Here is a 55,968-nt window from a genome sequence, read left to right on the forward strand (position 1 = left end):
GTACTCCGGCGTGCGGCCGACCATCAGACCGGCCACGAACACGGCCAGGATCGCCAGCACGAGCATGCCGTACAGCCCGGAGCCGACCCCGCCCGGCGCCACCTCGCCGAGACCCATGTTGAGGAGCAGCAGTCCGCCCGACACCGCGGTGAACGAGGAGTGGAAGGAGTTGACCGCTCCGGCGGAGGTGCCGGTGGTGGACACCGCGAACAGCGACGACGCGGCCTCGCCGAAGCGAGTCTCCTTGCCCTCCATCGACGCTCCGGCGAGCCCGAACGCCGTACCCGGGTGTGACGCCTCGAGCGCGGTCACCCCGACGAGCAGCACCGCCCAGATCACGCCCATCGCGGCGAGCACGGCGTACCCCTGCCGCGTGTCGCCGACCAGGACGCCGAACGTCCTGGTCAGCGCGACCGGGATCAGCAGGAGCAGGAAGACCTCGACCAGGTTGCTCACCGGGGTCGGGTTCTCGAAGGGGTGAGCGGCGTTGACGTTGTAGAAGCCGCCCCCGTTGGTGCCCAGCTCCTTGATGACCTCCTGCGACGCGACCGGGCCTCCGGTGATGGTCTGGGACTGACCGGTGAGCGTGGTGACCTCGATCCCGGCGCTCAGGTTCTGCACCGCCCCCAGCGCCACCAGGACGAGCGTGGCCAGGACCGCGATCGGCAGCAGGATACGCAGGGTGCCGCGGACCAGGTCCACCCAGAAGTTGCCGACGCGGTCGGTGCGGGCTCGCCGGAAGCCACGGACCAGCGCGACGGCGACGGCGATGCCGACCGCGGCCGAGACGAAGTTCTGCACCGCGAGCCCGGACATCTGCGTGAGGTGACCCATCGTCGACTCGCCGGAGTAGGACTGCCAGTTGGTGTTGGTGACGAACGAGGCAGCGGTGTTGAACGCCTGGTCGGGGGCGACACCGGGGAAGCCGAGGGAGAGCGGCAGCCGTGGCTGGAGGCGCTGGAGCGTGTACAGGCCCAGGACGCTCACGAACGAGAAGGCGAGGAGGGACCGGGCGTAGACCGCCCACCGCTGGTCGGCATCGGGATCGACGCCCATCACGCGGTAGAGCCCGCGCTCGATCCGGGTGTGGTGCTCGTCGACGTAGACCCGGGCCATGTAGTCGCCGAGGGGACGGTAGGCCAGGGCCAGGGCCACGAGCAGCGTCACGACCTGGAGCAGGGCGGCGGTGGCGTCGGACATCTAGAAACGCTCCGGGAACAGCAGGGCCACCAGGAGGTAGCCGAGGAGGAGGACCGAGATGACGAGGGCGACTGAGTGTTCGGCGCTCACAGTCGCTCGACCGCCTTGACCACCAGAGCGGAGACGACGAAGAACAGCGCGGTCAGCGCGATGAAGGTGAGGTCGGCCATGACTCGATTGAACGCCGCGCGACGCCGCAGCGGCATGCCCCTAACGGCGCCCTAACGGTGGTGCGGACGTCCCTGACGCGATCCTGACACGGTCCTCACGAACACGGGCGACGGGAGCGGGTGACGAGGCGGGAACTGGGTACTCCCACGTCAGGTGAGGGAGGTGAGAGTCATGCAGTTCTTTCGCGCGTTCGGAGGCGGGCTGCTCTGGATCGTGGCGTCCCTGGTCGGCCTGGTGGCCGGGATCCTGTGCGTCACCGTGATCCTTCTTCCGCTGGGGATCCCGCTGCTGGGCCTGGCTCGCAAGCTCTTCGGTCAGGCGACGACGATGATGCTGCCGCGGTCGTTGTCCCATCCGGTCGAGGAGACGAAGAGGTCGTGGCGCAAGAAGAGGCGCAAGGCCAAGGGCACCGGCCCGGACGTGGGTCGCGTCGCCGAGAAGGGCAAGAAGCAGGTCGCCAAGGGCAAGAAGCAGGCTGCCAAGGGCAAGAAGCGTCTGGCCAAGAAGACGAAGCGCCGCAAGGGCCTCTTCGGCTGACCGGTGGTGGGTGGACCGGGTGGGTCGGCCCGGGTCAGTAGTCTCGGGGCGAGTCCAGCCACCACGGCCGATCCCGAGGAGCTCCCTTGATCTTCATCACCGCCAAGTTCCGCGTCCTGCCCGAGCACGCCGACCGCTGGCCCGAGATCGCCGCCGACTTCACGCAGGCGACGCGCAACGAGCCGGGCTGCCTCTGGTTCGACTGGTCCCGGAGCGTCGAGGACCCCACCGAGTACGTGCTCGTCGAGGCCTTCCGTGATGGCGACGCCGGTGGCGCGCACGTGCGGTCCGACCACTTCAAGGCCGCGCAGTCCACGCTGCCGCCGTACCTGGCGGAGACCCCGAGGATCGTGAACTTCGACGTGCCCCAGGACGACTGGTCCCTGCTCGGCGAGATGGCCGTCGACCGCTAGGGCGCCGCGCCGGCCGTCGTACCGGCGGATGTGTCAGCGGGCGGTCGCCCAGTCCGGAGGTACGGCGGCCGCCACCCACTGCTCCGGCGGGGCCCAGGTGGCCCACGCGGGGTCCCACCAGTGGTCGCCGGACTCGAGCATCGCCACGATCTCGCGGCCGGTCGCCCGGACCTCCGCCGCCTCCTCGTCGGTGTACCGCTCCTCGGCGACGCGGTGCTCGAACATCTCCGCGTCCTTGACCACCCACCCGCCGTCCGCGGGGACCCAGAAGTCGAGCTCGTGGTCGAGGGTGTCGAACCCGCGCTCCCACCGCCGGAACGGGTCCTGGAGGTTGAGGTACCAGCCGCTGAACGTGCGATCCGGCCCGCTCCAGAACACGTCGACGGAGTAGCGGTCGCCGGGGCGGTGCAGCATGAGCTTCCCGTGCCCGCTCCAGTGCGTGTGCCCGGCGGTCCGCCAGGGGTGCACCCAGCGGTCGAAGGGCCAGCGGGCGTAGGCGAGCGTGGACCCCTCCGCGAGGTACACCGCCAGCAGGTCCTCGCTGTCCTCCACGACGTAGGTGGGGAAGCCGACCCAGGGGTGTCCCTTGAGGACCTCGCGGCGGACCACCACGTCGCCGTACTCCCAGGAAGCGCCGCTCACGCGGACCACCTTAGGGCGTGGCGGGTCCAAGGTCCCGCCACGTCGTGTCCGAGGGCACTGGTGAGGCTCCACGCCCCGGGTGACCCTGACCGCATCGGGACGAGAGGCAGGTCACCGCGATGTGGGACGACTTCAACCGGGACGGGGGACGCTACGGCGACTCGGGCTGGGACATGCACGACGGGCTCGGCTGGGGCGGCTGGGTGTTCATGGTGATCGCCGTCCTGCTCCTCGTCGCGCTGGTGGTGGCGGTCGTGATCGCGCTGCTCCGGATGGCCTCGACCGGCCCCCAGCCGGGGGCCGGGGGAGCCCGGCGCAGCCGGGCCGAGGAGGTCCTCGACGAGCGCTTCGCCCGCGGCGAGATCGACGAGGAGGAGTACCGGCGCCGCAGAGCCGTGCTCCGGCCCGGGTGAGCGGCACCGCCCACGGCGCTCCTTGGGGGCCCTCCTAGACTCGCGGTGACCAGCCTCCGGACCATCGCAGACCACCGCAAGGAGCCCCCACATGCGTCACCTGCGCGCGCTCGCCGCCGCGTCCCTGCTCGTCGCCCTCGCCGGCTGTGCCGAGAGCAGCGACGCCGGCTCGGGGGGCGCCGGCCACAACGAGGCCGACGTGAGCTTCGCCGGCGACATGATCCAGCACCACGCGCAGGCCCTGCAGATGGTCGACCTGACCATGGGTCGTGACCTCGACCCGGAGGTGGGCGCGCTCGCCGACGACATCCGGGCCGCGCAGACCCCCGAGATCGAGAAGATGGCCGACTGGCTGGAGGAGTGGGACGAGCCCGTCCCCGAGACGGTTCGCGACCACGCCAACGCCCACGGCGACGACACGGCCATGGAGCACGGCACCGACGTGCCCGGGATGATGGGCGCCGAGGAGATGGAGTCGCTGGAGAAGGCCTCCGACGCGGAGTTCCAGGACCTGTGGCTCGAGATGATGATCGAGCACCACGAGGGAGCGGTGGAGATGGCCCAGGAGGAGCAGGAGGCGGGGGAGAGCGCCCAGGCCACCGACCTCGCCGAGGACATCGAGACCTCGCAGACCCAGGAGATCGAGACCATGGAGGGCCTGCTCGGCCGGTAGCCGGCCAGGGGTGACGGCTCGGCGGGTGGCCGGTCAGGCCGTGCCGGGGCAGCCCACCGGCCGCCGCGGCCGGACCGCGATCAGCGCGACGTCGTCGTCGGGGCGGGCGGGGACCAGCTCGTGCAGCAGCCCGTCGCAGATCTCCTCCAGCGAGCGGACGCCGCCGTCGGCGTGCTCGGCCAGGCACTGCACCAGCCGGTCGAGGGCGCTGGCCATGCTGTGGTCGCGGCGCTCCACCAGGCCGTCGGTGTAGAGCAGCAGCGTGTCGGCGGCGCACAGCGTGGTCTCCTGGTCGGTGCGCACGGTCCCGGGGTCGACCCCGAGCAGCAGGTTGTCCTCGAGCTCGAGCAGCTTCACGGTGCCGTCGCCGCGGACCACCACCGGCGGCAGGTGGCCGGCGCTGGCCCAGCGGACCGTACGGCGGCCGTCTCCGCTGTCCGGCTCGACGACCGCGACCAGTGCCGTGGCCAGGGCGTCGACCTCGAGCGCGTGCATCGCCCGGTCCACGCCGCGCAGGAGCTCCGAGGCCGGGACGTGGCTGTCGAAGCCGAGGCCGCGCAGCAGGTTGCGCAGCTGGCCCATGGCCGCGGCGGCGTGCCGGTCGTGCCCCACCACGTCGCCGATGACGAGCACGGTGCGGCCGTCGGGCTGCTCGAAGGCGTCGTACCAGTCGCCGCCGACCTGTGCCTGGTCGGCGGTGGGACGGTAACGGGCCACGATGCCCAAGTCGCGCACCTCGGGCAGCCGGGTGAGCATGCTGCGCTGCAGCACCTCGCTCATCCGCTGCTGGGTGGTGTACAGCCGGGCGTTCTCGATCGCGGCCGACGCGCGGTCGGCGAGGTTCCCGAGGAGCCGCTCCTGGTCGGCGCGGACGACCTCGTCGCCGTCCGGCAGCTGCGCCATCAGCGTGCCGAGCGGCCGGTGGTCACGGGAGAGGAGCGTGGCGGTCGCCGTCCGCGTCACCGGGGCGTCCGGGTCGCGCTCGCCGCGGTAGCGGACCATCTCGACGACGTCGTGCTCGGCACTCGGCGGGCGCAGCAGCCGGACCGTGGCCCAGCCCGCGAGACCGGGGACCACTGCGTCGAGGAGCAGCTCGACGAGGAGGTCCTCGTCGAGGGTCGCGCCCATCGCGGCGCTGGCCTCGGCGAGCATGCGCAGGCTGTGGCCGGCGCGCTCCGCCTCGGCGATCGCCTCCTCACGGGCGGCCAGCGCCCCGCGGCGCTCGGCGGCGATCCGGCGGCTCTCGGTGATGTCGTCGACGTAGATGCTGAAGCCGTCGTCCATCGGCCACACCCGGATCTCGTACCAGGTGTCGAGCGGCGGGTGGTGCTCCTCCAGCACCACCGCCCGGCCCGAGCGCAGCGTCGGGCCGTACGTCTGCCGGAACCGCTCGGGGTGCACCGACGGGAAGGCCTCCCACACGTTGCGCCCGACCAGCCGGTCCCGGCTGGTCCGCAGGATCTTCTCCGCGGTCCCGTTGACGTAGCCGATGACGAAGTCGGAGGTGACCGAGGCGAACCCGGTGGGCAGCGTCTCGAGGATGCGCGCCACCTGGGCGTCCGCCTCGCGCAGCTTCGTGGAGTCGTAGGTCGCGCCGATCAACCGGACGGAGCGCCGCCCCGGCCCGGCGAGGGCGCGGCCGCGGTTGCGCAACCAGCGGGTGCCGTCGCCGGGCAGGACCACCCGGTACTCGACCTCGTAGGAGCCGGCGCTGCGGATCGCCGAGGTGATCGCGCTCTGCACCCGGTCGAGGTCGTCGGGGTGCACCCGCGCGGTCATGTCGTCGAGGTCGGCGGTGCTCTGCTCGGCGTCGTACCCGAACATCGTGCGCAGCCGCTCGTCCCAGGTGATCTGCCCGGTGAGCAGGTCCATGTCGAAGCTGCCCACGTCGCCGGCCTGGAGGACCAGGTCCTGCCGGGCCAACGTCTCGCGCAGCTCGGCGGACACCGCGGCGAGCTCCAGCTCGGCGGTGACCGCGCCCGCGATGTCGGCGAGGGCGTCGCGCTGCTCGGTGGTCCAGGGGTGGGGGTGCGGATCGATCGCGCACATGGAGCCGACCACGACACCCTCCCGCGACAGCAGGGGGATCCCGAGGTAGGCGCCGACCTCGCCCGCCCGTACGACGGGGAAGCGGGCCGCGCGCTCGTCGGTGGTCGCGTCCTCCAGGACCAGCGGCTCGGAGAGGCTGGCCGTGAGCCCGCACAGCGTGCCGTGCAGCTCGCCGGTGTCGAGCTCGCCGACGGGCAGGCCCTGGCGGCTGACCACGACCAGCCGGTCGGTGAGCACCGCGACATGCACGGCGCTTGCGCCGACCAGCCGCTTGGCCAGAGCGGTGAGCCGGTCCAGCGAGGTCTCCGTTCCCGTCTCGCGCAGCAGCCTGGCCGCGGCGGCCACCCGGGAGGGGTCGCCCAGGGCCGCCTCGATGGCAGCCCGGATCTCTTCCCCTGGCATGGTGGTGGGGCCCCCTCGTGGCCGCGGACGATCGTGTGTGGCGGGGCCGGTCCTCGGAGGCTCCCCGAGCCGGCCGCCGTCCTCCGATGCTAGAGCGACGAGGTTCGGGTCACCCGGCGAATGCCGAGATTGGGGGCATCCGAGCAACCCGTCGCCGTGGCCGCGGAGCGCCGCCCGGACGGACGAGGAGGTGGCCGGACCGTTCCCGGTCCGACCACCTCCCCGCTGCGGTGACGAGGGGTCAGCGCACCCCGCGCACCTCGACCGTGACGCCGCCTCCGACGACCGTGCCGATGTTCTTACGGGTCGTCCGCCGGATCGACCCGTCCTCCTCGAAGAGGTTGATCGTGGCGAGCAGCTGGTCGTTGCGCGGGCTGTTCGCCAGCTTCTTGACGAGGCCCTCGAGCGTGGAGGGTGAGGCCGAGCTGACGCCCTCGCCGAAGAACTCCTCCTCGAAGCCGCCGCCGTAGTAGTCGTTGCCGCCGAGGATCCGGATGTACCCGTAGTGGCGCGCGGCCCGCTTCGGGATCGGCAGCTTCGTGTAGACCACCTTGGTGGCGAGCTCCTTGGAGGTCAGGGTGACCCGGAACTTCTTCTCCGTGCCGGCCTTCACGCGCATCGTCTTGTCCCCGTTGAGCAGGACCCACTTGCCCGACTGGAGGACGTGCACCTTGCTGACCTCGTAGGCCCGGTAGGCACGGGTCATGTTGGCGGTCTCGTGGACGTGCGCGAACTCGATGTCCTCGACCTCGTTGTTCTGCAGCATCCAGAGCTGCTCGTAGATCTCCCACACCGGCTCGAAGGAGATGTCGTACTGGTTGGCGTACCGGTCCGACCGGGTGTACTTCAGCTTGGTGCCGTCCGCGCGGAGCAGGGTGACCGTCCAGCTGACGGCCGAGGAGCCGCCGCTGATGCCGTCGAAGACCCGGTCCTCGTTGGCGAGCAGGTGGAAGGCGGCGAGGTCCGGCACCGCCTCGGGCAGGCTGATGTGGGTGGAGCCGCGGCGAGACTTCTCACCCGGCACGGTGACGTACGACGACACGTCGGAGGTGTCCGGGATGGCGGCGGTGCCCTCGACCCCGAGGATGCCGGCGAGCCGGTCCTGGTCGACGCGGCCGACCGGCTTCGTGGCGTTCGCGATCTTGAACGGCGCGCCGAGGCTGTCCTCCTGGATGACGATCGCCCGCGCGTTGTGCATGCTCAGCTGGCTCGGGCCGCTCCAGGTCATCGGGTGGCCGAAGGCGATCACCTTGTCACCACAGATCGCCGTCGCGGTGCCCACGCCGATGGCGGACAGGTCACCGTAGGACAGCGAGGCGGCGAGGTTGCCACCCGCGACGAGCGGCTCGGGCGTGGCAGCGCCGGACACCGCGCCGGCCCGGTAGACCCGGGTGCCGTCGAGGTCGAGCGCCTTCTTGACCTGGTTCATGCGCTTGCCGCCGGTCAAGCCGGAGATGCCGAGCGGCAGCGGCAGGCGGCTCATGCCGCCGTCGACGTCGGCGCTGCTCGCGCCGGCGGCGACGAGCTCGCGGGTCAGCGACTGCGGGACGTCGACCTCGTCGCTCTCGGCGGCCGCGTCGAGCGTCCGGCGGGCGGTGGTGTTCGTCGCGGGCAGCTTGAGCAGGTCGTACATGTCCTGGGCGGGGGTGATGCCGGCGATCGGGCTGGGGCCCCAGGCCAGGCCGTAGGACACGGCGCCGATGAGGCGGCCGTCCTCGGCGTACACGGGGGACCCGGACATGCCCGACCAGATGCCGCCGACCTGGTCGATCGCGTCCGAGGACAGGCGGGCGAGGATCATGTCGATGCCGGGGGCGATGCCGCCCCTGATCCGGCCGAGGTACTCGCCGGTGAACTCGTCCGGGGTGGTGCCCTCGCTGACGGTGAGGCCGGTGACGGTGTCGCCGTCCACGAGCGCGGCCTTCGGGAACACGTCGGGGCAGGCGGAGTCCGGCGCGGAGGAGGCGGTCGGCGCCGTACCGAGCCCGGCCGCCACGACCGCGGTGGTGACCACGGCGATGCCGGCGTGTCTGCGGTGCCGGCGAAGTCCGGTCAGCAGGCGCCGACCTGGTGAGTTGCTCATGGTGCTTCCTTTGGTGACATGCGCTGCCGCCCCCGTGGTGGCAACGACCTGTTGGAAGCATTCACCAGTCCGGCCCCGTTCGGGGGACTTTCTCGACTTGTCGCCGGATTGAAACCGCACGAACGGACCAGCGGACGGAAATGACCCGGCTTGCGAGGACCAGTCAGCCGGTCAGGTCGGTGAGGGGGACCGATTCGTCCCGCAGACGGGCCACGTCCGGGGCTCCCCGCGCGACGATGGCGCGCACGGGGTCGATCGCGTCCCAGTCGTTCACGTGCATCCCGGCCAGGACCCGCCCCTCCCGCAGCCAGAACGCGGTGAACACCCGGCCCGGTACGTCGCCGCGCAGCACCACCTCGTCGTACCCCTCCGGGCCCACCGCGCCGACGTACTCCATGCCGAGGTCGTACTGGTCGGTGAAGAAGTAGGGGAGCCGGTCGTACTCGTCGTCAGCGCCGCCGAGGTTGCGGCCGGCGACGGCGCCCTGCCCGATCGCGTTGTCCCAGTGCTCCACGCGCAGGTGCCGCCCGAGCAACGGGTGGAAGGCGCGGGCCACGTCCCCGGCGGCGAGCACGTCGGGGTTTGAGGTGCGCAGCCGGGCGTCGACCACGACCCCGTCGTCGACGTCGAGCCCGGCCGCCTCGGCGAGCGCGGTGCCGGGCGCGGCGCCGACCGCGACCAGGACCAGGTCGGCGAGCAGCGTGCTCCCGTCGGTCAGGTGTACGTCGGCCAGCTCGCCGTCGCGCACGATGCCGCCGACACCGGTGGCGAGGCGCAGGTCGACGCCGTGCGCGCGGTGCAGGGCGGCGAAGACCTGCGCGACCTCGGGACCGAGCACGCGCAGGAGCGGCAGGTCGAGGGTCTCCACCACCGTCACCGTGCAGTCGGCCGCCCGGGCCGCCGCGGCGACCTCCAGGCCGATCCAGCCGGCTCCGACGATCACGAGCCGGGTACCGGGGCGCAGGGCGTCGCGCAGCCGCTCGCAGTCCTCGAGGGTGCGGAGGTAGGCCACCGGCGCCCCGCTCCGGTCCGCCATGGCCAGCCGTCGCGGCATGGCGCCGGTGCAGAGCAGCAACCGGTCGAACCGTTGCCGGTGGTCGCCGGTGAGCACCTCGTGGCGGTCGAGGTCGAGGGCGGTGACGGTGGTGGTCAGCCGCAGGTCGACGTCGCGTTCGTCGTACCAGGCGGCGGGGTGCGGGAAGGCGGCGTCGCGCTCGTCGTTGCCGAGCAGGTAGCCCTTCGACAGGGGCGGGCGCTCGTAGGGGTGGTGCGGCTCGGCGCCGTAGAGGACCAGGTGCCCGTCGTACCCGCTGGCGCGGAGCGCCTCGACCGCGTGCGCGGCGGCCAGCCCGGCGCCGACCACGGCCACGGTCTCGCGAGCGCTCATCCCGCCCCCTTCGGAAGCCCTGCGCTCCCGAGTCTGCTCCGCAGCGGCGGCGAAGTCCACGGGCCCGGTGCGACGACGACCACCGCCCCGGGCCCGGGGCAGCCCGGGATGCCCGCGGGTCAGGCGGGGCGGGGCAGCTCGCTCGGAACGAGCCGGTGCACCGGCATCGAGACGCACAGCAGGTCGTCGTTCCAGGACACCCGGCCGATGAGCCCCGCCTTCTGCACGGTGGCCAGCACCCGGTCGTTCTCCGGCTGGGTCAACAGCTGCAGCGTCTGGTAGCCGCGTCCTGCGGTCTCCCGCGCCACCTCGTGCAGCATCCGGGTGCCGAGCCCCTTGTGCTGGTGGGCGTCCTCGACGAGCAGGCCGACCTCGACCTCGTACGCGGACACCGGGGCCGCGCACGCGAAGCCGATCACCTGGCCCGCGCACTCGGCGACCAGGCTCCACCCGTCGGCCGGGCTGACCATCTGCCGCACCTGCCGGGTGGAGACCCGGGGGAGCGGGGCGTGGAAGCGGCGGTGGAGCGACGTCTCCGAGCAGCGGGCGTGCATGGCCTCGATCTGCTCGACGTCGTGCACCTGGCCGTGCCGGGTGGTCACGTTGCTCAAGGTGGTGGCGGTGCGGCGGTGGAGTGTGACTGGCTGCGACATGGTGTCCCTCCCGTTGTCGTGGGTGCGACAGCAACTCTCGCCGGGCAAGGTTTCCGGACCGGCCCGTCCATGTTTCGGGCGTGCAAAAACTGGGCTCCGTCCGTTTCGCCCACATCTCACGACCTCACAAGCGCCCCTGTCCCGCCGGCATGACCGGTCGCCGGCCCCGGGTGCGCGCCGGGTCTGGACACGCCGCTCCGGTGCGGTGCGAGACTGACCGGGTGAGCACCTTCGAGACGATGCACGAGCCGCTCGAGCCACGGGACGTGCTGCTCGGGCGAACCACCCACGTGCGCCGGATCCTGCCCAACAAGAACCGCCGGATGATCGGCGCCTGGTGCTTCCTGGACCACTACGGCCCGGACGACGTGAAGCAGACCGGGGGCATGTGGGTGCCGCCGCACCCGCACACCGGCCTGCAGACGGTGACCTGGTTGTTCGAGGGGGAGGGCCGGCACACCGACAGCCTCGGCTCGGACCAGCGGATCCGGCCCGGCCAGCTCAACGTGATGACCGCCGGACACGGCATCTGTCACGCGGAGGTCTCACCCCCGGACGCGCCGACCCTGCTGCACGGCCTCCAGCTCTGGACCTGCCTGCCCGACGCGGTGCGCGACCGCACGCCGCCGGACTTCACCCACCTCGCCGACCTTCCCACGGTCGTACTCGACGGGGTGTCGGTGAAGGTGCTCGTCGGCGAGCTCGCCGGCGCCCGGTCCCAGGCGCCCACGTTCTCCCCGCTGGTCGGGGCGGAGCTGACGATGCAGCCGGGCGCGTCGGTGACCCTGCCGCTCGACCCGGGCTTCGAGTACGGCGTGCTCACCGCCCAGGGCGAGGCCACCGTCGGCGGGGCCGTGGTCTCCCACAACTCGATGAGCTACCTCGGGGAGCGCCGCCACGAGATCACCCTGACCGCGAGCACCCGCGAGGGCTGCGAGACGGTGCTGATGCTGCTCGGCGGCGCGCCGTTCGAGGAGGAGATCGTGATGTGGTGGAACTTCATCGGTCGCAGCCACGAGGAGATCGTCGAGCAGCGCGAGGCCTGGAACGGCGAGGGGCTCGCCTGGGTGCCGGAGCGGTTCGGGCAGGTGGCGGGCTTTCCGGGGGACCGGCTGCTCGCGCCCCCGATGCCGAACACCCGGCTCAAGCCGCGCGCCCGGTCAACCTGAGTCGCGTGCGGCCGCGTCGCGCCACACGCCACGCGCCACGCGCCACGCCGGGAAACCTGAGAAATCTGGTGTTGATGTGGCCTCTGGTGCGCCTGATAGGTCACAATAGGAGCACAACTTCACATCTGTGTCACCGATGACATCGTCACAGGACACCGCAGGACCTCGCTGAGGCCCGTTACGAGACCGCTGGGGAAGGCGTATCTCGACGCCGGGAACAATCAGGAGGTCACGGTGACCACACGTCATGCGACACGGGGCGTTCTGTACGTCCACTCAGCGCCGTCGGCGTTGTGCCCGCACATCGAGTGGGCCGCCGGCGGTGTGCTCGGCGTTGCCGTGAGCCTGGAGTGGACGCCGCAGGGCGCCCAGGCGGGCACGTACCGTGCGGAGTACTCCTGGGTGGGAGACGCCGGCACGGCCGCTGCGTTTGCCTCCGCCCTGCGCGGGTGGAACCACCTGCGCTTCGAGATCACCGAGGAGCCCACCAGCGGCACCGAGGGGGCCCGGTTCTCCTGCACCCCCGACCTCGGCATCTTCCACGCCGTCACCGGCATCCACGGCGACATCATGATCCCCGAGGACCGGCTCAAGGCCGCGGTGGTCAAGGCCGCCCTCGGCGACACCACGCTGCTCAACGAGATCGACAAGCTGCTCGGCAAGCCCTGGGACGACGAGCTCGAGACGTTCCGCCACGCCGGCGACGGCGCCCCCGTCCGCTGGCTGCACCAGGTGGTCTGAACCCCGCGTCGTAGGGTGGTCGCGCGTTCGACCGCACTGACCAGGGAGCCGACCGGAGGGTGAGAGCCATGCGTCGCCGTCCCGTCGCCTCCCTCGTCCTCCTCCTCGCACTCGTCCTCGGGATGGCGGCGTGCACGGAGGAGCCGACCGTGTCCGGGCCGCGGCCGCGCGCCGGGGCAGCCGTCCATGCCGCCCACAACGACACCTCGACCCCGTTCAACCTCGTCTCGCTGCCCGCCCTGATCGAGCACGAGTACGACGGCCGCGACCTGCGCCTCGACCAGGTCATGGCCCGCGAGCTCTCGTTCACCCGCCACCACGTGACCTACCGCGGCGGCGGGCTCACCCTCTCCGGCACGCTGACCGTGCCCTCCCGGTCGGGCAGGTTCCCGCTGCTCGTGCTCGCGCACGGCTGGCAGAACCCGGCGCAGTACGACAACGCCACCGCGACCCAGGAGCAGGCCTGGCTGGCCGCGCGTGGCTACGCCGTCCTCCAGCCCGACTACCGCAACTACGGGCAGTCCGACCCGCAGCCCGCCACGCCGGTGGCCCGGCCGCTCGGCTACCCCGAGGACGTGGTGAACGCGATCGTGGCGACCCGCCGGGCCCGGCTGCCGTTCGTCGACACCTCGCGGGTGGGGGTGGTCGGCCGGTCGATGGGCGGCGGGGTCGCGCTGGACGCGGTGGCAGCACGCCCGGGGCTCGTGGACGCGCTCGTGCTGCACTCGCCGGTCAGCTCGCTGGCCGCGGACAACTTCCGGCGCTGGGTGCAGGTCTCGGCCGGCCGCACCCGCGGCGCGGCCACCCCGGCGCTCGAGCGGGCCGTGGTCGGCGCGTACGGCACCCCGGCGGACCGACCGCAGGTTTGGCACGAGGCGAGCGTGCGGCACTACCTGGACCGGGTCGACGTACCGGTGCAGCTGCACCACGGCGACGCCGACGAGGTCTGCCCGGTGGAGTGGAGCCGGGCCACGGCCGCGGCGCTGCGCGACGCGCGGCAGCAGGTGCAGTACTTCGAGTACCCGGGGGAGAAGCACACCTTCGAGGAGGGCTGGCCCCTGCTCATGCGCCGCACCACCGCCTTCTTCGACACCCACCTCTCCCGTTGAGGCGTCACTCGTGCGGCGTTGAGGCGTCACTCGTTCGGCGTTGAGAGGTCACTCGTTCGGCGTTGAGAGGTCACTCGTTCCGCGGGCACGCGCCGCGCGGCAGCGGTACCGTGCCGGGACCGGGACGAGGAGGGCGCGATGACCCAGGTCGGTCCGGGCGGCACCGAGCCGCTCACCAAGCACGTGGACGTGCCCCTCGCCGTCTCCGCCGCCTTCGAGCGCTTCACCGCCGGGATGGCCGACTGGTGGCCGCTGGAGACGCACTCGGTCTGGGAGCGCGACGCCGTGCGGGTCGGCATCGACGGCCGCGTCGGGGGCCACCTGGCGGAGACCCACCGGGACGGGCGTACGGCGGTGTGGGGAACCGTCCTGCGCTGGGAGCCGCCCCGGCTCGTGGCGTTCACGTGGCACCCCGGCCGGCCCGAGCGGGAGGCCACCCAGGTCACCGTCCGCTTCACGCCGCACGGCACGGGAACCCGGGTCGAGCTCACGCACGGCGGCTGGGAGGCCCGCGACGACAGTGCCTACGCGGTGATCGGCTACGACCGCGGCTGGGAGCGCGTCCTGGACCGGCTGGCCGCTGGGGCCCCGTAGAGCCCCGCAGAAACGGCCTGCAAGCCGTGCCTGTGACACAGGTCATGGTCCGTTTTGTGTGCATCATCCACATTGGCGACGCGACGTCGACGGTCCAACGATGGGCCCCATGCGTCTCTCGACTCGCCACCTCGCCCTGCCGGCGGCCACGGCCGCGGTCCTCCTCGGCGGCTCCCTGCCGGCCGCCGTACCCGCCTCTGGCCAGACCGTGAGCCGGGCAACGGGCCAGGCGGCGACCCAGGCAGCGACCCAGGCAGCGACCCAGGCGGCGACCCAGGTCGTGGGCAGCCACTGCGCCCGGCAGCGCAGGATCGACGTCCCCCGGGCCGAGCGGCAGGAGCGGGCCTGCCTCGACGACCTGACCACCGCCGGCACCACGCTGACCGGGCACACCAACGTCAACGACTGGAACGGCCTGCACGCGCGCGGCACCAGGAACCCCTCCGGGGTCCCCGGCATCCAGGTGGACGGCTACTTCCCGGACCGCTCCACCACCAACACCAACAACGGCTGGGACCACGACTCGCAGTTCGTGGTGCGGCTGCCGGACCGCTGGAACGGGAAGCTGGTCGTCACCGGCGCCCCGGGCGTGCGCGCGCAGTACGCCAACGACTTCATCATCGCCGACTACGTGCTCGCCCGTGGCTACGCGTTCGCGTCGACCGACAAGGGCAACACCGGCTCCCGCTTCTACGCCGACGGCTCCCGCCCCGGCGGCTCGATCCGCGAGTGGCACCGCCGCGTCACCCAGCTGACCCGGGCCACGAAGGCGGTCGTCGCGCAGCGGTACGGCCGCGAGCCCCGGCGCACCTACATGGTCGGCATCTCCAACGGCGGCTACCTGACCCGCTGGCAGCTCGAGAACCGGCCGGGCCTGTACGACGGCGGGGTGGACTGGGAGGGCACGCTGATGCGCGCGGCCGGGCCGAACCTGCTGACCTACCTGCCGGACGCGCTGGAGCACTACCCGGCCTACGCCGCGACCGGCGACCAGGAGGCGCACGACGCGATGATCCGGGCCGGGTTCGCGCGCGGCTCGGAGTTCCTGTGGCCCTTCCACCACGCCTACTACTGGGACCTCACCCAGCGGATCTACCGCGAGGAGCTCGACCCGTCGTACGACGGGCAGCTCGACGCCGGCATCCCGTTCTGCGCCAGCGGCACGCCGAGCTGCGACGCCGACTACGACTACGCCTCGCGGCCGAAGGCCGTGAAGGACGCGGTGCGCTCGGTGCAGCTGACCGGGAGGATCGGCAAGCCGATGCTGACCCTGCACGGCAGCCTCGACACACTCCTGCCTCCGCGGACCGACTCCCACGTCTACGACCGGCTCGTCGACCGGGCCGGGGCGGGCGCCCGGCACCGCTACTACCGGATCGGCGACGGCACGCACACCGACGGGCTCTACGACACCTACCCCGACCGGCTCCGGCCGCTGCTGCCCTGCGCCCGCGAGGCGTTCGACGTGCTCACCGCGTGGGTGGAGCGAGGGGTGCGGCCGCCGCGGGACGGGTTCTACCCGCGGCCCGCCGGCGGCGACCTGGTCAACACCTGCGCCCTCTAGCGAGGGCCGGCGGTCAGAGCGGGATGTTCCCGTGGACGCCGCGGATCACGACGCCGGCGTCGGAGATCGCCCGGGCCAGCGCGCTGCGGGTCGCGGACGGCTCGACGACCTCGTCGACCACGCCGATCTCCACCGCCTTGTCGACGCCGCCGGCGATCCGCTCGTGCTCGGCGGCGAGCTCGGCCTCGACCTGCGGGCGGATGTCGGGGGCGACCTCGAGCAGCTTGCGGCGGTGCAGCACCCGGATCGCGGCGACCGCTCCCATGACCGCGACCTCCGCGCCCGGCCAGGCGAACACCTTGGTGGCGCCGAGCGAGCGGGCGTTCATGGCGATGTAGGCGCCGCCGTACGTCTTCCGGGTCACCAGGGTCACCCGGGGTACGACGGACTCGCTGAAGGCGTGCAGCAGCTTCGCCCCCCGTCGTACGACGCCGTCCCACTCCTGGCCCACGCCGGGGAGGTAGCCGGGCACGTCGACGAGGACGATCAGCGGGATGCCGAACGCGTCGCACATGCGCACGAAACGGGAGGCCTTCTCCGCCGACAGCGAGTCGAGGCAGCCGCCGAGCCGCAGCGGGTTGTTCGCGATCACGCCGACGGTGCGTCCGCCGAAGCGGCCGAGGGCGGTGACGATGTTCGGCGCCCACCGAGCGTGCAGCTCCTGGGTGGTGCCCTCGTCGAGGATCGCCTCCACCAGCGGGTGCACGTCGTAGGCGCGCTTCTTGCTCTCGGGGAGCATCTGCGCGAGGTCGATGTCCTGCACGCGGCCGACGTCGAGGGTGCCCTGCGCGCCGAGCAGCCGGGCAAGGCCGCGGGCGCGGTCGAGCGCCTCCTGCTCGGAGTCGGTGAGGACGTGCACCACGCCGGAGCGCCGGCCGTGCGGCTCGGGGCCGCCGAGGCGGAGCATGTCGACGTCCTCGCCCGTGACCGAGCGGACCACGTCGGGGCCGGTCACGAAGATCCGGCCCTCGGGGCCGAGGATCACCACGTCGGTGAGCGCCGGGCCGTACGCCGCGCCGCCGGCGGCGGGGCCGAGCACGACCGAGATCTGCGGGACCTTGCCCGAGGCCTGGGTCATCACGTGGAAGATCTGACCGACCGCGTGCAGGGACAGCACGCCCTCGGCGAGCCGGGCGCCGCCGGAGTGCCACAGCCCGATGATCGGCGCCTGGTCGGCGAGCGCACGCTCGTAGGCGTGCACGACGACCTTGCAGCCGACCTCGCCCATCGCGCCGCCCATGACGGTGGCGTCGGAGCAGAAGGCCACCACGTGGGTGCCGTCCACCTTGCCGACCGCGGCGAGCATGCCGCTGCCGTCGTCCTCCGTGATGAGCTCGAGGGTTCCCTCGTCGAACAGGGCGGCGAGCCGGAAGTTCGGGTTGCGCGGATCCTGGTCGCGGGGGAGCTTCGCGGGCTTGGCCGGGGCAGCAGCGGTGGCGGTCATGGGGTTACTCCTGGTTCGTCGCGCCGAGGCGCGGGGCCCCGGGGGCGCGGGCCCGGGGGCGCTGGCCCCGGGGCGCGGGCGCCGGGGTCAGGCGTTGCGGAAGGCGATGGCGACGTTGTGGCCGCCGAAGCCGAAGGAGTTGTTGAGCGCCGCGAGCGGACCCTCGGGGAGGGAGCGCTTCTCGGTGGCGATGTCGAGGCCGATGTCCTCGGGGTCGTCGAGGTTGATGGTCGGGGGTACGACGCGGTCGCGGAGCGCGAGGACCGTCGCGACGGACTCGAGGGCCCCGGCCGCGCCGAGCAGGTGCCCGGTCATCGACTTGGTCGAGGTGAGCACGACGTTCCCGGCGGCGTCGCCGAGCGCGTTCTTGATCGCCCCGGCCTCGGCCAGGTCACCCTGCGGGGTGGACGTGGCGTGGGCGTTGATGTGGACGACCTCGGAGGCGGACATGTCCGCCTCGCGCAGTGCCATCTTCATCGCTCGGGTGGCGCCATGGCCGGTCGGGTCGGGCTGCGCGATGTCGTGGGAGTCGGCGGTGATGCCGGCTCCGGCCGCCTCGGCGTACACCGTGGCCCCGCGCCGGGCGGCGTGCTCCTCGGACTCGAGCACGAGCACCGCGGCGCCCTCGCCGAGTACGAAGCCGTCGCGGCCCTTGTCCCAGGGACGGGAGGCCTTCTCCGGCTCGTCGTTGCGCTTGGACAGCGCCATCATCTGGCCGAACGCGGCCATCGGCAGCGCGTGCACCGCAGCCTCGGTGCCGCCCACGACCACGACGTCGGCGCGGCCGAGCCGGATCATGTCGATGCCTAGGGCGATCGCCTCGTTGCCGGACGCGCACGCGGAGACCGGCGTGTGCACCCCCGCCTTGGCGCCGATGGCCAGACCGATGTTCGCGGCGGGGGAGTTGGGCATGAGCATCGGGATCGCCAGCGGCGAGACCCGGCGCGGGCCCTTCTCCTTCAGCGCGTCGTAGTTGGAGAGCAGGGTCTGCACCCCGCCGATGCCGGACGCCATCGCGACGCCGAGGCGCTCCGGGTCGATCTCGGCGTCCTCGGCGGCGAGGCCGGAGTCGGCCCACGCCTCCAGGGCGGCAACCAGCGCCAGCTGCCCGGACCGGTCGAGCCGGCGGGCCTTGACGCGCTCGAGCACGTCGGTCGGGTCGACCGCGACCTCCGCGGCGATCTGGGTCGACAGCTGGTCGGCCCAGTCGTGCTTGAGGGAACGCACCCCGGACTGCCCGGCGAGCAGGGCTGCCCAGGTGCTGGGCACGTCCCCGCCGACCGGGGAGGTCGCGCCGAGTCCGGTGACGACGACTCGTGTAGCGCTCATCTGGATCTTCACCTCACGTGATTCGCAGCGGGACTGCGGCTGGTTGCTGTACTGGACGGGCGTGGGCCGACGAAGGCGTCGACCCGGGTGGGTCAGCCGTTCTGGGCGCGCTCGATGAAGGCGACGGCGTCTCCGACGGTCTTGAGGTTCTTCACCTCGTCGTCGGGGATCTTCACGTCGAACTTCTCCTCGGCGGCCACGACGACCTCGACCATCGACAGGGAGTCGACGTCCAGGTCGTCGGTGAACGACTTGTCGAGCTGGACGTCGTCGGCGGGGATGCCGGCGACCTCGTTCACGATCTCGGCAAGGTCGGCGCGGATTTCCTCGGTGGTGGCCATCTGGTGGCTCTCCTTCTCATGTGGTGGGTGGGACGGGTGCTGCACCGTCGCCCGCTCCGGTGCGGGCCACGGACGTATCAGGGGACCTTGACCACCTGGGCGGCGTAGGCCAGCCCGGCGCCGAAGGCGATGAGCAGCGCGGTGTCGCCGCTCTTGGCGTCGCCGTCCTCGATCATCCGGTCGAGAGCGAGCGGGATCGAGGCGGCCGAGGTGTTGCCCTGCTCGGCGATGTCGCGGGCGATCTTGACGTGCGCCGGCAGCTTCATGGAGCGCGCCATGGCGTCGATGATGCGCATGTTCGCCTGGTGCGGGACGAACACGTCGAGGTCATCGACGGTGATCCCGCTGCGGTCGAGCGTCTGCTGGGCGATCTTGGCCATCTCGAACGACGCCCAGCGGAACACCGGGTTGCCCTGCATCACCAGGTGCGGCATGGAGGGGTGGTCGGAGGCGAGCACGTCGCGCCAGTCCTCCTTCTGCCGGATCAGGTCGAACTGCTCACCGTCGGAGCCCCAGACGACCGGGCCGATGCCGGGCTCGTCGCTCGGGCCGACCACGACCGCCCCGGCGCCGTCGGCGAAGATGAAGGCCGTGCCGCGGTCGCCGACGTCGGTCAGGTCCGACAGCCGCTCCACGCCGATCACCAGCACGTGCTTGGCGCTGCCCCCGCGGACCATGTCGGAGGCCATCGCGACGCCGTGGCAGAAGCCGGCGCAGGCGGCCGAGATGTCGAACGCCGCGGCCTTGTTCGTGCCGAGCTCGTGGGCGATCGCGGTGGCCACGGCCGGGGTCTGCAGCAGGTGGGAGACGGTGGCGACGACGACGCAGTCGATCTGCGCGGCCTCGACGCCGGCCCGCTCCAGCGCCGTACGGGACGCGGCGACCGACATCATCTGCACGGTCTCCTCGGGCGCGGCCCAGCGGCGCTGCTTGATGCCCGAGCGCTGCTGGATCCACTCGTCGCTGGAGTCGATCGCCTCGATGATGTCGGCGTTCGGGATCACCCGGTGCGGCCGGTAGGTGCCGATGCCGAGGATGGCGGCGTGCGCGCTGCCGCCGCGGTCGATGAGGTCGGTCATCAGTTGTCTCCCTCGGGATGGAGGCGGATCAGCGGCTGGCCGGGGGAGACGAGGTCGCCGTCCTCGACGAGCCACTCGACGACGGTGCCGCCGTGGGGGGCGAGCACGGGGGTCTCGTCACGCAGGCTCTGTACGGCGCCGATGGTGCTGTCCGGCGCGATCGAGGCGCCCTCGGCGAGCGCGGAGGCCTGGTGGAAGGTGCCCTTGGCGGGGGAGACGAGCATCCGCCAGGTGGGAGAGGTGTCCAGCAGCGAGGCCGAGCCGTGCTTGTCGCAGAAGGCGCGCGCGTCGTCGAGCTGGTCGGGGGTCTTGAGCGCGAACGTCTCCACGCCCTTCATCGCCCGCTTGGCGATACCGGTCAGGGTGCCCGCTGGCGGCATCTCGAGGATGCCGGTGACACCGAGGTCGAGCATGGTCTCCATGCACAGGTCCCAGCGGACCGGGTTCGCCACCTGGGCCACGATCCGCTTGAGGACCTCGCGGCCGTCGTGGACGACCTGACCGTCGCGGTTGGAGATCACCGGGGTGCGTGGGTCGTGCGTCGACACCGAGCGGGCGTACTTCGCGAGGACGTCGACGGCCGGGGCCATGTGCTCGGTGTGGAACGCGCCCGCGACCGAGAGCGGCACGAGGCGGGCCTTGGCCGGGGCGTCGTCGGCGAAGGCGGCGAGCTGCTCGACGGTGCCGGCCGCGACGATCTGGCCGGGGCCGTTGTCGTTGGCGGCGGTGAGCCCGTGCGCGGCGAGCTTGGCGAGCACCTCGTCGCGGTCGCCGCCGAGGACGGCGGTCATGCTCGTGGGGGTGGCGGCGGAAGCGGTGGCCATCGCCTTGCCGCGCTCGCGGACCAGCACCATCGCCTGCTCGGCGGTGATCGCCCGAGCGCCGGCCGCGGCGGTGAGCTCACCGACGCTGTGCCCTGCCACCGCTCCCACCTTGCCGAAGGCGTCGGCCGGGTGCGGGAACAGCTCCAGGGCCGCCAGGAGCCCGGAGGCCACCAGCAGCGGTTGGGCCACCGCGGTGTCGCGGATCGCCTCCGCGTCCGCCTTCGTGCCGTAGTGCACCAGGTCCAGGCCGCTGACGGCGGACAGCCAGGTCAGCCGGTCGGCAAAGATCGGGTCCTCGAGCCAGGGCTCGAGGAAGCCGGGGGTCTGGGCACCCTGTCCGGGAGCGACGATGACAAGCACAACACCCACTGTGCCGGGCAGCACAGGGTTGTCGCGCGGACGGCGCGAACGAAGATTCCCCAGGTCTTCTTGTAGGAACCCTACAAAGTCGCCACCGGGGAGGGCTCCGGCGGGCTGAGCCGGCCCAGGGTCAGCGCGACCCGGTACGTGTAGGCGTGCCGCGGGTCCGAGGCGGACAGCCCGGTGATGTCCGCGGCGCGCCGCAGCCGGTACCGGACGGTGTTCGCGTGGATGTACATCGCCCGGGACGTGGCCTCGATGGAGCCGCCGTGCTCGAGGAACGAGGCGACCGTCTCGAGGATCGACGAGCCTGCCTCGAGCAGGGGGCGGTACACCGTGGTGACGAGCTGCCGGCGGGCGTGACCGTCGCCGGAGAGCGCCCGCTCGGGGAGCAGGTCGTCGCTGGTCACCGGCCGCGGTGCGTCCGGCCACCCGGGGGCGGCGCGCAGGCCGGCGACCGCGGCCCGGGCGGAGATGTTGGCCTGCACCAGGTCGCTCACCACCGGGCCGACCACGACCGGCCCCTCGCCGAAGTGCTCCACCACGGCCGCGCCTGCTTTGTCGGGGTTGTCCACCCCGCCGAGGACCACGACGAGCCGGTCGCCCTGGACCGCGCAGAGGGCGTCGAGGCCGATGTGGCGGGCGGAGCGCCGTACGTCGTCGATGATGCTCTCGCGGTCGCCGGCCGCGTTCGCCCCACCCGTGCCCGGCACCCGCCCCAGCACCACGGTCACGTCGCCCTTGGCCTGCCAGCCGAGGGCGCTGGCCCGGGAGCGGACCGTCTCGTCGGCCTCCGCCCGGAGCACGGAGTCGACGACGAGCGCCTCGAGCCGGGCGTCCCAGGCGCCGCGCATCTCGGCGGCCTTGGCGTAGACCTCGGCGGTGGCGAAGGCGACCTCGCGGGCGTAGCGGATCACGGCCTCGCGGACCGAGGGGGCGTCCTCCTCGCCGACGGCGTCGAGGAGGTTGTCCTCCACCACCTCGATGCTCATTCGCACCATCTCGACCGTTTGGTGAAGACTGACAACCCCGGTCAGTGCGCGCGGGGCGGCGCCGAACACCTCCGCGGTGAGCGGGGAGTCGGGGTCGGGGTCGCGGTACCAGGTGACGAAGGCGTTGATGCCGGCCTGCACGATCAGCCCGATCCAGGAGCGGTCCTCCGCGGAGAGCTGCCGGAACCAGGGCATGTCGCGGTCCATCCGTGCGAGCGCCGCCGTGGTCAGGCTGCCCACCGACCTCTGGAGGCGGCGGGCGATCTGGGCCCGGGTCCGGCCGCGGGACGGCGTGGCGGGCGGGGTGCTCATGGGGCGAGCCTAGTGCGCCGCGCGGGGGACGCGACTGGTCTGGACACGCCCGGGATCCGAGGTTCGGGTGGGAAACTCTGGGAATGGTGCCGGCGTCAGCGGTGGAACGTTCCAAGAGGCGCGCGGACGCGCCCCGCCGATCCGACGAAGAGGACGCAACGTCGCGAAAGCGGCTCAATCACCCGATATGGGTGGAGTCGTGGGCGAATGGAGCGGCCTGTTCTGGTTAACATCGCGCCAACGCACGTCGAGGGAGCACGCCATGCCGAAGGGGCTCGAGGTCCAGTACCTCACGATCCACGGACACAAGCGCGCCTTCGTCAAGACGGGCTCCGGTCCCGCGCTGCTGCTCCTGCACGGCCTCGGCTGCGACCACACCACGTGGCGGTCGGTGATCCCGGCGCTCGCCCGCCGCTACACCGTGATCGCGCCCGACCTGCTCGGGCACGGCCTCTCCGACAAGCCCCGCGCCGACTACAGCGTCGGCGGCTACGCCAACGGCATGCGCGACCTGCTCACCGTGCTGGGCATCGACAAGGTGACCGTGGCGGGGCACAGCTTCGGCGGCGGCGTCGCGATGCAGTTCGCCTACCAGTTCCCCGAGCGCACCGAGCGGATGGTCCTCGTCGCCCCCGGCGGACTCGGACCCGAGGTGACCCCGGCGATCCGCGCGATCACGCTGCCCGGCTTCCACCAGGCGATGGGCGTGGTCACCCTGCCCGGCGTCCGCCACGCGACGAAGCTGTCGATGAAGGCGCTGGCCTACTCCGGGCTGTCCAAGGCCCGTGACCTCGACGAGGTCGCCGAGATCGTCGACTCCTTCCGCGACCCGCGCGCCCGCGCCGCGATCCGCCACGTCGTCTCGCACTGCGTCGACTGGCGCGGGCAGGTCGTGACCATGGCCGACCGGGCCTACCTCACCCAGGCGATGCCGATGCTGGTGGTCTGGGGCACCGAGGACTCGGTCATCCCGGTCCGGCACGCCGGGGTCGCCGCGGAGATCGCGCCCGGTGCGACGGTCGAGGTCGTCGGCAACGCCGGCCACTTCCCGCACAAGGACCACCCGCAGCGGTTCGTGAAGATCGTCAACGACTTCATCGGCTCCACCGAGCCCGCGGTCTACCACCGCGGCCGCTGGCGCAACCTGCTCCGCACCGGCGGGCAGACCGTGGCGGGCCCGGTCGCCGCGCCCGTCGTACGCCCCGACGCCGCCGAGATCGCCTGAGCCGCACACCTGAGGCAAAGGCCGAGGCCCGCCCCACGCCGAGCGTGGGACGGGCCTCGATCCGTCTGCGGGGGCGGCTCAGGCGTCGCCGCCCTCCTGCTTGACCCCGCGTACGGCGGTCGGGTCGTCGATCCGGTAGCGGTCGAAGGCCTCCTGAACCGTCTCGCGCTTGACCTCGCCGCGGTCGGCCAGCGCCTGGAGCGCCCCCACCACGACCGACTGGGCGTCGATGTGGAAGAAGCGGCGCGCGGCCGGACGGGTGTCGGCGAAGCCGAAGCCCTCGGCGCCGAGCACGTGGTAGTCACCGGGGACCCACTTGGCGATCTGGTTCGGCACCGCCCGCATGTAGTCGCTGACCGCGACGAACGGGCCGGCGGCCTCCTTGAGCTTGTTCGTCACGTAGGGCACGCGCGCGTCCTCGGACGGGTGCAGCAGGTTGTACTCCTCGGCCGCCACCGCGTCGCGGGCCAGCTCGTTCCACGAGGTGACCGACCAGGTGTCGGCCGCGACGCCCCACTCCTCGGCGAGGAGCCGCTGCGCCTCGGTGATCCACGGGAAGCCGACGCCGGACGCGAGCAGCTGCACGCGGGGCGGGTTCTCCGCCTCGACCTTCGGCGGCACCGCGAAGTGGTAGATGCCCTTGAGCAGACCCTCGAGGTCGAGGTTCTCCGGCTCCTTCGGCATCTGGATCGGCTCGTTGTAGACCGTCACGTAGTAGATGACGTCCTCGCCGTGCGGGTGCTCCTCGGTCGAGCCGTACATGCGCCGCAGGCCGTCCTGGACGATGTGGCTGACCTCGTGCGCCATCGCCGGGTCGTAGTGCACGACCGCGGGGTTGGTCACCGCGAGCAGCGGGGAGTGGCCGTCGGCGTGCTGCAGGCCCTCGCCGGTGAGCGTCGTACGGCCCGCGGTGGCGCCGATCAGGAAGCCCCTGGCGAGCTGGTCGGCCATCGCCCAGATCGAGTCGCCGGTGCGCTGGAACCCGAACATCGAGTAGAAGATGTAGAAGGGGATCATGTGCTCGCCGTGCGTGGAGTACGTCGACCCGGCGGCGGTCGTGGACGCCATCGCGCCCGCCTCGGAGATGCCCTCGTGGAGCATCTGGCCCTGCGCGGACTCCTTGTAGGTGAGCAGCAGCTTGCGGTCCACCGACTCATAGGTCTGCCCGGCCGGCTGGTAGATCTTCGCCGTCGGGAACATCGAGTCCATGCCGAAGGTGCGGAACTCGTCGGGCGCGATCGGGACGATGCGCTTGCCGATCTCCGGGTCCTTCATCAGGTCCTTGAGCAGCCGGACCAGCGCCATGGTGGTGGCGATGGCCTGCTTGCCGGAGCCCTGCTTGAGCTCGGAGTAGACCGCGTCGCCGGGCAGCTTGAGCGGCTTGGCCTTGACCTCGCGCTTGGGCAGCGACCCGCCGAGCTGGCGGCGGCGCTCGAGCATGTACTCGATCTCCGGCGCGTCCTTGCCCGGGTGGTAGAACGGCGCGATGTCGGCGCCGTCGATCTGCTTGTCGGTGATCGGCAGGTAGAGCCGGTCGCGGAACTTCTTCAGGTCGTCCTTGGTCAGCTTCTTCATCTGGTGCGTGGCGTTGCGACCCTCGAGGGCGTCGATGGTCCAGCCCTTGATGGTCTTGGCCAGGATCACCGTGGGCTGCCCGACGTGGTCGGAGGCGGCCTTGAAGGCGGAGTAGACCTTGCGGTAGTCGTGGCCGCCGCGCGGCAGCTTGCGCAGGTCCTCGTCGGACATGCCCTCGACCATCTTGCGCAGGCGGGGGTCACCGCCGAAGAAGTGCTCGCGGATGTACTCGCCGGACTCGACGGAGTAGGTCTGGAACTGGCCGTCGGGCGTGGTGTTCATCCGGTTGACCAGGGCGCCGTCGACGTCCTTGGCGAGGATGTCGTCCCACTCGCGGCCCCAGACCACCTTGATGACGTTCCAGCCGGCACCCCGGAAGATCGCCTCCAGCTCCTGGATGATCTTGCCGTTGCCGCGCACCGGGCCGTCGAGCTGCTGCAGGTTGCAGTTGACGACGAAGTTGAGGTTGTCGAGCTCCTCGCGCGCGGCCAGGCTGATCGCGCCGAGCGACTCGGGCTCGCCCATCTCGCCGTCGCCGAGGAAGGCCCACACCTGCTGCTGGCTGGTGTCCTTGATCCCGCGGTTGTGCAGGTAGCGGTTGAACCGCGCCTGGTAGATGCCGTTGAGGGCGGTGAGGCCCATCGACACCGTCGGGAACTCCCAGAAGTCCGGCATCAGGCGCGGGTGCGGGTACGACGGGAGGCCCTTGCCGACGCCGTGCTGCACCTCCTGGCGGAAGTGGGAGAGCTGCTGCTCGTCGAGCCGGCCCTCGAGGAAGGCGCGGGCGTAGATGCCGGGGGAGCCGTGACCCTGGATGTAGACCTGGTCGCCGCCACCCGGGTGGTCCTTGCCGCGGAAGAAGTGGTTGAAGCCCACCTCGTAGAGCGAGGCCGCGGACTGGTAGGTGGCGATGTGGCCGCCGACCTCGAGGCCCTTGCGGTTGGCCGCGGAGACCATGACCGCGGCGTTCCAGCGGATGAACGCGCGGATCCGGCGCTCGATGTCCTCGTCGCCGGGGAACCAGGGCTCACGCTCCGGCGGGATGGTGTTGATGTAGTCGGTGCTGCGCAGCGCGGGCACGCCGACCTGCTTCTCGCGCGCGCGCTCGAGGAGCTTGAGCATCACGTAGCGGGCTCGGCTCTTGCCGCGTTCGTCCAGCAGGGCGTCGAGCGAGTCGAGCCACTCCTGGGTCTCGTCCGGGTCGATGTCCGGCAACTGCGTGGGAAGGCCCTCGTGAATGATCGAGGGGCGTTCAGATCCTGAAGCCACGATTCCTCTGCTCTCAGTTCGAGATGTGCGATGAGGGAGCCCGGGTCGCAAGATCCCTCGCCTGCATCGTGTCACGTCCGCCCCCATGACGGAATTTACCGACGAGTAGTCCCGCAGGGCCGAGGGATGGTCAACAGCGCCGTCTCGACGGCCCCGGGGCAGTAGCCTGTCAGCACCCCCGGGGGTCATGGGGTTGCGTACACGTGTGACTTCCGGTGGACTACCCGACAGCAGACGAGCACGCCGTGCTCGTCCGACACCGTTTGGAGGAGCAAGTTGAGCGCGACCGCAGGTGGCGCGGACACCCAGAGTGCTGGGGCCCGCCTAGGCCTGAAGGCCGGCATGGTCGTCCAGGAGCTCGGCTGGGACGAGGACGTCGACGACACCCTCCGGGTCCAGATCGAGGACACCATCGACGGGGACCTGGTCGACGGGGACTACGGCAACGTGGTCGACTCCGTCGTCCTGTGGTGGCGTGACGAGGACGGCGACCTGGTCGACGCGCTCGTGGACTCGCTGACCGACCTCGTCGGGGGAGGGGTCATCTGGCTGCTCACCCCCAAGGTGGGCCGCCCCGGCTCCGTGGACCCCGCAGACGTCGCCGAGGCCGCACCCGTGGCCGGCCTGGCCACGACGACCACCGTGGCGGTCAGCAAGGACTGGGCCGCCACCCGCCTGGTCGCCCCCAAGACCGCTCACTGACTCCCCGCCTCGCAGGGGCGTAGCCGCAGGTGTAAACGCTCGTTACAGTTGTCGGCACTCGACCTGAGGAGGACCGGCGCGATGCTGGGGAAAGCCGCTGGGCTCGTGACGAACGAGCTCACCACGCTCAAGGTGCTGGCGACGGCCGGGGTGATCCGTCCGTACCCGCCGCAGGTGCTCGTCGGCATCGTACGCACGCTGCGCCGGTGGGGCCGTGGCCCGGCCGGAGGGTTCGCCACGCTCGCGCTGCGAGCGCCCGACCAGGTCGGTCTCGTCGACGAGCGCGGTGAGCTGACCTTCGGCGAGCTCGAGCGGCGCAGCAACGCCCTCGCCCGCGGGCTGCGCGACCTCGGCGTGGAGGAGGGCGGCAGCGTCGCGGTCCTCTGCCGCAACCACCGGGGCTTCGTCGAGGCGACGATCGCCGTCGCCAAGCTCGGCGCGGACCTCCTCTACCTGAACACCGCCTTCGCGGCGCCGCAGCTCGGTGAGGTCTGCGAGCGCGAGGAGCCCGCCGTCGTCATCTACGACGAGGAGTTCGACGGGCTCATCGAGGAGGCCGGCGTACGGGCGACCCGGGTGCTCGCCTGGCAGGAGTCCGACACCGACCGCCCCACCCTCGACGCCCTCGTCGCGGCGGGCTCGAGCGAGGAGCTGACGCCGCCCCGGCACCGCTCCCGTTCGGTGATCCTGACCTCCGGCACCACCGGCACCCCCAAGGGCGCGCCCCGCAGCGAGGGCTCCTTCGAGGCCGGGGTGTCCCTGCTCTCCCGGCTGCCGCTGCGCCGCGGCTGGCGCTGCCACATCGCGGCGCCGCTCTTCCACACCTGGGGCTGGGCGCACCTCAACCTCGCCATGCTGATGGGCACCACCGTCGTGCTCCGGCGCCGGTTCGACCCCGAGGACTGCCTGCGCGCGGTCGTCGCCGAGCGCTGCGACTCGCTCGCGGTGATCCCGGTGATGCTCCAGCGGATCATGCAGCTGCCGGAGCCGACGCTGCGCTCCTACGACCTGTCCGGCGTCAAGGTGGTGGCCGCCTCCGGGTCCGCGCTGCCCGGCGACCTCGGCACCACCTGGATGGACCACTTCGGGGAGAGCCTCTTCAACGTCTACGGCTCGACCGAGGTGGCCTGGGCGACGATCGCCCAGCCCGCCGACCTGCGCGCCGCCCCCGGGACCGCGGGCCGGCCGCCGCACGCCACCGTGGTCCGTCTCTACGATGACGACGGCCGGCCGGTCCCGACCGGGGAGCCCGGGCGGATCTTCGTCGGCAACTCCATGCTCTTCGAGGGCTACACGGGCGGTGGTTCCAAGGACACCATCGACGGGCTGATGGCCACCGGCGACATCGGCCGGTTCGACGAGGACGGGCGCCTGTTCGTCGAGGGCCGGGACGACGAGATGATCGTGTCGGGCGGCGAGAACGTCTTCCCCCAGGAGGTCGAGGACTGCATCGCGCGGCACGACGCGGTGGTCGACGTGGCGGCCCTGGGCGTCGACGATGCGGACTTCGGCAAGCGCCTGCGGGCCTTCGTCGTACTCTCGTCCGCGGACGCGGTCACCGAGGACGAGCTCAAGGACCACGTGAAGCGGAACCTCGCCCGTTACAAGGTGCCGCGCGAGATCGTCTTCGTCGAGGAGCTCCCGCGCAATGCCACCGGCAAGATCCTCAAGCGCGAGCTCGCCGACCACGAGTGACACGCGTCCGACGTCTGTTCACCCAGCCCGTACCCGCGAGACAACGAGGAGCCCCATGACCTTGGAGACCGGCGCACCCGCCCCCGACTTCACCCTGCGCGACCAGCACGGCCAGGCCGTGACGCTGTCGTCGTTCGTGGGGGAGAAGGCCGTGGTGCTGGTGTTCTACCCATTCGCGTTCAGCGGCGTCTGCACCGGCGAGCTGTGCGAGATCCGGGACAACCTGCCGACCTTCGAGTCCGAGGAGGTGCAGCTGCTCGCGGTCTCGTGCGACCCGATGTTCGCGCTGCGGGCCTTCGCGGACCAGGACGACCTCACCTTTCCGCTGCTCTCGGACTTCTGGCCGCACGGCGCGGTCTCCTCGGCGTACGGCGTCTTCGACGAGGCGCGGGGCTGCTCCCAGCGGTCGACGTTCATCATCGACCGCGACGGCATCCTGCGCTGGAGCGTGCACAACGCCATGCCGCAGGCCCGTGACCTCGAGGAGTACACGCGCGTGCTGACCCAGATGAGTGCATAAAGTAAAGATTCCGGACCTCCTCCGGCTTTTTGCCGCATTCCTCTGACAGAGCCTGCGGCCGCCAGTTGAATAGTCCTTGTTACGACCGCTGGTGACCCGAGACGCCAGCGGTCGTACTTTATTTTCCGGACTCCCGTCGGGGCCGGATCGGCGCTCCCGTAGGCTGTGGCGCGCTCGGGGCGTATAGCTCAGCGGTAGAGCACCTCGCTTACAACGAGGTGGTCGCAGGTTCGATCCCTGCTGCGCCCACCGCACTCCTCTCCAGCCCGGTTCTCCGAGGTGGGTCGCCCGCTCGGAGCCGGTTTCGCTCGACGGAGCGCCCGCCGGTCGTACGATCCGAACATCGCGACCGGCCGGAGCAGCCCATGAACCTGGAGAAGGTGATCTTCGGATTCTTCGTGCTGCTCGCCGCGACCCTGAACTTCGGGTTCTTCATCGGCGACCTCGGTGACCCGGAGCTGCACAACGTCTACGAGCTGTTCGCAGCGGTCGTGGTCAACCTGATCGCCATGGTGCTGAAGTTCGGGGACCGCACCCAGATCGGCGCGGTCCAGCTGGCCACCAGCCTCGTCGCGAGCCTCCAGCTCATCGCAGCGGCAGCCGTGTGGGCCTACGCCACGAACGTCGCGACGGACGGCCTCACCCGGGAGATGACGGCGAGCGTCATCTCCCTCTCCGGCGGAGCGCTGTTCGCCAACGTCGTCTCGGTCGTCCTCCTGGTGGTCGAGACCGTGTCCTTCCAGCGTCGCTGAGGCGGGAGTCGCCGTGGGGAACCCACTGCTCGTCCTGTGGTACCGGATCTTCGCCGTCGAGGACGAGGGCCGGCACTCGGACGGCGTGGAGCGCCCGCTGCCCGAGCCACCCGGCCAGCAGCCCTCGGCCGGGATCCTGCTGGTCCTGCGCCGGATGCGGATCCCGTTGATCGTGCTGATCGTGATCTTCGCGGTGAGCGTGCTGGGCCTGACCCTGGTGCCCGGGGAGGACGCGCAGGGACGGCCGACCAGGCTGGGCATCTTCGAGGCGTTCTACTTCATGAGCTTCACCGCGACCACGATCGGTCTGGGGGAGATCCCCTACACCTTCACGCCCGCCCAGCGCATGTGGGTGACGTTCGCGATCTTCCTGTCGGTGATCGGCTGGGCGTACGCGGTCGGGTCCCTCCTCGCGCTGATGCAGGACCGTGCGTTCCGCCGGGCACTGGCACGGCGTCTCTTCGCGCGCAAGGTGGCCCACCTGGGGGAGCCGTTCCTGCTGCTCGTCGGCTACGGCAACGCCACCAAGCGGCTTGCCCGCTCACTCGACGACATGGGCCGGCGGTTCGTGGTCATCGACCGGGACGAGAACCGGGTGACGGGGGTGGACCTGGACTCCTACCGCGCGGACACCCCGGCGATGCTCGGCGACGCGCGGGACACCGGCAACCTGGCGCTGGCCGGCCTCGGTCACCGTCACTGCGAGGGCGTGGTCGCCCTCACCGGGAACGACGAGACCAACCTCGACGTGGCGATGACGGCGTCGTTGCTGCGCCCGGACCTGCCGGTGATCGCCCGGACGAGCTCCCGCGAGATCGCCGAGCGCATGCACGCCTTCGGCGATCCCGAGGTGGTGAACCCGCTGGACCGCTTCGGCGACCACCTGCGGATCCTCCTGCGCTCGCCGTCGTCCTACCAGTTGATGGTGTGGCTCACCAGCGCGCCGGGCAGCCCGCTCCCACCGCGCCGCGACGTTCTGCCGCGCGGACGGTGGGTGGTCTGCGGGTACGGACGCTTCGGCCGCGAGCTCACCGCCGACCTGCGTGCGGAGGGCCTGGAGGTGACGATCGTCCGCGCCGAGGGGGCCGACGACGAGGAGACGCAGCACCGCGCGTTCGCGGAGGCCGACGTCGAGCACGCGGCCGCCTTCGTCGCCGCCACGGAGGACGACATGACCAACCTGTGGCTGGTCGAGGGCGCACGCCGTGCCAACCCGGACGTCTTCGTGGCCACGCTGCAGAACCGGGCGGCCAACGCGTCCCTCTTCGACGCGGTCGGCGTCGACTTCGGGATGATGCCGGCCGAGCTGATCGCGCACGAAGCGCTGGCACGGCTCGCCAACCCGGTGCTGATGCGGTTCCTGCCGGCGGTGCCCCGTCAGGGCGAGGAGTGGTCCGCGGGCATGGTCGACCGGCTGGTGGACAGGTGCGGGGCCGGCACCCCGCACCTGTGGCGGATCCGGCTCACGCGCGAGGAGGCGCCCGCTCTGCTCGGCCGGCTGACGGCCGGGGGGCTCCGGGTCGGCGACCTGCTGCGGAGCCCGCAGGGGCGGGAGCGTTCGTTGGAGGCGGTCGCGCTGGCGCTGCTGCGCGACGGCACGAGTGTGATCGCCCCGGACGACGACGTGGTGCTGAACCTCGACGACCAGCTGCTGCTAGCCGGCCGGCCCGGCGCCCGCCGGGCGCTGGACGCGACGCTCACCAACGAGCCGACCGCCGCCTACGTCGTCGACGGAGGGTTCGCGCCGTCGAGCTGGCTCTGGCGGCGGCTCTCCCGCAGGAGCTCCGCGGTGCCGAAGGAGCACGTCTGAGGGCTCGCCGGCTCTCGCACGGGTCGTGGCAACCTGAGTACAGTCGGGCGCACTATTCGGACATTCGGGGGAATGCCATGGTTCGTGTCCGTTCTTCGTCGCTTCTCGTCCTGGTCCTTGCCGTCGGGCTGTGGGGCCTGCCGGACCCGGGTGCGCCGGCGGTGGCCTCGCACAGCACGGGCAGGTGGAGCGCGCACGGGCCGTCGGCCGGAAGTGTCCGCACCGTCGAGGTCGGCAACGACGGGACCGTCTACGCCGGCACCGGCGGAGCCGGCGTCTTCGCCTCCCGCGACGGCGGCGCGACGTGGCAGCGCCGCGGCAGCGGTCTTCCCCCCGACGCGTACGTCAGCGGGATCGCGGTGTCGCCCTCCACCCCGGCGCGGGTCTACCTGTCGACGTACGCGCACGGCGCCTACCGCAGCGACGACGCCGGCGCCTCGTGGCGCCGCATCCACCCGGCGGCCACGGTGTCGGACATCGCGGTCGACCCGACCGACGCCGACATCGTGTATCTCGGCGACGCGGGTGGGACCAACGCGAAGAGCGTCGACGGTGGCGCCACGTGGACCGGGCTGACGATCCCGAACCGGTCGACGTTCGCCAGCGACGTGGTCGAGGTGGCGCCCTCGGACCCCGCGGTCGTGTACGCCACCGACCCGCCGCTCCTGGTCCGCAGCGACGACGGCGGCGCGACCTGGCACGGCACCGGCTCGAGCACGACGTTCGTCGAGGACCTCGCCGTGCACCCGACCGACCCGGACGTGGTCTACGCGGCGACCGTCTTCGACACCGTGCAGAAGAGCACCGACCGCGGCGTCACGTGGACGGCGGGGACCGGCCTGCCGGACATCGTGACGCACACGGTGGAGATCGACCGCAGCCGGCCCAGCACGGTGTACGCCGGCACCGCACGGGGCGGCTACGCCTACCGGTCGGTGGACGCGGGTGCCACGTGGCAGCGGTACCGGGTCGCCACGGCCAACGGCGCCGTCGAGCACCTCGCGTCGGCGGCGGGCGGGGTGGTTTACGCCGGCACGACGTACAACGGCGTCTTCCGGAGCGTGGACCGGGGAGCCACGTGGACGCGGCGGGGCAACCGGATCGTCGGAGCCGACGTGCGAGCGCTCGTGACCGTGCCGTCGTCCCCGGCGGTCGTGTACGCGGGCACGATGGGGGACGGCGTCCACCGGACGACCGACAGCGGTCTCACGTGGGCCCGGCGGGGGCTGGCCGGTCGCCGGGTGAACGACCTGGCGGTGCACCGTTCGCGGCCGCGCACGGTGTACGCCGCGACCGACCGCGGGATCCACAGGACCATCGACGGCGGCAGGACCTGGCGGCTCGCCACCTCGCGGTTCGCGGGCGCGTCGGCAGTCGCCGTCGCGCCTTCCGACCCGGCAGTCGTCTACGCGACGAGGTCGGGCAGCGTCATCAGGTCGGTCGACGCCGGGCGGACCTGGCGCAGGCTGAGGGTGCCGGACTACGCGGACTACACGGCCCTGGCGGTGCATCCGACGCGGCCGGCCACCGCATGGGTGGGCACGGCGGGATCGCAGGGCACGGTCCTGCGCACCGGCGACGGCGGGCGGACGTGGCGGTCCGCCGCCGCCTGTCCCCTCAACTACCCCGCTCTCGACCTCGCCGTGGACACGCGCCGGCCGTGGGTCGTCTACGCCGGCTGCGAGTCGAACGGCCTCTACCGCAGCAGGGACCGGGGAGCGACCTGGCGGCGCATCACGCCCGACGCGGTCGACACGGTCACCGACGTGGTCGTCGACCCGGCCCGCTCCGGGAGGCTCTACGTCGGCACATACTCGGGTCGTGGTGTCTCCGGGGTCTACCGGAGCGTCGACGGCGGCGTCACGTGGCGGCTCTTCGGCACCGGGATGACCACGACGTGGACGCACGCCCTGGCGATCACCGCGACCTCCTCCCGGCTGCACGCGGGGACGACGGGCTACGGCCTCGACGGTGGAGGCGGGGGAGTCTTCACCTACCGCCTGAAGTAGGCCGGGCGCCGGGACGAGGTCGCCCGATTCCCCCACCTGGTGCGGGTCTCCGGTTCTACGCTGAGGCGGAGGAGGGGGACCATGACCACCATCAGTGCTGCCGAGAACCGGGACAGTTGGGCCGCGACCGCCGAGCACGCCCTGCGCCGGCTCGCCGCGGTGACCTGGGCCGGCGCCCTGCTCGGCCTGCTCGTCGGCGGCGTCGGCAGCCGGCTGGCGATGCTGCTGCTCGCGAGGCTGAACCCGGAGGCGACCGGGGTCATCAGTGACGACGGCTTCAGGATGGGGCAGCTGACCGCGGACACGCTGAACCTGCTGGTCGTCACGACGTTCATCGGCGTGTTCGGCGGCGGCATCTACTTCGTGCTGCGTGGGCTGATGATCGGGCCGCGCTGGTTCCAGGTCCTGTCCATCTCGGTCGGGCCCGCGGTGGTGGCGGGCGCCTCGATCGTGCACGTCGACGGCGTGGACTTCACCACCCTCGAGCCGGCGTGGCTCGCGATCGCCATGTTCGTGCTCATCCCGGGGGTGTACGCCGCCCTGCTGACCGTGGTCGCGGAGCGGTGGCTCGCGCCGGGAGGCGGGTTCATGACCGCGCCCACGTGGCTCGCGCTGGCCCCGCTGGTGCTCTGGTCGCCGCTCCTGCCGTTCCTGGGCGCGCTGCTCGTCGGCATGGTGGTGCTCGCGGCGGTGCGTCGTACGCACGGGGGAGGGGTGCTGCTCAGGCACCCTGCCTGGCCGTGGCTGCTCCGCGCGGCGCTGGCGGCCCTGTTCGCCGTCGCCCTGGCCGGCCTGATTCGCGACGCCACCATCCTCCTCTGACCGGAGCATCACACAGGTCACACGGGTCACACCGGTGTTCCCGCGCGTTCGCCGGACAGGCTGCCCGCGCGCACCTACGGTTGAGCGTCGTACCGTCCCGGCCCGGCAGCGGGCCACGACCCCTCCAGGAACCCACATGTTGCGCGCCCTCGTCGCCGTCGTCCTCACCGCCTCCGCCGTCGCAGTCGTCTCGCCCGCCGAGGCGCACACCACGGGGCTGCACGACAACTGCACCAACTTCAACAAGAAGTACCCGCACGGCGTGGGCACCCGGAAGGCGCACGACAAGACCAGCGGTACGCCGGTCACGAGCTTCAAGCGCGCCAACAAGATCTACTGGGCCGCCGAGAAGCACAACGGCGACCTCGACCGTGACAACGACCGCATCGCCTGCGAGAAGGCCTGACCCACCAGGTCGGCCCCGCGCCGTCCCGCGCCCATTCTCACCCACCACCGCGGAGCTCTCTCGTGACACGTCTGCTCGTCCTCGCCCTGCTCTCCCTCGGCCTCGTCGCCGTCCCACCCGCCGCTCCGGCCTCGGCCGGCGAGGTCGTGAAGATGCGGCTGCACCGCGCCGTGAAGCAGCTGCCCGTGGCTCGGGAGACCCGCCGCGGCTACGACCGGGACAAGTTCCGGCACTGGGTGGACGCCGACGGCGACTGCCGCGACACCCGCGACGAGGTGCTCGCCGACGAGTCGCTGACCGCGGTCAGTGGCTGCGACGTGCAGCAGGGCAGGTGGCGCTCCTACTACGACGGGGTCGTCGTCCGCGACTCGTCGGCGTTCGACGTGGACCACCTCGTCCCGCTCGCGGAGGCCTGGGACTCCGGCGCCAAGCGGTGGACCGCCGGCACCCGTCGTGCCTTCGCCAACGACCTCGGCGACGCCCGCAGCCTGGTTGCGGTGACCGCCTCGAGCAACCGCTCCAAGTCCGACCAGGACCCGGCCGAGTGGCTCCCCGCGCTCGACCGCTGCCGCTACGTGCGGGAGTGGACCGCGGTGAAGATCCGCTGGTCGCTCAGCGTCGACCGGACCGAGAAGCGGGTCCTGGTGCGACGGGCCGAGGGCTGCCGCAACCTGGTCGTGAAGGTCCGCAGGGCAACCGTGCGCACGAGCACGAAGTCCGGCGGTGGCTCCACCGGCGGCTCCGGCGGCACCGACCCGCAGTTCGACTACTGTTACCAGGCCAAGGACGCCGGCTACGGGCCGTACTACAAGGGCCAGGACCAGGAGTACGCCTGGTACGACGACGCCGACGGCGACGGGGTCGTCTGCGAGTGACCCCCGGGGAGTAGACCCTTCGGGCCCCCGCGGGCCTCACCCGACCACGGCGATGACCACCCGCACGGGTGGTTATCGCCGCAGAGGTGAGTTTTTACCTGTTCTGCCCGCTCTGTCCGTTTTGTGGCAGTTACCCTGGTGTCCTCTCGGGATCGCATGAGCAATGTTGCCTGGGAGGAGCCACAATGCTCGACTTGGTCGAACTCTGCCTGGAAGCAGAACGTCTTGCCGCAGCCGTACGCAACGCGCGGTGCTGCGACGCCCTCAGACCGTGCCGCCGGTGCACGACGATGCGCCGTCAGGTGGTCGCGCGGAGGCTGGTGATCGCGTCTCCCTGTGGGGTCAGGGCGCCGCACCGCCGTACGTCGGCACCGGCCGACACGGTGGTCACCGTCGTCGACGTCGGGAGCGCCGCGCGTACCCCGAAGGCCCTGGAGCCCGCTCCGGTGCGCCTCGAGCTCGCGGAACGGCTCGCCAGCTGACGCAGCGGTGCCGTTCATGAGAGCGGTCTCACCACGACCTCATCCGGGTCTCACCATCGCCACCCAGGGTTGTCCTCATCACGACGGAACCCAGGGTCGCGAGACCCGCGAAAGGTGGTTGGACCATGAAGAAGCTGCTCCCGATCGGCACCCTCGGACTCGCCGGACTCGCCGGACTCGTCGGCGCCGGGGTGATGGCGTTCCCCGGTACGACGATCGCCGCCGACGTCAACGACGACGCCGTCACCAAGCGTGAGGAAGGTGTCACCGCGCTCGTCCTGGTCGACGACGATGACGACGACGACACCAACGGTGGCACCGACACCGGCACCAACACCGGCACCAGCCGGTCCACGGGCGACAACACCCGCAGCAACGTCACCCGGGTCAGCCGCGACCGCGACCGGAGCCGCGGCGACAACACCCGCGACTGGACGCACGACGGCCCGGGGGACACCCGCACCCGTGACTGGTCGGACAACCGCACCAACGACCGCTCGCGCAACGACACGCGCGGCCGTCGCTGACGCGGCCCGACCGATCGACCGACGGGACGAGTGGAGGCCGGCATGGGCACGGAGCGCGACACGTGGGGCTTCGCCGAGGGCGACGCGATCACCCCCGACCTGACCGCGATGCGGCTGCTCGGGGGAGGGGAGGCCTACGAGGCCTACCTCGCCTTCGACGACGTCACCTACGCACCCGTGGTGGTGAAGGTGGTCCGGCCGGGGCAGGTCACCGACGGTGCCGCCCTGCGCGGGCTGCGCCGCGAGGTGGCGGCGCTGGCCCGGGTCAACCACCCCGTCGTCGTCCGGGGACTGCGGTCCGTGGCGGAGGGGGAGCGCCCGCACGTGGTGCTCGAGCATCTCGACGGCCCCCGGCTGTCGTCGCTCATCCGCCGCTACGGGCCGCTCCCCGAACAGCAGTACCTGCCGCTCGCCGTCGAGCTGGCCTCGGCCCTGCACTACCTGTGCCGGCTCGGGCTGGTGCACCTCGACGTGAAGCCGAGCAACGTCATCATGGGCGCGCCGGCCCGCCTGATCGACCTCAGCGTGGCCCGCAGCCTGGAGGCGACGCAGGCGCTCACCTACCCGATCGGTACCGACGCGTACATGGCCCCGGAGCAGTGCGAGCCGCCGGCCACCGGGACACCCGGGCACGCCAGCGACATGTGGGGCCTCGGTGCCACGCTGTTCCACGCGATCGCCGGCCACCGGCCCTTCGACGAGGGCCGGCCGGACGCCGCCGGTCTCGGCGAGCGCTTCCCGCAGCTGGCCGAGCTGCCCTACGGACTGCCCGACCACGTCCCGGGCGATGTCGCGAAGCTCGTGCACGCCTGCCTCGAGCCGGACCCGGGCGACCGGCCGCTGCCGCACGAGCTCGCCGAGGGCCTAGAGCCCGCGCTGGCCCGGATGCCGCGGGGCCGGCTCGCCGGGTTCAAGGTCCGCTGAGAACCGCGCGGGGGCTACGGGTTGAAGCGGTAGCCGAGACCGCGCACGGTGCTGATCGCCTCCGCGCCGAGCTTCTTGCGGAGGTACCCCACGTACACGTCCACCACGTTCGAGCCCGGGTCGAAGTCGTAGCCCCACACGTGGGAGAGCAGCTGCTCGCGCGAGAGGACCAGGCCGGGGTTGCGCAGGAAGATCTCCGCGAGCTTCAGCTCCCGCGCCGAGAGCTCGACCTCCCGGCCGTTGTGCGAGGCGCGGCGGGTGCGCAGGTCGAGCCGGAACGGCCCCGCCTCGAGCACGTCGTCGCGGGGGCCCTGCTGCTCGCCGGACTGGCGCAGCCGCAGCCGCACCCGGGCGAGCAGCTCGGCGAACCGGAACGGTTTGGCCACGTAGTCGTCGGCGCCACCCTCGAGCGCCGAGACGGTGTCGGTCACCGAGTCCCGTGCGGTGAGCACGATGACCGGCATCGTGCTGCCGGAGGCGCGCAGCTGCTCGAGGACCGTGAACCCGTCCATGCCGGGCAGGTTGATGTCGAGGATGGCGAGGTCGAAGTCCCCGCTGAGCGCGAGGTCGAGACCACTCACCCCGTCGGCGACGACGGTCGTGGTGTAGCCGTCGGCGTCGAGGCCCTTGGCGACGAAGGCGGAGATCCGCGCCTCGTCCTCCACGATCAGGATGCGGGCCACGGGTCGTCCTTCCGTCGTACGGGCAGGGTCAGCACGAATCGGGCACCGTGCGGCTCGGCATCCTCCACCACCGCGTCGCCGCCGTGCGCGGCGGCGATGCCGCGGACGATCGAGAGGCCGAGGCCGAACCCGTCGTCGCCGTGGGGTACGGCGGACCGCGCGAACCGGTCGAAGACCAGCGCCTTGTCCTCGTCGGGGACACCGGAGCCGGTGTCCCGCACCCACAACCGCACCCGGTGGCCGCCGTCGACGCGGCTGCCGACGCCGATCTCGTCGCCGGGCCGGGAGTGCTTCACGGCGTTCTCCGCGAGCTGCAGCATCGCCTGGGTGAGCCGCTGCTCGTCGAGCCACGCCAGCACGTCGGCGCTGTCGTCGAGCACCCAGCGCCGGTCGCCGAGTGCCCGGCACTTGTCGAGCACGGTGCGCGTGTACGGCGCCAGGTCGACCGTGTCCGGCCGGAGGAAGTCGGGCCGGGCCGTCTTGGCGAGCATGATCAGGTCGCCGACCAGCCGCGACATCCGGTCCACCTCGTCGAGCAGGAGCTCCCGGGTCGCCTCCACCTCGGCGGGGTCACCGCTGTCGAGGAGCTCCATGTGGCCACGGATCACGGTGAGCGGCGTCCGCAGCTCGTGCCCGGCGTCGTCGAGGAACTGTCGCTGCCCCGTGAACGCGGTCTCGAGCCGCTCGAGCATCTCGTTGATGGTCCGGGTCAGCGCGGTGATGTCGTCGTGGCCGGTCTCGGGGATCCGCCGGGACAGGTCGCTCTCGCTGATCGCCTGCGCGGTCTCCCGGAGCGAGCGCAGGGGGCGCAGCAGCCGGTCGGCCTGCCAGGCGGCGAGCGCGGCGACCAGCCCCAGCGACAGCACCGACACGATCGCGTAGGTCCGCATCACCTCGCGCAGCGCCCGGTGCTCGTCCTCGAGGAAGCTGGCCACCACGAACGCGCCCCGGGTCTGCCGGTCACGGGCGGGCTGCACGGTGACGGAGACCTCGCCCCACCGGGTGTCCAGGCTGGTGGTGCCGCCGGTGGCGACGCGCTCGGCCACGGCGCGCCGGAACGCCGGGTCGTAGAGCAGGGTCTCGTGCACGTCCCCCTGGAACCGCTTCGGTCCGCCGTTCCACCAGCCGACGAGCAGCTCGTTCTCGTCGGGGACGTTGCGCTGCAGGAAGACCTCGATCAGCCGCCGGACGTCGTCGAAGGCGCGGGGTGGCCTGCTCTCCGGGTCGATCCCCCTGCTCTGCAGCTCGGCGAACTCCGCGAGCTCCTGCTCCACCTGGTCCTGCACGGCGCGGTCGATGCGGGCCGAGGAGAGGGCATAGACGACGAGACCCGCCCCGGCCAGGGCGAGTCCCGTGAGGAGCGCGACGGCGATCGCGATGCGGGTCCGGACCGGGACCCCGGCACGCCGTGACGCCGGGTCAGTCGTCATCGCCCCCGCTGTCGTCGTGGCCGCTGTCGTCACCCGAGTCGTCGCCGCTGTCACCCGAGTCGTCGTCGTGGCCGCTGCCGTGGCCGGAGCTGTCGTCGTCCACGTCGCGCGGGGTCGGCCGGACCTCCTCGAGGTCGTCGTCCCGGTCACCGCCGTGGTCGTCCCCACGGTCGTCGTCCCGGTCTTCGTCGCTGCGCGTGGCGGACGGGCGGGGCGAAGGACTGCTGCTCTGCCCGGAGCGCGGGTCGGGGCCGGCGGACCTGGCCGGCGACGGCTGGTCGGTGATCACCACGGGGGCGCGCTGGGCGGGCATGTCGGCCTGCGACGCGACGAGGGTGCCGGCGACGTACGCGCCCACCGGCAGCGTCACCAGCAGTCCGACCAGGACCTTCCACAGGATGCTCACGGGTACCAGTGTGCCCATCCGCGTGGGAGCAGGGTGAGAAGCAGATGAGAGACCTCTCATCTCCGGGGATCTTCTACGCTCGGGACCATGCCCCTGCGACTGCGCGACGTGACCGGCCGGCTCGACGACATGTACCCCCAGGCGTGGGCCGCGGACTGGGACGCCGTGGGCCTCGTCTGCGGCGACCCCGACCAGGAGGTCCGGCGGGTGATGTTCGCGGTCGACCCGGTGCCGGCGGTGGTCGAGGAGGCCCTCGCGTGGGGGGCCGACCTGCTCGTCGTCCACCACCCGCTGCTGCTCACCCCGGTCAGCTCGGTGGCCGCGGACTCGCCCAAGGGCTGCACCCTGCACCGGCTGGTCCGGGAGGGCTGCGCGCTGTTCACCGCGCACACCAACGCGGACGCCCCGAGCGACGGGGTCAACGAGTCCCTCGCGCTCGCCCTCGGGATCGTGGACCCGGCGGTGATCGCCCCGGAGGGCGACGGCGATGCGTCCGCCACGGTGAACAAGATCGTCACGTTCGCCCCGCACGAGGACGCCGGGCGGATCCGTGACGCGATGACCTCGGCCGGCGCCGGCCGGATCGGCGACTACGACAGCTGCACCTTCACCGTCGAGGGGGAGGGACGCTTCCGTCCGCTCGACGGGGCCACCCCGGCGGTCGGACGGGTCGGCGAGGTCGAGGTCGTCGCGGAGTCCCGGATCGAGGCGGTCGTGCCCCGGGACCGCCGGGACGCCGTGGTCGCCGCGCTCCGGGCGGTGCACCCCTACGAGGAGCCGGCGTACGACGTCCTCGAGCTCGTCACGCCCCCGCAGGGGCGACCGACCCGGGGGCACGGCCGGATCGGCCGGCTGGCCGAGCCCACGACCCTGCGCGGCTTCGCCGAGCAGGTGCGCCGTGCGCTGCCCGAGAGCCCGCACGGGGTCCGTGTCGCGGGCGACCCGGACCGGCCCGTGGAGACCGTCGCGGTGACCAGCGGCGCCGGCGACTTCCTGCTCGACACCGTGCTCGGCACCGGCGCCGACGTGTACGTCACCTCCGACCTGAGGCACCACCGGGCGGGGGAGTTCCTCGAGCACGGCGGGCCCTCCCTGGTCGACGTGGCGCACTGGTCGGCGGAGTGGACGTGGCTGCCGGTCGTGGAGAGGAAGTTGCTGGAAAGGCTGGCCGAGCGAGGGGATACGGTGGACACCCACGTGAGCACCACGTGCACCGACCCGTGGACCTTCCGCCTCTAGAGGAGCCGAGTGAAAGCCGATCCCTTCGCACAGCTGAAGCTGCTGGACGTCCAGGAGCTCGACTCCCGGCTCGACCTGCTGCGGCACCAGCTCGCCACCCTGCCGCAGACCGCGGAGCTGCAGGCTCTCGCCCGGTCGCGCACCGAGGTGGGGGACCGGGCGCGCGACGCCAAGATCGCCGTCGACGACCTGACCCGCGCGCAGAAGAAGGCCGACGCCGACGTCGAGCAGGTCAAGGCCCGCCGCAAGCGCGACCAGGAGCGGATCGACCAGGGGCTGATCACCAACCCCAAGGACCTCGAGCGGATGCAGCACGAGATGGTCTCCCTCGACCGCCGCGTCGGCGAGCTCGAGGACACCGAGCTCGAGGTGATGGAGCAGCTCGAGGACGCCCAGCGCGAGCTCGACGCCCTCACCGCCCGGCTCGCCGAGATCGACGACAAGATCCAGGCCACCACCGACAGCCGCACCAAGGTCGCCGGCGAGGTCGAGGAGCAGCTCACCAAGGTCGCCGACGACCGCAAGGTCACCGCCTCCGACATGCCCACGGACCTGATGGCGCTCTACGAGAAGCTCCGCGGGCAGAAGGGCGGTGTCGGTGCCGCGGCCCTGCGTGCCCGCCGCTGCGGCGGGTGCAGCCTCGAGCTGAACGCCGCCGACCTGGGCGTGATCGCGAAGGCGCCCTCCGACGAGGTGATCCGCTGCGAGGAGTGCAGCCGGATCCTGGTCCGCACCTCGGAGTCCGGCATCTGATGGCAGCGGAGCACACCTCCGTGGTCATCGAGGCCGACGGGGGATCGCGAGGCAACCCCGGCGAGGCGGCGTACGGCGCCGTGCTGATGGACGCGGTCTCCGGCGAGGTCGTCGCCGAGCGGGCCGAGTGCATCGGAGTCGCCACCAACAACGTCGCCGAGTACCGCGGCCTGATCGCAGGGCTGGAGCTCTACAACGAGCACACCCCGGGTGCCGAGCTCGAGGTCCGGATGGACTCCAAGCTCGTCATCGAGCAGATGGCGGGACGCTGGAAGATCAAGCACCCCGACATGAAGCCGCTGGCACTCGCCGCCAGCCGGCTCGCACCGGCCGGGACGACGTACACCTGGATCCCGCGGGAGCAGAACAAGTACGCCGACCGGATCCTCAACGAGGCGCTCGACACCGCCGCCGGCAGGCCGACGAAGCGGACCCGCGTCGCGGAGGTCCCGGTCGAGGAGCAGCCGTCGCAGGCCACCATGGTCGGCTGGAGCAGGGACCTCGGCTCGCCGACCACCCTCGTGCTCGTGCGGCACGGCGCGACGGACCACACCACCGAGAAGCGGTTCAGCGGCCGGGGCGGCGACGACCCGGCGCTGAACGCCGACGGCCGCGCGCAGGTCCGTGCCGTCGCCGACTGGCTCGCCCCGCTGGCCGACGAGATCGACGTCGTGGTCACCTCCCCGCTGCGCCGGACCCGGGAGACCGCCGAGATCATCGCCGAGCGGCTCGAGCACCCGGTCGAGGTCGAGGACGGCCTGGCCGAGGCCGCGTTCGGCACCTGGGACGGGCTCACCTTCCACGAGGTGCAGCAGGCCTACCCCGACGACCTCGACGCCTGGCTCGGCTCGCTCGACGTCTCGCCCGGCGAGGGCGGCGACTCCTTCGAGGACATGGACCGGCGCGTGCGCCGCACCCGCGACCGGCTGCTGAGCGCCTACCCGGGCAAGGCGGTGCTCGCGGTCACCCACGTCACGCCGATCAAGCTGCTGGTGAAGGCCGCGCTCGGCGCGCCCCTGGAGGCGGTCTACCGGATGGAGCTCGCCCCGGCCTCGGTGACGGTGATCTCGTGGTTCGAGGACGGCACCGCGTCACTGCGGATGTTCAACGCGCGGCCGCTGGAGTCGGCCTTCTTCGGCCGCTGACCGTCCCCGACCGGCGTGGCTAGGCTGGAGGGGACCGCACCCGTTCCGTCCCGGAGTCCGCATGCCCGACGAGCAGCAGCGCCCCACCAGGCCCCGGCTCGAGCCACGGCTGGTCTTCGCGCTCGTCCTCGTCGCGATCCCGGTGCTGTGGATCGTCGGCCAGGTGATCCTGGTCCGGGCCGGCGAGGAGTGCACCGGGGAGGGCACCGACCAGGTCGGCGGCCTGGTGCAGATGTTCGTGCCGGGCGACTCGTGCACGCCGCCCGACGAGGCACCTACAGGTCGCTGACCACCACGTCGACCGAGGTGCCGTGCTTGCCGGGCCGCCCCGGCTCGACGGTCCACCCCAGCCGGCCCAGGTGCTCGGCGAACCGCGCCGGCGTCGTCGGGTTGCCGCCGTCCTGGAGCATCGCCCGGACGAGCCGGCCCTTGGTCGCCTTGTTGAAGTGCGAGACGACCTTCCGGGTGCCGTCGACCTCGTGCAGCACGCGCACGGTGACCACCCGTCGCGCGGTCTCCGAGTCGGGCCGCCAGAACGAGGAGTACGTCGACGAGCGGAGGTCGACCACGAGCCCACGGCCCGCTGCGTCCCTCACCGCCCCGTCGAGCCGCCTGCTCCAGAACGTGCCCACGTTGCCGATGCCGGGCAGGGTGACGTCGCCCGAGAGCCGGTAGGCCGGGATGTGGTCGCCGGGCCGCACCAGGCCGAACAGTCCCGAGGCGACCGCGATCCAGCTCGTCGCGCGTCGTCGCGCCGCCCCCTCCAGGGAGGCGAGGTCGAGCGCCTCGTAGAGCACGCCGCTGTAGACCCGGTCCGCGCGGGCGGCGGGTGCGGTGGCGAGCCGGGCGTTGCGCTCGACCTCGGCGGTCAGCGTCTTCCCGTCCCCCAGGACGGCGGCGGCCTTCTCCAGGCCGGCCGGGCTGTCCGTCGTACACAGGGAGACCAGCGCGTCGAGCACCTCGGCCCGCGGCTCGTGCAGCGAGGGGAAGCCGAGCCGGTCCGGCTGCATCGCCCTGCCACGTGCGGGGGCGGTCTTTCCTTCGGACGGAGGAAGCAGGATCAGCACGCGCTCACCCTATGCTGAGGACGGTTGCCGACGACGGCGAGGAGTGATCGCGTGCCGAGACGAGTCGTGAGGGTCCACCGGGCCGACGGGGAGACGCTGCGCCGGGGGATCGAGGAGATCCAGGCCGAGCTGGGGGTGAGCCCCGAGTTCCCGCCCGAGGTCGAGGCGGCCGCGGCGGAGGCGGCACGCAGCCCGAGGCTGCCCGACCTCGACCGCACCGACATCCCCTTCGTCACCATCGACCCCGACACCGCGAGGGACCTCGACCAGGCGATGCACCTGACCCGTGACGGCGACGGGTACCTGGTGCGGTACGCGATCGCCGACGTCGCCGCGTTCGTCTCCCCGGGCGACCCGGTCGACGAGGAGGCGCACCGGCGCGGCGAGACGCTGTACGGCGCCGACTCGAAGGTGCCGCTGCACCCGAAGGTGCTCTCCGAGGGCGCCGCCTCGCTGCTGCCCGACGAGGTCCGCCCCGCCCTGCTGTGGACGATCAAGGTCGACCGCGACGGCGAGGGCACGGACGCGTTCGTGGAGCGGGCGCTGGTGCGCAGCCGCGCCAAGCTCGACTACGAGTCGGTGCAGAAGGAGCTCGACGCCGGTACGGCGGACGAGATGTTCCTGCTGCTGCGCGAGGTCGGGGAGCTGCGCAAGCAGCGTGAGGCCGCCCGCGGCGGGGTGTCGCTGCCGCTGCCCGAGCAGGAGATCGACATCGACGGCGACGACTGGTCGCTCAGCTTCCGCACGATGCTGCCGGTGGAGGAGTGGAACGCGCAGATCTCGCTGCTCACCGGGATGGCGGCGGCGGACCTGATGATCTACGCCCGGGTGGGCCTGCTGCGCACCCTCCCGCCGCCGGACCCCCGCGACGTCCTGCGGCTGCACCGCACCGCGAAGGCGCTGGACATCGAGTGGCCCGCCGAGCAGCTCTACCCCGACTTCATCCGCTCGCTCGACCCGTCGCTGCCGCACCACGCCGCGATGGTGCTCGCCTGCACGCAGCTGCTCCGCGGGTCGGGCTACGTCGGCTTCAACGGCGCCGTACCCGGGCAGCCGGAGCACTCCGCGCTGGCCTCGGAGTACGCCCACGTCACCGCTCCGCTGCGCCGGCTGGTGGACCGTTACGCGCTCGAGGTGTGCCTCGCGCTGTGCGCCGGGACCGAGGTGCCGGGCTGGGTGCTCGCCCGGCTGGAGCGGCTCCCGGCGACCATGCAGGAGTCCGGCCAGCGGGCGAGCCGGTACGAGCGCACGATCCTCGACCTGGTGGAGGCGGCGGTGCTGCACAAGCACGTGGGGGAGACCTTCCCCGGCGTCGTGGTGTCGGTGGAGGAGGACGCCACCCGTGGCCGCGTGGTGATCCAGGAGCCCGCGATCGAGGCGGCCGTCTCGGCCCCGCACGACCTGCCGCTCGGCACCGACGTACGGGTGCGGCTCGCCGAGGCCGACCCGGAGAACCGGACGGTCAAGTTCGAGCTGGCGTGAGCAGCCCCCGCGGGGCCGTATCCTTGGCCCTGCGGATGAGCTGGCCGGGCGACCGCGTGGGGCGCGAGCTCCCCGAGGAAGGTCCGGGCTCCACAGGGCAAGGTGGTGGGTAACTCCCACCCGGGGTGACCCGCGGGACAGTGCCACAGAAAGCAGACCGCCGCTCGCGCCTCACGGCGGGAGCGGTAAGGGTGAAACGGTGGTGTAAGAGACCACCAGCGTGCCGGGCGACCGGGACGGCTAGGTAAACCCCACCTGGAGCAAGGTCAAGAAGGAGGACGCCGCGAGGTGTCCTTCGCGCGGACGTTCGAGGGCTGCCCGCCCGAGTTCGCGGGTAGACCGCCAGAGGCTGTCGGTGACGGCAGCCCTAGATGGATGGTCGCCGACCGTGGTGCCGCGAGGCCCACGGGGACAGAACCCGGCCTACAGGCCAGCTCATCCGCCCCCTCCCCGTTGAGAGGTCACTCGTGCGGTCTTGAGGCGTCACTCGTGCGGCGTTGAGAGGTCACTCGTTCCGGCCGGCCGGCACGACTGACGCCTCAACGGCGATGACTTCCCGGTGTCGCGGCGGTCTGAACGTGTGAAGGCCTGACACGGACAGCCGGAGGAGGACGCCGTGGCCACGGTGCTCGTGGACATCTCCTTGTCGCTCGACGGGTTCGTCGCAGGACCGGCCGACGGTCTCGGCCGCGGACTCGGCGTCGGTGGGGAGCCCATCCACGACTGGGTGTTGGGGGCGCCGCCTCGGCTGGAGCAGCGGCGAGTCCGCGCGTCGCCGTACGCCACGCACATCCGCTACCGACTGAGCTGGACCTAGCACGAGGAGGACGATCATGTTGGAGCACGCCAAGGCGTTCAGCGGGTTCTCGGTGGACGACGTCGAGAAGGCGCGAGCCTTCTACGCCGACACCCTGGGCCTGAGGGTGTCGGAGGACAACGGCCTGCTGACCCTCCACCTGGCCGGTGACAGGGACACGCTCGTCTACCCCAAGCCGGACCATCGGCCGGCGACGTACACGATCCTCAACTTCGGGGTCGACGACGTCGAGAAGGCGGTCGACGAGCTGACCGCTCGAGGCGTCGTCTTCGAGCACTACCCGGGCACCGCCGTCGAGACCGACGAGAAGGGGGTCTTCCGCGGCGGTGGCCCGTTGATCGCCTGGTTCAAGGACCCGGCCGGCAACGTCCTCTCGGTGATCCAGCGAGACTGACGGTGCCGGCCCGGGCCCGACCGGATCAGGCGCTCAGCGTCTGTCCGGCGAACATGTCCGGCCCGAAGACCTCGTAGCGGATCCGGTGGGACGGCACCCCGCTGCGGACCAGCGACGCCCGCACGTCCCGCATGAACGGCAGCGGTCCGCACATGAACACGTCGGCCGCCTCGGGGATCTGAAGGGCGCTGAGGTCCATCAGCCCCGTCCGGGCACCCCGCCGGTCTCCGGTCGCGTCCACTCGCTCGTACCAGGTGTGGACCTCGGCGCTGCCGAGCGCCGAGATGGCGTCCGCGGTGGCACCGAACAGAGCGTGACTGGCTGCGGAGCGGTCCGCGTGGGCCACCGTCACCGGCCGCGTCGTTCCCCGCGTCGCCAGGTCGTCCAGGATCGCCGCCACGGGGGTGATCCCCACGCCCGCGCTGATCAGCAGCAGCGGGTCGTCTCCGTCGGCCAGCACGAGGTCACCGGACGGGGCCCCGAGCTCGAGTACGTCGCCCACCACGATCTGCTCGTGCAGGAACGTCGAGACCGCCCCGTCCGGAGCGCCACCGACACCCCGCACGCGCCGCACCGTGATCTGCAGCGTGTTCTCCCGCGGCCCCGTGGACACGGTGTACTGCCGCGGCTGGCGAAGGCCGTCCGGCAGGGTGACCACCACCGAGACGTACTGTCCCGGCAGGTGCCGGGGGACCAGTCCGCCGTCCTCGGGACGGAACACGAGCGAGATCGTGTCGGTGGCCTCCTCGACCCGCTCCACCACGACGTACCGGCGCCAGGGGTGCGACGGGTCCACTCCTGCGACGGTGTAGAGCCGGGCCTCCTCGGCGATCAGCTGGGCGGCGAAGAGCCAGTAGACCTCGTCCCAGGCCTGGGCGACCTCCGGCGTCACCGCGTCGCCGAGGACCTCGGCGACGGCTGCCATCAGGTGGTGCCCGACGATCGTGTACTGCTCGGGACGGATCCCCAGCGACACGTGCTTGTGCGCGATGCGCTGCATCACCGGCTGGAACGACGGGGCTGCGGGGTCGAGCAGGTGGACCGCGTAGGCCACCACGGCGGACGCGAGCGCCTGACGCTGCTCACCGCTGGCCTGGTTGCCCATGTTGAACAGGTTCCGCAGGTCGGGGTGCGCCTCCAGCATGGCCGGGTAGAAGCGTGACGTGATGGCGACGGCGTGCTCGGCGACGACCGGAGCGGTGGCTCGGACGACGGGCTCGGCATGAGGTGACAAGAACAAGATAGAGCTCCCTGGGTGGTGGTGCCTTGTGCCTTGTGGGCTGGCACGCCCGGACTTTACTTTCGGGAGGGCTGTGGAAAATACGGACCAAAGTCCCGCTATGGGCGAGCCGTAGATCACACTCGGCACCACACTGGAGGCATGACCAGACCCCGTGTGGACCCCATCGCCGTCGCGGCAGCGGTGCTGGCCCTCGGTACGGCGGTCGCCTATGTCGGGGTCATGCGTGAGCAGTCGGACGAGCCGGTGGTGTGGTTTCTCGGAGCGCTGATCCTCGGGGCGACGGCTGCCGGCTACGGCTCGCGCGAGGGCGCCCACCATCGGCGTGCCGTGCTTCTCCTCGCCGGCGTCGTGCTCGTCGCGGTCGGGGCCCTGGCGATCCTCTCCGTCGGCTTCCCGGTCCTGGTGGCGGGTGCCCTGTGTCTGGGCAGCGCGCTGCGCACCAAGAAGGACGTCGGCGTCGCATGACGGGTCGGGCGGAGGCTGCTGTCAGGCAACGGCGGGACGGCGGGAATGTCGGGGTGCACGATGGGGTTGTGACACGTGCAGCGCGCAGAAGGAGTGAGACCGTGACGTTCCAGGCACCGGACAGGCAGTACCACCCCGCCGACGCGTACCACCAGGCGTGGCAGCTGCTCGAGGAGCGCGACCCGCGCCAGGCGATCGCGCTGCTCGACCCGGCGATCGAGGCTGAGCCGGCGTCCACGAGCCTGCGCACCCTGCGGGCCTGGGCCTACTTCCAGAGCGCCCAGCTCCACCGCGCCGAGTCCGAGCTGTCCGCGCTGGTCGAGGACTGCCCGTCCGACGTGTGGGCGCGGTTCGCGCTGGGCCGGGTGCTCGAGCGGCAGGCGAAGTACTCCGAAGCGCTCCCGCACATGCGGCTCGCCGCGGTGATGTCCGGCGACCCCGAGCACGAGGCCGGGGTGCTACGCATCGAGCGACGGCTCGCCGAGACCGGCCAGTCGTCCTTCGACGACCTGGTCTGAGCGAGCCCCGGGACGACCGGCCCGCCCCCGGCGTCAGGGGAGGGTGAGGATCTCCGCGCCGTCGTCGGTGACGAGCAGGGTGTGCTCGAACTGCGCGCTGCGCTTCTTGTCCTTGGTGACGACCGTCCAGTCGTCGTCCCACATGTCCCACTCGTGGGTGCCGAGGCAGAGCATCGGCTCGATGGTGAACGTCATGCCCGGCTCGATCACCGTGTCGTAGTACGGCTCGTCGTAGTGCGGGATGATCAGGCCGGAGTGGAACGCGGTGCCGATCCCGTGCCCGGTGAAGTCCCGGACGACGCCGTAGCCGAAGCGCTTGGCGTAGGACTCGATCACCCGGCCCAGCACGTTGATCTGCCGGCCCGGCCGCACGGCCTTGATCGCGCGGCGCAGCGCCTCCTCGGTGCGCTCGACGAGCAGCCGGCTCTCCTCGTCGACGTCGCCGGCCAGGAAGGTCGCGTTGGTGTCGCCGTGCACGCCGCCGATGTAGGCGGTGATGTCGATGTTGACGATGTCGCCGTCCTCGACCACCCGGCTGTCGGGGATGCCGTGGCAGATCACCTCGTTGACGCTGGTGCACAGCGACTTCGGGAAGTGCTTGTAGCCCAGCGTCGACGGGTAGGCGTCGTTGTCGCAGAGGAACTCGTGACCGATCCGGTCGAGCTCGTCGCTGGTGACCCCCGGCTGCACGTGCTTGCCCACTAGCTGCAGCGCCTGCGCCGCGAGACGCCCGGCGACCCGCATCCGCTCGATGGTGTCCGCGTCCTTGACCTCCGGCCCGGTGTAGGGCGCGGGGGCGTCCTTGTCGACGTACTCCGGGCGCGGGATGTGCGCGGGGACGGGGCGGCGGGGCGAGATGGTGGCAGGGGCGATCGCAGTCACGTGTTCGAGTGTAGTTTCTGATGCGCCGGGCAAGATCACGGCGTACGGCGGACCGCGTCGTCGCCGAGTGGAGGAGGGGAACATGAGCAGCAACGAGTACTGGTTCTGCCTCGAGCACCACCGGGTCGAGGGGCGGGACGGCTGCAAGAACGCCGACCGGCTCGGCCCCTACCCGTCCGAGGCCGAGGCGTCGCGTGCCCTGGAGAAGGTCGAGGAGCGCAACGAGGCCTGGGACCACGACCCCACCTGGTCCGACGACGACGTCGAGGACTGACCCGCCGACCCGCGTGCCAGGAGGTCACCCGAGCGTGAGGAGCAACCTGGCCCAGTCCGGGCCGTGGATCGGCGTCGGCGGGATGGCGGTCTCGTTCTTCCTCTACGCGTGGTCCGCGATCGTGGTCCGCGACCTGCTCACCTCGGTCGTCCTGCCCCTGGTCTGGCTGGTGCTGTTCGTGCTGGCCTGCGCGTGGTTCATGCGGCACCCCTACCGGGTGCTCGCCCTGCCCGTGGTCGCGGTCGCCGTGTGGTTCACCGCGATGCTGGCCTGACCCCCAGCGGCCCGTGACCGCCGCCCGCGGGCAGGGGTGCCTCGGTCAGAACGTGTGCTCGTCGCCCGGGAACGAGCCCGCCGAGACGTCGGCCGCGAAGTCCTGGGCAGCCTTGAGCAGCACCCCGTGCACGTCGGCGTACTGCTTGACGAAGCGCGGCATCCGCCCGGTGCGCAGCCCGGCCATGTCCTGCCACACCAGCACCTGGGCGTCGCAGTGCACGCCCGCGCCGATGCCGATGGTGGGGATGGACAGCGTCCGGGTGACCTCGGCGGCCACCTCCCCGGGCACCATCTCCATGACGATCGCGAACGCCCCGGCCGCCTCCAGCGCCTTGGCCTCGGAGACCAGCCGCTGGGCGGCGTCGCCGCGTCCCTGGACCCGGTAGCCGCCCAGGTTGTGCTCGGACTGCGGGGTGAAGCCGATGTGCGCCATCACCGGGATCCCGGAGCGGGTGAGCAGCTCGACCTGCGGCACCATCTCCTCGCCGCCCTCGAGCTTCACGGCGTGCGCGTTGGCCTCCTTCATGAACCGCACCGCGGTGTGGAAGGCCTGCTCGGGCGAGGCCTGGTAGGAGCCGAAGGGCAGGTCGGCGACGATCAGCGCGCGGTGGGCGGACCGGGTGACCGCGCGGACCAGCGGGATCAGCTCGTCGACGGTGACCGGCAGCGAGGTCTCGTTGCCGTAGACGTTGTTCGAGGCGGAGTCGCCGACCAGCATCACCGGGATGCCGGCCTCGTCGAAGGTCTGCGCGGTGTACTGCTCGTAGGCGGTGAGCATCGCCCACTTCTCGCCGCGCTCCTTCATCTCGCGCAGGTGGTGCGTGCGGACCCTCTTCACGGGCGCCGACCCCGTGGCCGGACCGGTGCCGTAGGGCGCGGTCGTCTCGCTCATCTGATGCCTCCGGTGTTCGCTCTCGAGGCTCCCTGACGGAGTCCCCGGACCACGACCCAGGCTAGTCCCGAACCGGACGGACGTGCCCTGTGGCGCCGGTCACGTCGGGGCCGGGCCCCGGGTCCACCGCGGGCGCCCGCTCAGGACCGGGCCACCTCGCGCCAGGAGCTGGTGATCGGCAGCCGGCGGTCGCGGCCGAAGTTGCGCCGGGAGATCTTCGGGCCCGGCGGGAACTGGCGGCGCTTGTACTCCGCCCGGTCCACCATCCGCAGCACCTTCTCCACCAGCTCGGCGTCGAAGCCGTGCTGCACGAGCTCCGCGGACCCGGAGTCGCGCTCGATGTAGTCGTCGAGGATGTCGTCGAGCACCGGGTACGGCGGCAGGGAGTCGCTGTCGCGCTGGCCGGGGGAGAGCTCCGCGCTCGGTTCCTTGGTGATCGTTCCCGGGGGGATCGGCGGGGTCTCCCCGCGGCGCTCGGCCTCCGCGTTGCGCCACCTGGCCAGCTCCCAGACCTGGGTCTTGAACACGTCCTTGATCGGGGCGAACCCGCCGACCGCGTCGCCGTAGATGGTGGAGTAGCCCACCGCGAGCTCGCTCTTGTTGCCGCAGGCGAGCACGAGGTGCCCCTCCTGGTTCGACAGGCCCATCCAGATCACCGCGCGGATCCTGGCCTGGAGGTTCTCCGCGGCCAGCCCGTCGAGCCGGAGGTCGGACTGGAAGGCGTCGACCATCGGGGCGATCGGGACGGTCCGGAAGTGCAGCCCGGTGCGCTCGGCCTGGTCCGCGGCGTCGGACTTGGAGTGCTCGCTGGAGTAGGCGCTCGGGTTCGAGACGCCGTACACGTTGTCGGCGCCGATCGCGTCGCAGGCGATCGCGGCGACCAGGGTGGAGTCGATGCCGCCGGACATGCCGAGCAGCACGCTGGAGAAGCCGTTCTTGCGCACGTAGTCGCGCAGCCCCACCACGATCGCCTCGTAGACCTCGGCGTGGTCGTGGATCCGGTCGGCGACGGTGGAGGGCAGCGGCTCGTAGGCGGGGACCGGGTCGCTGCTGACGACGGTACGACGGACCCGCAGGCCGCCCCGCTCCTCGGTCTCCTCCGGCATGCCCGGCGTGGCGGCCGGGAGGTCGAGGTCGACCACGAGCAGCTCCTCGACGAACTGCGCGGCACGTGCGACGGTCTCGCCCTGCGCGTCCACGACGATCGAGTCGCCGTCGTACACCAGCTCGTCCTGGCCGCCGACCATGTTCACGTAGGCCAGCGCGGACTCGGCCTCGCGGGCCCGCCGCGAGCACAGCTCGAGCCGGACGTCGTCCTTGGCCGCCTCGAACGGGGAGCCGTTGATCACCAGCAGCAGGCCGGCCTCAGCGGCCTTGGCGTTCGCGGAGGGGCCGTCCTGCCAGAGGTCCTCGCAGATGCAGATCGCCACGTCGACGCCGTGCACCTGGACCACCTGGGTGGTGTCGCCGGGCACGAAGTAGCGCGCCTCGTCGAAGACCCCGTAGTTGGGCAGGTGGTGCTTGGCGTAGCTGGCCACGACCCGGCCACCGTGGATCACCGCGGCGGCGTTCTGCGGGGAGCCCTTGGGGACGCCGAGCCGGTCCGCGGAGTCCTGCACGCTGTCGATGTAGCCGACCACGCAGACCAGCTCGCCGAGACCTGCCGCGTCGAGGTCCGCGGCGAGCTGGTCGAGGGCCTGCCGGGTCGCGGCGATGAAGGAGGCGCGGAAGGTGAGGTCCTCGACGGGGTAGCCGTTGAGGACGAGCTCGGGGAACGCGGCGACGTGCGCGCCGGCCGCGTCGGCCTTCTTGGCCCACTCCAGGACCAGCTCGGCGTTGCCGGCGAGGTCGCCTACCGTGGGGTTGACCTGGGCGAGGGCGAGTCGTAGCTGAGGCACGCCAGCAGGGTATCCCGATCACCTCCGGCGGAAACGGGTACGGAGGCGGCCGGGCCGGACCCCGTTAACAGCCCCGAAACATGTGCCGGACAGACTGAGCCCGTCACGGTCCGGCACGGAAACCGGCCACGAAGTGGGCTCACACCCGACCTCCAGGAGGCGCCCCGATGGGCAAGCAGGAAGAGTTCGTTCTCCGCGCACTCGAGGAGCGCGACGTCCGCTTCGTCAGACTGTGGTTCACCGACGTGCTGGGCTCGCTGAAGTCCGTCGCGATCGCCCCCGCCGAGCTCGAGGGGGCCTTCTCCGAGGGCATCGGCTTCGACGGCTCCGCGATCGAGGGGTTCGCCCGCGTCTACGAGGCCGACATGCTCGCCAAGCCGGACCCGTCCACCTTCCAGATCCTGCCGTGGCGCGGCGAGGGCCCGTCGACCGCCCGGATGTTCTGCGACATCGTGATGCCGGACGGCTCCCCGTCGTACGCCGACCCGCGGTTCGTGCTCAAGCGCACCCTGTCGAAGGCGGCGGAGAACGGCTTCACGTTCTACACGCATCCCGAGATCGAGTTCTACCTGTTCAAGGACACCCCGCAGCCCGGCGCCGACCCGGTGCCCGTGGACCGCAGCGGCTACTTCGACCACACCGCGCAGAGCTCCGGGGCGGACTTCCGCCGCGAGGCGATCACGATGCTGGAGTCGATGGGCATCTCGGTGGAGTTCAGCCACCACGAGGGCGGCCCCGGCCAGCAGGAGATCGACCTGCGCTACGCCGACGCGCTGTCCACCGCGGACAACATCATGACCTTCCGCACCGTGGTGCGCGAGGTGGCGCTGTCGCAGGGCATCTGGGCGACGTTCATGCCCAAGCCGTTCACCACCCACCCCGGGTCGGGCATGCACACCCACGTGTCGCTGTTCGAGGGCGACCGGAACGCCTTCTTCTCCGCGGGGTCGGAGTACCAGCTGTCGAAGACCGGGCGGTCCTTCATCGCCGGCATCCTGACGCACGCTGCCGAGATCACCGCGGTCACGAACCAGTGGGTGAACTCCTACAAGCGGCTGATCGGCGGCGGCGAGGCCCCGTCGTACATCTGCTGGGGCCACAACAACCGCTCGGCGATGATCCGCGTCCCGATGTACAAGCCGAACAAGGGCCAGTCGACCCGGATCGAGCTGCGCACCATCGACTCGGCGTGCAACCCCTATCTGGCGTTCGCGGTGATCCTCGCCGCCGGGATGAAGGGCATCGAGGAGGGCTACGACCTGCCGCCCGAGGCCGAGGACGACGTGTGGTCGCTCAACGACCGCGAGCGGAAGTCGCTCGGCATCGACCCGCTGCCCAAGACCCTCTACGAGGCGATCGGGATCATGGAGAACAGCGAGCTGCTCGCGGAGACGCTCGGCGAGCACGTGTACGACTTCTTCCTGCGCAACAAGCGTGCGGAGTGGGAGGAGTACCGCGGTCAGGTCTCCGCCTTCGAGCGCGACCGGATGCTCCCGGTCATCTGAGTCGCCGACCCTCCTGCCCAGCCACGCGAGGCGGGGTGTTGGTGCGGGAGGGCTAGCCTCGTCCCGTGAGCAGCTCAGGGGTCCTCGTCGTCGAGCATGAAGCGCAGTGCCCTCCCGGCTGGATGGGGGAGTGGCTGGCCGAGGCGGGTGTGCCCCTCGACGTACGCCGCCCGTACGCCGGTGACCGGCTGCCCGAGGACCTGGCCGGGCACAGCGGGATGCTGGTCCTGGGCGGGTCGATGGACGCCTACGCCGACGAGCAGCACCCCTGGCTCACCGAGGTGAAAGCGCTCGTACGCCGCGCCGCGGAGACCCACGTGCCCACGCTCGGCATCTGCCTGGGGCACCAGCTGGTGGCCGTCGCGCTGGGTGGGGCGGTCCACCCGAACCCGCGCGGCCAGCAGATCGGCGTCCTCGACGTCGGCTGGACCGAGGCCGCCGCCGACGACGCGCTGCTCGGCCCGCTGACGCAGGCCCGGGTGGCGGTGCAGTGGAACAACGACGTGGTCAGCGTCGTACCCCCGG

At 71.8% G+C, this 55,968-nt stretch carries 57 protein-coding genes, 1 tRNA gene and 1 other RNA gene (2 of these 59 only partly in view); 37 read left to right on the plus strand and 22 right to left on the minus strand.

All coding sequences use genetic code 11. The features are described 5' to 3' along the window. Both kdpA and kdpF read right to left on the minus strand, forming a co-directional pair. Positions 1–1,200, minus strand: partial view of a potassium-transporting ATPase subunit KdpA gene (gene kdpA, locus K1X13_RS18635; protein WP_221026628.1) — the 5' portion only. It extends 462 nt beyond the left edge of the window; 1,200 of the gene's 1,662 nt are visible here — the first part of the coding sequence; it begins with the start codon at positions 1,198–1,200; its stop codon lies off the left edge, out of view. Continuing rightward, the gene (gene kdpF, locus K1X13_RS18640) at positions 1,201–1,290 is read right to left on the minus strand and encodes a K(+)-transporting ATPase subunit F (protein WP_221026629.1); all 90 of its coding nucleotides are present in this window, start codon (positions 1,288–1,290) and stop codon (positions 1,201–1,203) included. Positions 1,291–1,542: 252 nt separating this feature from the next. Here kdpF and K1X13_RS18645 point away from each other — a divergent pair, with 252 nt between their 5' ends. Both K1X13_RS18645 and K1X13_RS18650 read left to right on the plus strand, forming a co-directional pair. Further along, positions 1,543–1,908 carry a hypothetical protein gene (locus K1X13_RS18645; protein ID WP_221026630.1) on the plus strand — a complete coding sequence of 122 codons (366 nt, stop codon included), beginning with the start codon at positions 1,543–1,545 and terminating at the stop codon, positions 1,906–1,908. Positions 1,909–1,994: 86 nt separating this feature from the next. Continuing rightward, entirely contained in the window at positions 1,995–2,321 is a 327-nt protein-coding gene (locus K1X13_RS18650; RefSeq protein WP_221026631.1) for a putative quinol monooxygenase, read from the plus strand. Between the two features lie 33 nt (positions 2,322–2,354). Here K1X13_RS18650 and K1X13_RS19780 read toward each other — a convergent pair whose 3' ends face one another. Continuing rightward, positions 2,355–2,963, minus strand: a complete 609-nt coding sequence (locus K1X13_RS19780; protein ID WP_221026632.1) for a ribonuclease FAU-1 family protein — start codon at positions 2,961–2,963, stop codon at positions 2,355–2,357. 119 nt (positions 2,964–3,082) lie between these two features. Between K1X13_RS19780 and K1X13_RS18660 the strand changes: the two genes are divergently transcribed. Both K1X13_RS18660 and K1X13_RS18665 read left to right on the plus strand, forming a co-directional pair. Beyond that, positions 3,083–3,376 (plus strand): SHOCT domain-containing protein, encoded by a 294-nt coding sequence (locus K1X13_RS18660; protein WP_221026633.1) that lies wholly within the window; start codon positions 3,083–3,085, stop codon positions 3,374–3,376. Between the two features lie 91 nt (positions 3,377–3,467). Then, the gene (locus tag K1X13_RS18665; protein ID WP_221026634.1) at positions 3,468–4,049 is read left to right on the plus strand and encodes a DUF305 domain-containing protein; all 582 of its coding nucleotides are present in this window, start codon (positions 3,468–3,470) and stop codon (positions 4,047–4,049) included. Between the two features lie 33 nt (positions 4,050–4,082). Here the strand turns inward: K1X13_RS18665 and K1X13_RS18670 are convergent, their stop codons facing one another. The 4 genes from K1X13_RS18670 to K1X13_RS18685 all read right to left on the minus strand — a co-directional run bounded on the left by K1X13_RS18670 (position 4,083) and on the right by K1X13_RS18685 (position 10,623). Beyond that, positions 4,083–6,500 carry a SpoIIE family protein phosphatase gene (locus K1X13_RS18670; protein ID WP_221026635.1) on the minus strand — a complete coding sequence of 806 codons (2,418 nt, stop codon included), beginning with the start codon at positions 6,498–6,500 and terminating at the stop codon, positions 4,083–4,085. A gap of 241 nt (positions 6,501–6,741) precedes the next feature. Beyond that, entirely contained in the window at positions 6,742–8,583 is a 1,842-nt protein-coding gene (locus K1X13_RS18675; protein ID WP_221026636.1) for a hypothetical protein, read from the minus strand. Positions 8,584–8,746: 163 nt separating this feature from the next. Continuing rightward, on the minus strand, positions 8,747–9,970 hold the full coding sequence (locus tag K1X13_RS18680) for an NAD(P)/FAD-dependent oxidoreductase (RefSeq protein ID WP_221026637.1): 1,224 nt from the start codon (positions 9,968–9,970) through the stop codon (positions 8,747–8,749). Between the two features lie 119 nt (positions 9,971–10,089). Further along, the gene (locus K1X13_RS18685) at positions 10,090–10,623 is read right to left on the minus strand and encodes a GNAT family N-acetyltransferase (protein WP_221026638.1); all 534 of its coding nucleotides are present in this window, start codon (positions 10,621–10,623) and stop codon (positions 10,090–10,092) included. Between the two features lie 221 nt (positions 10,624–10,844). On the opposite strand from K1X13_RS18685, the gene K1X13_RS18690 reads away from it, so the two are divergent. From K1X13_RS18690 to K1X13_RS18710, 5 genes are all read left to right on the plus strand, one after another. Next, the gene (locus tag K1X13_RS18690) at positions 10,845–11,792 is read left to right on the plus strand and encodes a pirin family protein (protein ID WP_221026639.1); all 948 of its coding nucleotides are present in this window, start codon (positions 10,845–10,847) and stop codon (positions 11,790–11,792) included. A gap of 234 nt (positions 11,793–12,026) precedes the next feature. Further along, positions 12,027–12,533 carry a DUF3145 domain-containing protein gene (locus K1X13_RS18695; RefSeq protein ID WP_221026640.1) on the plus strand — a complete coding sequence of 169 codons (507 nt, stop codon included), beginning with the start codon at positions 12,027–12,029 and terminating at the stop codon, positions 12,531–12,533. Positions 12,534–12,601: 68 nt separating this feature from the next. Further along, entirely contained in the window at positions 12,602–13,642 is a 1,041-nt protein-coding gene (locus K1X13_RS18700; RefSeq protein ID WP_221026641.1) for an alpha/beta hydrolase family protein, read from the plus strand. A gap of 138 nt (positions 13,643–13,780) precedes the next feature. Continuing rightward, on the plus strand, positions 13,781–14,236 hold the full coding sequence (locus tag K1X13_RS18705) for an SRPBCC domain-containing protein (RefSeq protein ID WP_221026642.1): 456 nt from the start codon (positions 13,781–13,783) through the stop codon (positions 14,234–14,236). A 109-nt stretch (positions 14,237–14,345) separates the two neighbouring features. Further along, a complete protein-coding gene (locus K1X13_RS18710) occupies positions 14,346–15,800 on the plus strand; it encodes a tannase/feruloyl esterase family alpha/beta hydrolase (RefSeq protein ID WP_264082336.1) in 1,455 nt (484 codons plus the stop codon). A gap of 13 nt (positions 15,801–15,813) precedes the next feature. On the opposite strand, the gene K1X13_RS18715 is transcribed toward K1X13_RS18710, so the two are convergent. The 6 genes from K1X13_RS18715 to K1X13_RS18740 all read right to left on the minus strand — a co-directional run bounded on the left by K1X13_RS18715 (position 15,814) and on the right by K1X13_RS18740 (position 22,481). Further along, complete coding sequence (locus K1X13_RS18715) at positions 15,814–17,244, minus strand: acyl-CoA carboxylase subunit beta (RefSeq protein WP_221026643.1); 1,431 nt, start codon at positions 17,242–17,244, stop codon at positions 15,814–15,816. 87 nt (positions 17,245–17,331) lie between these two features. Then, positions 17,332–18,573, minus strand: a complete 1,242-nt coding sequence (fabF, locus tag K1X13_RS18720) for a beta-ketoacyl-ACP synthase II (protein ID WP_221026644.1) — start codon at positions 18,571–18,573, stop codon at positions 17,332–17,334. Positions 18,574–18,665: 92 nt separating this feature from the next. Then, positions 18,666–18,914 (minus strand): acyl carrier protein, encoded by a 249-nt coding sequence (locus tag K1X13_RS18725; RefSeq protein ID WP_221026645.1) that lies wholly within the window; start codon positions 18,912–18,914, stop codon positions 18,666–18,668. A 77-nt stretch (positions 18,915–18,991) separates the two neighbouring features. Then, the gene (locus K1X13_RS18730) at positions 18,992–19,993 is read right to left on the minus strand and encodes a beta-ketoacyl-ACP synthase III (protein WP_221026646.1); all 1,002 of its coding nucleotides are present in this window, start codon (positions 19,991–19,993) and stop codon (positions 18,992–18,994) included. Beyond that, positions 19,993–21,177 (minus strand): acyltransferase domain-containing protein, encoded by a 1,185-nt coding sequence (locus K1X13_RS18735; RefSeq protein WP_221026647.1) that lies wholly within the window; start codon positions 21,175–21,177, stop codon positions 19,993–19,995. Before K1X13_RS18735 ends, K1X13_RS18730 begins: the two co-directional genes overlap by 1 nt. Positions 21,178–21,257: 80 nt before the next feature. Next, on the minus strand, positions 21,258–22,481 hold the full coding sequence (locus K1X13_RS18740; protein WP_221026648.1) for a PucR family transcriptional regulator: 1,224 nt from the start codon (positions 22,479–22,481) through the stop codon (positions 21,258–21,260). Positions 22,482–22,743: 262 nt separating this feature from the next. Here K1X13_RS18740 and K1X13_RS18745 point away from each other — a divergent pair, with 262 nt between their 5' ends. Then, positions 22,744–23,706 (plus strand): alpha/beta fold hydrolase, encoded by a 963-nt coding sequence (locus K1X13_RS18745; protein WP_221026649.1) that lies wholly within the window; start codon positions 22,744–22,746, stop codon positions 23,704–23,706. A 78-nt stretch (positions 23,707–23,784) separates the two neighbouring features. Here K1X13_RS18745 and aceE read toward each other — a convergent pair whose 3' ends face one another. Beyond that, entirely contained in the window at positions 23,785–26,550 is a 2,766-nt protein-coding gene (aceE, locus tag K1X13_RS18750) for a pyruvate dehydrogenase (acetyl-transferring), homodimeric type (protein WP_308249638.1), read from the minus strand. Positions 26,551–26,826: 276 nt separating this feature from the next. Here aceE and K1X13_RS18755 point away from each other — a divergent pair, with 276 nt between their 5' ends. The 13 genes from K1X13_RS18755 (at position 26,827) to K1X13_RS18815 (ending at position 38,074) form a co-directional block, all read left to right on the plus strand. Next, entirely contained in the window at positions 26,827–27,252 is a 426-nt protein-coding gene (locus tag K1X13_RS18755) for a DUF3052 domain-containing protein (RefSeq protein ID WP_221026651.1), read from the plus strand. 81 nt (positions 27,253–27,333) lie between these two features. Next, the gene (locus tag K1X13_RS18760; protein ID WP_221026652.1) at positions 27,334–28,947 is read left to right on the plus strand and encodes an AMP-binding protein; all 1,614 of its coding nucleotides are present in this window, start codon (positions 27,334–27,336) and stop codon (positions 28,945–28,947) included. A gap of 55 nt (positions 28,948–29,002) precedes the next feature. Beyond that, complete coding sequence (locus K1X13_RS18765) at positions 29,003–29,467, plus strand: peroxiredoxin (protein WP_221026653.1); 465 nt, start codon at positions 29,003–29,005, stop codon at positions 29,465–29,467. 177 nt (positions 29,468–29,644) lie between these two features. Further along, a tRNA-Val gene (locus K1X13_RS18770) sits at positions 29,645–29,716 on the plus strand. Between the two features lie 116 nt (positions 29,717–29,832). Beyond that, positions 29,833–30,219, plus strand: coding sequence for a DUF6394 family protein (locus K1X13_RS18775; RefSeq protein WP_221026654.1), 387 nt, complete (start codon positions 29,833–29,835; stop codon positions 30,217–30,219). A 13-nt stretch (positions 30,220–30,232) separates the two neighbouring features. Then, on the plus strand, positions 30,233–32,029 hold the full coding sequence (locus tag K1X13_RS18780; RefSeq protein ID WP_221026655.1) for an NAD-binding protein: 1,797 nt from the start codon (positions 30,233–30,235) through the stop codon (positions 32,027–32,029). A gap of 77 nt (positions 32,030–32,106) precedes the next feature. Next, positions 32,107–34,038: a WD40/YVTN/BNR-like repeat-containing protein gene (locus K1X13_RS18785; RefSeq protein WP_221026656.1), complete on the plus strand. Its 1,932-nt coding sequence runs from the start codon at positions 32,107–32,109 to the stop codon at positions 34,036–34,038. Between the two features lie 81 nt (positions 34,039–34,119). Next, positions 34,120–34,860, plus strand: coding sequence for a hypothetical protein (locus K1X13_RS18790; protein WP_221026657.1), 741 nt, complete (start codon positions 34,120–34,122; stop codon positions 34,858–34,860). 136 nt (positions 34,861–34,996) lie between these two features. After that, positions 34,997–35,266, plus strand: a complete 270-nt coding sequence (locus tag K1X13_RS18795) for an excalibur calcium-binding domain-containing protein (protein WP_221026658.1) — start codon at positions 34,997–34,999, stop codon at positions 35,264–35,266. Positions 35,267–35,328: 62 nt separating this feature from the next. Beyond that, the gene (locus K1X13_RS18800; protein WP_308249639.1) at positions 35,329–36,141 is read left to right on the plus strand and encodes a GmrSD restriction endonuclease domain-containing protein; all 813 of its coding nucleotides are present in this window, start codon (positions 35,329–35,331) and stop codon (positions 36,139–36,141) included. Positions 36,142–36,431: 290 nt separating this feature from the next. Then, positions 36,432–36,623 (plus strand): hypothetical protein, encoded by a 192-nt coding sequence (locus tag K1X13_RS18805; RefSeq protein WP_221026659.1) that lies wholly within the window; start codon positions 36,432–36,434, stop codon positions 36,621–36,623. Between the two features lie 125 nt (positions 36,624–36,748). Beyond that, positions 36,749–37,150 carry a hypothetical protein gene (locus tag K1X13_RS18810; protein ID WP_221026660.1) on the plus strand — a complete coding sequence of 134 codons (402 nt, stop codon included), beginning with the start codon at positions 36,749–36,751 and terminating at the stop codon, positions 37,148–37,150. 42 nt (positions 37,151–37,192) lie between these two features. Further along, positions 37,193–38,074 carry a serine/threonine-protein kinase gene (locus tag K1X13_RS18815; protein ID WP_221026661.1) on the plus strand — a complete coding sequence of 294 codons (882 nt, stop codon included), beginning with the start codon at positions 37,193–37,195 and terminating at the stop codon, positions 38,072–38,074. A gap of 14 nt (positions 38,075–38,088) precedes the next feature. Here the strand turns inward: K1X13_RS18815 and K1X13_RS18820 are convergent, their stop codons facing one another. The 3 genes from K1X13_RS18820 to K1X13_RS18830 are packed head-to-tail and all read right to left on the minus strand — an operon-like array spanning position 38,089 to position 40,593. Continuing rightward, a complete protein-coding gene (locus K1X13_RS18820; protein WP_221026662.1) occupies positions 38,089–38,757 on the minus strand; it encodes a response regulator transcription factor in 669 nt (222 codons plus the stop codon). Continuing rightward, positions 38,742–40,187, minus strand: coding sequence for a sensor histidine kinase (locus K1X13_RS18825; RefSeq protein ID WP_221026663.1), 1,446 nt, complete (start codon positions 40,185–40,187; stop codon positions 38,742–38,744). The genes K1X13_RS18820 and K1X13_RS18825 overlap by 16 nt, the downstream gene beginning before the upstream one ends. After that, the gene (locus K1X13_RS18830; RefSeq protein WP_221026664.1) at positions 40,177–40,593 is read right to left on the minus strand and encodes a hypothetical protein; all 417 of its coding nucleotides are present in this window, start codon (positions 40,591–40,593) and stop codon (positions 40,177–40,179) included. Before K1X13_RS18830 ends, K1X13_RS18825 begins: the two co-directional genes overlap by 11 nt. A gap of 87 nt (positions 40,594–40,680) precedes the next feature. On the opposite strand from K1X13_RS18830, the gene K1X13_RS18835 reads away from it, so the two are divergent. From K1X13_RS18835 to K1X13_RS18850, 4 genes are all read left to right on the plus strand, one after another. After that, a complete protein-coding gene (locus K1X13_RS18835; RefSeq protein WP_221026665.1) occupies positions 40,681–41,832 on the plus strand; it encodes a Nif3-like dinuclear metal center hexameric protein in 1,152 nt (383 codons plus the stop codon). Between the two features lie 9 nt (positions 41,833–41,841). Next, positions 41,842–42,585, plus strand: a complete 744-nt coding sequence (locus K1X13_RS18840; RefSeq protein WP_221026666.1) for a zinc ribbon domain-containing protein — start codon at positions 41,842–41,844, stop codon at positions 42,583–42,585. Then, positions 42,585–43,730 (plus strand): bifunctional RNase H/acid phosphatase, encoded by a 1,146-nt coding sequence (locus K1X13_RS18845; protein WP_221026667.1) that lies wholly within the window; start codon positions 42,585–42,587, stop codon positions 43,728–43,730. Before K1X13_RS18840 ends, K1X13_RS18845 begins: the two co-directional genes overlap by 1 nt. A 61-nt stretch (positions 43,731–43,791) precedes the next feature. Continuing rightward, on the plus strand, positions 43,792–44,019 hold the full coding sequence (locus K1X13_RS18850; RefSeq protein WP_221026668.1) for a hypothetical protein: 228 nt from the start codon (positions 43,792–43,794) through the stop codon (positions 44,017–44,019). On the opposite strand, the gene K1X13_RS18855 is transcribed toward K1X13_RS18850, so the two are convergent. Further along, positions 44,006–44,797, minus strand: coding sequence for a YaaA family protein (locus K1X13_RS18855; RefSeq protein ID WP_221026669.1), 792 nt, complete (start codon positions 44,795–44,797; stop codon positions 44,006–44,008). The genes K1X13_RS18850 and K1X13_RS18855 overlap by 14 nt on opposite strands. Positions 44,798–44,848: 51 nt before the next feature. Between K1X13_RS18855 and K1X13_RS18860 the strand changes: the two genes are divergently transcribed. The 4 genes from K1X13_RS18860 to K1X13_RS18875 all read left to right on the plus strand — a co-directional run bounded on the left by K1X13_RS18860 (position 44,849) and on the right by K1X13_RS18875 (position 47,490). Beyond that, positions 44,849–46,279, plus strand: a complete 1,431-nt coding sequence (locus K1X13_RS18860) for an RNB domain-containing ribonuclease (protein WP_221026670.1) — start codon at positions 44,849–44,851, stop codon at positions 46,277–46,279. Between the two features lie 36 nt (positions 46,280–46,315). Then, positions 46,316–46,721: RNase P RNA component class A (gene rnpB / locus K1X13_RS18865), an RNA gene on the plus strand. 174 nt (positions 46,722–46,895) lie between these two features. Further along, positions 46,896–47,096: a hypothetical protein gene (locus tag K1X13_RS18870; protein ID WP_221026671.1), complete on the plus strand. Its 201-nt coding sequence runs from the start codon at positions 46,896–46,898 to the stop codon at positions 47,094–47,096. 16 nt (positions 47,097–47,112) lie between these two features. Then, entirely contained in the window at positions 47,113–47,490 is a 378-nt protein-coding gene (locus K1X13_RS18875; protein ID WP_221026672.1) for a VOC family protein, read from the plus strand. A 25-nt stretch (positions 47,491–47,515) separates the two neighbouring features. Here K1X13_RS18875 and K1X13_RS18880 read toward each other — a convergent pair whose 3' ends face one another. Next, complete coding sequence (locus K1X13_RS18880; protein WP_225915351.1) at positions 47,516–48,730, minus strand: globin domain-containing protein; 1,215 nt, start codon at positions 48,728–48,730, stop codon at positions 47,516–47,518. 141 nt (positions 48,731–48,871) lie between these two features. Between K1X13_RS18880 and K1X13_RS19270 the strand changes: the two genes are divergently transcribed. Further along, complete coding sequence (locus tag K1X13_RS19270) at positions 48,872–49,198, plus strand: hypothetical protein (protein ID WP_225915352.1); 327 nt, start codon at positions 48,872–48,874, stop codon at positions 49,196–49,198. Between the two features lie 101 nt (positions 49,199–49,299). Further along, complete coding sequence (locus K1X13_RS18890; protein WP_308249640.1) at positions 49,300–49,716, plus strand: tetratricopeptide repeat protein; 417 nt, start codon at positions 49,300–49,302, stop codon at positions 49,714–49,716. 33 nt (positions 49,717–49,749) lie between these two features. On the opposite strand, the gene map is transcribed toward K1X13_RS18890, so the two are convergent. Next, the gene (gene map, locus K1X13_RS18895) at positions 49,750–50,598 is read right to left on the minus strand and encodes a type I methionyl aminopeptidase (RefSeq protein ID WP_308249641.1); all 849 of its coding nucleotides are present in this window, start codon (positions 50,596–50,598) and stop codon (positions 49,750–49,752) included. Between the two features lie 82 nt (positions 50,599–50,680). Between map and K1X13_RS18900 the strand changes: the two genes are divergently transcribed. Then, positions 50,681–50,872 carry a hypothetical protein gene (locus tag K1X13_RS18900; protein ID WP_221026677.1) on the plus strand — a complete coding sequence of 64 codons (192 nt, stop codon included), beginning with the start codon at positions 50,681–50,683 and terminating at the stop codon, positions 50,870–50,872. A 34-nt stretch (positions 50,873–50,906) separates the two neighbouring features. Beyond that, complete coding sequence (locus K1X13_RS18905) at positions 50,907–51,146, plus strand: hypothetical protein (protein WP_221026678.1); 240 nt, start codon at positions 50,907–50,909, stop codon at positions 51,144–51,146. Positions 51,147–51,191: 45 nt separating this feature from the next. On the opposite strand, the gene panB is transcribed toward K1X13_RS18905, so the two are convergent. Both panB and K1X13_RS18915 read right to left on the minus strand, forming a co-directional pair. Then, on the minus strand, positions 51,192–52,040 hold the full coding sequence (gene panB / locus K1X13_RS18910) for a 3-methyl-2-oxobutanoate hydroxymethyltransferase (protein ID WP_221026679.1): 849 nt from the start codon (positions 52,038–52,040) through the stop codon (positions 51,192–51,194). Between the two features lie 140 nt (positions 52,041–52,180). Then, positions 52,181–53,938, minus strand: coding sequence for an NAD+ synthase (locus K1X13_RS18915; protein ID WP_221026680.1), 1,758 nt, complete (start codon positions 53,936–53,938; stop codon positions 52,181–52,183). Between the two features lie 167 nt (positions 53,939–54,105). Between K1X13_RS18915 and K1X13_RS18920 the strand changes: the two genes are divergently transcribed. Both K1X13_RS18920 and K1X13_RS18925 read left to right on the plus strand, forming a co-directional pair. Then, positions 54,106–55,443, plus strand: a complete 1,338-nt coding sequence (locus K1X13_RS18920) for a glutamine synthetase family protein (RefSeq protein ID WP_221026681.1) — start codon at positions 54,106–54,108, stop codon at positions 55,441–55,443. A gap of 65 nt (positions 55,444–55,508) precedes the next feature. After that, on the plus strand, positions 55,509–55,968 hold the 5' portion of the coding sequence (locus K1X13_RS18925; protein WP_221026682.1) for a type 1 glutamine amidotransferase. 272 nt of this gene lie beyond the right edge of the window; the window shows 460 of its 732 coding nt (coding positions 1–460); it begins with the start codon at positions 55,509–55,511; the stop codon falls past the right edge of the window.

It is taken from the genome of Nocardioides jiangsuensis (assembly GCF_019679455.1).
Lineage (GTDB): Bacteria > Actinomycetota > Actinomycetes > Propionibacteriales > Nocardioidaceae > Nocardioides_C > Nocardioides_C jiangsuensis.

Bases quoted from the DNA above. Each gene is read 5' to 3' on its own strand.
- K1X13_RS18710 (WP_264082336.1), top strand. From the start codon at position 14,346: ATGCGTCTCTCGACTCGCCACCTCGCCCTGCCGGCGGCCACGGCCGCG.
- K1X13_RS18675 (WP_221026636.1), bottom strand. From the start codon at position 8,583: ATGAGCAACTCACCAGGTCGGCGCCTGCTGACCGGACTTCGCCGGCAC.
- K1X13_RS18850 (WP_221026668.1), top strand. From the start codon at position 43,792: ATGCCCGACGAGCAGCAGCGCCCCACCAGGCCCCGGCTCGAGCCACGG.
- panB (WP_221026679.1), bottom strand. From the start codon at position 52,040: ATGAGCGAGACGACCGCGCCCTACGGCACCGGTCCGGCCACGGGGTCG.
- K1X13_RS18765 (WP_221026653.1), top strand. From the start codon at position 29,003: ATGACCTTGGAGACCGGCGCACCCGCCCCCGACTTCACCCTGCGCGAC.
- K1X13_RS18670 (WP_221026635.1), bottom strand. From the start codon at position 6,500: ATGCCAGGGGAAGAGATCCGGGCTGCCATCGAGGCGGCCCTGGGCGAC.
- fabF (WP_221026644.1), bottom strand. From the start codon at position 18,573: ATGAGCGCTACACGAGTCGTCGTCACCGGACTCGGCGCGACCTCCCCG.
- K1X13_RS18660 (WP_221026633.1), top strand. From the start codon at position 3,083: ATGTGGGACGACTTCAACCGGGACGGGGGACGCTACGGCGACTCGGGC.
- K1X13_RS18685 (WP_221026638.1), bottom strand. From the start codon at position 10,623: ATGTCGCAGCCAGTCACACTCCACCGCCGCACCGCCACCACCTTGAGC.
- K1X13_RS18810 (WP_221026660.1), top strand. From the start codon at position 36,749: ATGAAGAAGCTGCTCCCGATCGGCACCCTCGGACTCGCCGGACTCGCC.
- K1X13_RS18790 (WP_221026657.1), top strand. From the start codon at position 34,120: ATGACCACCATCAGTGCTGCCGAGAACCGGGACAGTTGGGCCGCGACC.
- K1X13_RS18835 (WP_221026665.1), top strand. From the start codon at position 40,681: ATGCCCCTGCGACTGCGCGACGTGACCGGCCGGCTCGACGACATGTAC.
- K1X13_RS18805 (WP_221026659.1), top strand. From the start codon at position 36,432: ATGCGCCGTCAGGTGGTCGCGCGGAGGCTGGTGATCGCGTCTCCCTGT.
- K1X13_RS18875 (WP_221026672.1), top strand. From the start codon at position 47,113: ATGTTGGAGCACGCCAAGGCGTTCAGCGGGTTCTCGGTGGACGACGTC.
- K1X13_RS18730 (WP_221026646.1), bottom strand. From the start codon at position 19,993: ATGACCGACCTCATCGACCGCGGCGGCAGCGCGCACGCCGCCATCCTC.
- K1X13_RS18760 (WP_221026652.1), top strand. From the start codon at position 27,334: ATGCTGGGGAAAGCCGCTGGGCTCGTGACGAACGAGCTCACCACGCTC.
- K1X13_RS18815 (WP_221026661.1), top strand. From the start codon at position 37,193: ATGGGCACGGAGCGCGACACGTGGGGCTTCGCCGAGGGCGACGCGATC.
- K1X13_RS18900 (WP_221026677.1), top strand. From the start codon at position 50,681: ATGAGCAGCAACGAGTACTGGTTCTGCCTCGAGCACCACCGGGTCGAG.
- K1X13_RS18845 (WP_221026667.1), top strand. From the start codon at position 42,585: ATGGCAGCGGAGCACACCTCCGTGGTCATCGAGGCCGACGGGGGATCG.
- K1X13_RS18705 (WP_221026642.1), top strand. From the start codon at position 13,781: ATGACCCAGGTCGGTCCGGGCGGCACCGAGCCGCTCACCAAGCACGTG.
- K1X13_RS18680 (WP_221026637.1), bottom strand. From the start codon at position 9,970: ATGAGCGCTCGCGAGACCGTGGCCGTGGTCGGCGCCGGGCTGGCCGCC.
- K1X13_RS18795 (WP_221026658.1), top strand. From the start codon at position 34,997: ATGTTGCGCGCCCTCGTCGCCGTCGTCCTCACCGCCTCCGCCGTCGCA.
- K1X13_RS18785 (WP_221026656.1), top strand. From the start codon at position 32,107: ATGGTTCGTGTCCGTTCTTCGTCGCTTCTCGTCCTGGTCCTTGCCGTC.
- K1X13_RS19270 (WP_225915352.1), top strand. From the start codon at position 48,872: ATGACCAGACCCCGTGTGGACCCCATCGCCGTCGCGGCAGCGGTGCTG.
- K1X13_RS18920 (WP_221026681.1), top strand. From the start codon at position 54,106: ATGGGCAAGCAGGAAGAGTTCGTTCTCCGCGCACTCGAGGAGCGCGAC.
- K1X13_RS18745 (WP_221026649.1), top strand. From the start codon at position 22,744: ATGCCGAAGGGGCTCGAGGTCCAGTACCTCACGATCCACGGACACAAG.
- K1X13_RS18725 (WP_221026645.1), bottom strand. From the start codon at position 18,914: ATGGCCACCACCGAGGAAATCCGCGCCGACCTTGCCGAGATCGTGAAC.
- K1X13_RS18700 (WP_221026641.1), top strand. From the start codon at position 12,602: ATGCGTCGCCGTCCCGTCGCCTCCCTCGTCCTCCTCCTCGCACTCGTC.
- K1X13_RS18645 (WP_221026630.1), top strand. From the start codon at position 1,543: ATGCAGTTCTTTCGCGCGTTCGGAGGCGGGCTGCTCTGGATCGTGGCG.
- K1X13_RS18740 (WP_221026648.1), bottom strand. From the start codon at position 22,481: ATGAGCACCCCGCCCGCCACGCCGTCCCGCGGCCGGACCCGGGCCCAG.
- K1X13_RS18775 (WP_221026654.1), top strand. From the start codon at position 29,833: ATGAACCTGGAGAAGGTGATCTTCGGATTCTTCGTGCTGCTCGCCGCG.
- K1X13_RS18825 (WP_221026663.1), bottom strand. From the start codon at position 40,187: ATGACGACTGACCCGGCGTCACGGCGTGCCGGGGTCCCGGTCCGGACC.
- K1X13_RS18665 (WP_221026634.1), top strand. From the start codon at position 3,468: ATGCGTCACCTGCGCGCGCTCGCCGCCGCGTCCCTGCTCGTCGCCCTC.
- K1X13_RS18715 (WP_221026643.1), bottom strand. From the start codon at position 17,244: ATGACCGCCACCGCTGCTGCCCCGGCCAAGCCCGCGAAGCTCCCCCGC.